41 protein-coding genes and 3 pseudogenes are annotated in these 43,480 nt (G+C 63.8%); 30 read left to right on the top strand and 14 right to left on the bottom strand.

Annotated features, from left to right (window positions below):
• The first annotated feature begins 245 nt into the window (after positions 1-245).
• From pyrH to AC1DS3_RS16255, 14 genes are all read left to right on the top strand, one after another.
• Entirely contained in the window at positions 246-956 is a 711-nt protein-coding gene (pyrH, locus tag AC1DS3_RS16320; protein ID WP_043346948.1) for a UMP kinase, read from the top strand.
• Between the two features lie 120 nt (positions 957-1,076).
• On the top strand, positions 1,077-1,637 hold the full coding sequence (frr, locus tag AC1DS3_RS16315) for a ribosome recycling factor (protein WP_043346946.1): 561 nt from the start codon (positions 1,077-1,079) through the stop codon (positions 1,635-1,637).
• 53 nt (positions 1,638-1,690) lie between these two features.
• Positions 1,691-2,464 carry an isoprenyl transferase gene (locus tag AC1DS3_RS16310; protein ID WP_441630333.1) on the top strand — a complete coding sequence of 258 codons (774 nt, stop codon included), beginning with the start codon at positions 1,691-1,693 and terminating at the stop codon, positions 2,462-2,464.
• 38 nt (positions 2,465-2,502) lie between these two features.
• The gene (locus AC1DS3_RS16305; protein ID WP_441630335.1) at positions 2,503-3,324 is read left to right on the top strand and encodes a phosphatidate cytidylyltransferase; all 822 of its coding nucleotides are present in this window, start codon (positions 2,503-2,505) and stop codon (positions 3,322-3,324) included.
• A gap of 11 nt (positions 3,325-3,335) precedes the next feature.
• Entirely contained in the window at positions 3,336-4,514 is a 1,179-nt protein-coding gene (gene ispC / locus AC1DS3_RS16300; protein ID WP_477109656.1) for a 1-deoxy-D-xylulose-5-phosphate reductoisomerase, read from the top strand.
• Positions 4,515-4,652: 138 nt separating this feature from the next.
• A complete protein-coding gene (gene rseP / locus AC1DS3_RS16295; RefSeq protein WP_477127537.1) occupies positions 4,653-6,044 on the top strand; it encodes an RIP metalloprotease RseP in 1,392 nt (463 codons plus the stop codon).
• Positions 6,045-6,142: 98 nt separating this feature from the next.
• Positions 6,143-8,476, top strand: a complete 2,334-nt coding sequence (gene bamA / locus AC1DS3_RS16290) for an outer membrane protein assembly factor BamA (protein WP_477127536.1) — start codon at positions 6,143-6,145, stop codon at positions 8,474-8,476.
• Positions 8,477-8,512: 36 nt separating this feature from the next.
• Positions 8,513-9,040 carry an OmpH/Skp family outer membrane protein gene (locus AC1DS3_RS16285; RefSeq protein WP_477127535.1) on the top strand — a complete coding sequence of 176 codons (528 nt, stop codon included), beginning with the start codon at positions 8,513-8,515 and terminating at the stop codon, positions 9,038-9,040.
• Between the two features lie 34 nt (positions 9,041-9,074).
• Entirely contained in the window at positions 9,075-10,181 is a 1,107-nt protein-coding gene (gene lpxD / locus AC1DS3_RS16280; protein WP_441630345.1) for a UDP-3-O-(3-hydroxymyristoyl)glucosamine N-acyltransferase, read from the top strand.
• On the top strand, positions 10,178-10,627 hold the full coding sequence (gene fabZ, locus AC1DS3_RS16275; RefSeq protein WP_441630347.1) for a 3-hydroxyacyl-ACP dehydratase FabZ: 450 nt from the start codon (positions 10,178-10,180) through the stop codon (positions 10,625-10,627). Before lpxD ends, fabZ begins: the two co-directional genes overlap by 4 nt.
• Positions 10,628-10,730: 103 nt before the next feature.
• Positions 10,731-11,534 carry an acyl-ACP--UDP-N-acetylglucosamine O-acyltransferase gene (gene lpxA / locus AC1DS3_RS16270; protein WP_441630349.1) on the top strand — a complete coding sequence of 268 codons (804 nt, stop codon included), beginning with the start codon at positions 10,731-10,733 and terminating at the stop codon, positions 11,532-11,534.
• Between the two features lie 14 nt (positions 11,535-11,548).
• Positions 11,549-12,754, top strand: a complete 1,206-nt coding sequence (lpxB, locus tag AC1DS3_RS16265; RefSeq protein ID WP_477127534.1) for a lipid-A-disaccharide synthase — start codon at positions 11,549-11,551, stop codon at positions 12,752-12,754.
• Positions 12,754-13,464 (top strand): ribonuclease HII, encoded by a 711-nt coding sequence (rnhB, locus tag AC1DS3_RS16260; RefSeq protein WP_441630353.1) that lies wholly within the window; start codon positions 12,754-12,756, stop codon positions 13,462-13,464. Before lpxB ends, rnhB begins: the two co-directional genes overlap by 1 nt.
• Positions 13,461-14,243, top strand: a complete 783-nt coding sequence (locus AC1DS3_RS16255) for a TrmH family RNA methyltransferase (protein ID WP_441630355.1) — start codon at positions 13,461-13,463, stop codon at positions 14,241-14,243. The genes rnhB and AC1DS3_RS16255 overlap by 4 nt, the downstream gene beginning before the upstream one ends.
• A gap of 61 nt (positions 14,244-14,304) precedes the next feature.
• On the opposite strand, the gene ppsR is transcribed toward AC1DS3_RS16255, so the two are convergent.
• Entirely contained in the window at positions 14,305-15,216 is a 912-nt protein-coding gene (gene ppsR / locus AC1DS3_RS16250; RefSeq protein ID WP_441630357.1) for a posphoenolpyruvate synthetase regulatory kinase/phosphorylase PpsR, read from the bottom strand.
• Positions 15,217-15,484: 268 nt separating this feature from the next.
• On the opposite strand from ppsR, the gene ppsA reads away from it, so the two are divergent.
• The 3 genes from ppsA (at position 15,485) to AC1DS3_RS16235 (ending at position 19,444) form a co-directional block, all read left to right on the top strand.
• Positions 15,485-17,869 carry a phosphoenolpyruvate synthase gene (gene ppsA, locus AC1DS3_RS16245; protein WP_477127533.1) on the top strand — a complete coding sequence of 795 codons (2,385 nt, stop codon included), beginning with the start codon at positions 15,485-15,487 and terminating at the stop codon, positions 17,867-17,869.
• A 141-nt stretch (positions 17,870-18,010) separates the two neighbouring features.
• Complete coding sequence (locus AC1DS3_RS16240; RefSeq protein ID WP_441630360.1) at positions 18,011-18,436, top strand: NfeD family protein; 426 nt, start codon at positions 18,011-18,013, stop codon at positions 18,434-18,436.
• A gap of 75 nt (positions 18,437-18,511) precedes the next feature.
• Positions 18,512-19,444, top strand: a complete 933-nt coding sequence (locus AC1DS3_RS16235; RefSeq protein ID WP_441630362.1) for an SPFH domain-containing protein — start codon at positions 18,512-18,514, stop codon at positions 19,442-19,444.
• Between the two features lie 75 nt (positions 19,445-19,519).
• On the opposite strand, the gene smpB is transcribed toward AC1DS3_RS16235, so the two are convergent.
• Complete coding sequence (gene smpB / locus AC1DS3_RS16230) at positions 19,520-19,972, bottom strand: SsrA-binding protein SmpB (protein ID WP_006164727.1); 453 nt, start codon at positions 19,970-19,972, stop codon at positions 19,520-19,522.
• A gap of 240 nt (positions 19,973-20,212) precedes the next feature.
• Between smpB and AC1DS3_RS16225 the strand changes: the two genes are divergently transcribed.
• Positions 20,213-20,650 carry a type II toxin-antitoxin system RatA family toxin gene (locus tag AC1DS3_RS16225; RefSeq protein ID WP_150983478.1) on the top strand — a complete coding sequence of 146 codons (438 nt, stop codon included), beginning with the start codon at positions 20,213-20,215 and terminating at the stop codon, positions 20,648-20,650.
• Complete coding sequence (locus AC1DS3_RS16220) at positions 20,643-20,990, top strand: RnfH family protein (protein ID WP_441630365.1); 348 nt, start codon at positions 20,643-20,645, stop codon at positions 20,988-20,990. Before AC1DS3_RS16225 ends, AC1DS3_RS16220 begins: the two co-directional genes overlap by 8 nt.
• 69 nt (positions 20,991-21,059) lie before the next feature.
• Here the strand turns inward: AC1DS3_RS16220 and AC1DS3_RS16215 are convergent, their stop codons facing one another.
• Positions 21,060-21,650, bottom strand: coding sequence for a DUF4124 domain-containing protein (locus tag AC1DS3_RS16215; RefSeq protein WP_477127532.1), 591 nt, complete (start codon positions 21,648-21,650; stop codon positions 21,060-21,062).
• A gap of 118 nt (positions 21,651-21,768) precedes the next feature.
• Positions 21,769-22,737, bottom strand: coding sequence for a DMT family transporter (locus AC1DS3_RS16210; protein WP_477127531.1), 969 nt, complete (start codon positions 22,735-22,737; stop codon positions 21,769-21,771).
• Positions 22,738-22,860: 123 nt separating this feature from the next.
• On the opposite strand from AC1DS3_RS16210, the pseudogene guaB reads away from it, so the two are divergent.
• The 3 pseudogenes from guaB to guaA all read left to right on the top strand — a co-directional run.
• Positions 22,861-24,102 (top strand): annotated as a pseudogene (gene guaB, locus AC1DS3_RS16205) (IMP dehydrogenase); the annotation flags it as partial.
• Positions 24,103-24,176: 74 nt separating this feature from the next.
• Positions 24,177-24,654, top strand: a pseudogene (locus tag AC1DS3_RS16200) (hypothetical protein); the annotation flags it as partial.
• Positions 24,650-26,194: pseudogene (guaA, locus tag AC1DS3_RS16195) on the top strand (glutamine-hydrolyzing GMP synthase); the annotation flags it as partial. The pseudogenes AC1DS3_RS16200 and guaA, both read left to right, overlap by 5 nt.
• Positions 26,195-26,734: 540 nt before the next feature.
• Here guaA and AC1DS3_RS16190 read toward each other — a convergent pair.
• Together AC1DS3_RS16190 and AC1DS3_RS16185 are read right to left on the bottom strand one after the other, a co-directional pair.
• Complete coding sequence (locus AC1DS3_RS16190) at positions 26,735-27,493, bottom strand: GntR family transcriptional regulator (protein ID WP_441630374.1); 759 nt, start codon at positions 27,491-27,493, stop codon at positions 26,735-26,737.
• 17 nt (positions 27,494-27,510) lie between these two features.
• Positions 27,511-28,509 (bottom strand): Bug family tripartite tricarboxylate transporter substrate binding protein, encoded by a 999-nt coding sequence (locus AC1DS3_RS16185; RefSeq protein WP_477127530.1) that lies wholly within the window; start codon positions 28,507-28,509, stop codon positions 27,511-27,513.
• 125 nt (positions 28,510-28,634) lie between these two features.
• Here AC1DS3_RS16185 and AC1DS3_RS16180 point away from each other — a divergent pair, with 125 nt between their 5' ends.
• From AC1DS3_RS16180 to leuD, 3 genes are read left to right on the top strand one after another with little or no spacing between them, the layout of a single operon-like run.
• Positions 28,635-29,528, top strand: coding sequence for an isocitrate lyase/PEP mutase family protein (locus tag AC1DS3_RS16180; RefSeq protein ID WP_441630378.1), 894 nt, complete (start codon positions 28,635-28,637; stop codon positions 29,526-29,528).
• A gap of 10 nt (positions 29,529-29,538) precedes the next feature.
• The gene (locus tag AC1DS3_RS16175) at positions 29,539-30,945 is read left to right on the top strand and encodes a 3-isopropylmalate dehydratase large subunit (RefSeq protein ID WP_441630380.1); all 1,407 of its coding nucleotides are present in this window, start codon (positions 29,539-29,541) and stop codon (positions 30,943-30,945) included.
• A 10-nt stretch (positions 30,946-30,955) separates the two neighbouring features.
• Positions 30,956-31,597 (top strand): 3-isopropylmalate dehydratase small subunit, encoded by a 642-nt coding sequence (gene leuD, locus AC1DS3_RS16170; protein WP_441630382.1) that lies wholly within the window; start codon positions 30,956-30,958, stop codon positions 31,595-31,597.
• Between the two features lie 217 nt (positions 31,598-31,814).
• On the opposite strand, the gene AC1DS3_RS16165 is transcribed toward leuD, so the two are convergent.
• The 4 genes from AC1DS3_RS16165 to AC1DS3_RS16150 all read right to left on the bottom strand — a co-directional run bounded on the left by AC1DS3_RS16165 (position 31,815) and on the right by AC1DS3_RS16150 (position 34,107).
• On the bottom strand, positions 31,815-32,948 hold the full coding sequence (locus AC1DS3_RS16165) for a GGDEF domain-containing protein (RefSeq protein WP_477127529.1): 1,134 nt from the start codon (positions 32,946-32,948) through the stop codon (positions 31,815-31,817).
• 348 nt (positions 32,949-33,296) lie between these two features.
• The gene (locus AC1DS3_RS16160) at positions 33,297-33,452 is read right to left on the bottom strand and encodes a hypothetical protein (RefSeq protein WP_441630386.1); all 156 of its coding nucleotides are present in this window, start codon (positions 33,450-33,452) and stop codon (positions 33,297-33,299) included.
• Between the two features lie 29 nt (positions 33,453-33,481).
• Positions 33,482-33,784 (bottom strand): UBP-type zinc finger domain-containing protein, encoded by a 303-nt coding sequence (locus AC1DS3_RS16155; RefSeq protein WP_441630388.1) that lies wholly within the window; start codon positions 33,782-33,784, stop codon positions 33,482-33,484.
• Positions 33,781-34,107 (bottom strand): FAD-dependent oxidoreductase, encoded by a 327-nt coding sequence (locus AC1DS3_RS16150; protein ID WP_441630456.1) that lies wholly within the window; start codon positions 34,105-34,107, stop codon positions 33,781-33,783. The genes AC1DS3_RS16155 and AC1DS3_RS16150 overlap by 4 nt, the downstream gene beginning before the upstream one ends.
• A gap of 474 nt (positions 34,108-34,581) precedes the next feature.
• On the opposite strand from AC1DS3_RS16150, the gene AC1DS3_RS16145 reads away from it, so the two are divergent.
• Complete coding sequence (locus AC1DS3_RS16145) at positions 34,582-35,280, top strand: hydrolase (protein WP_477127528.1); 699 nt, start codon at positions 34,582-34,584, stop codon at positions 35,278-35,280.
• An 87-nt stretch (positions 35,281-35,367) separates the two neighbouring features.
• Positions 35,368-35,994, top strand: a complete 627-nt coding sequence (locus tag AC1DS3_RS16140) for a hydrolase (protein ID WP_441630392.1) — start codon at positions 35,368-35,370, stop codon at positions 35,992-35,994.
• Between the two features lie 148 nt (positions 35,995-36,142).
• Here AC1DS3_RS16140 and AC1DS3_RS16135 read toward each other — a convergent pair whose 3' ends face one another.
• Both AC1DS3_RS16135 and AC1DS3_RS16130 read right to left on the bottom strand, forming a co-directional pair.
• A complete protein-coding gene (locus tag AC1DS3_RS16135) occupies positions 36,143-37,150 on the bottom strand; it encodes a tripartite tricarboxylate transporter substrate binding protein (protein WP_441630394.1) in 1,008 nt (335 codons plus the stop codon).
• A gap of 25 nt (positions 37,151-37,175) precedes the next feature.
• Entirely contained in the window at positions 37,176-38,354 is a 1,179-nt protein-coding gene (locus AC1DS3_RS16130; RefSeq protein ID WP_441630396.1) for a M20 aminoacylase family protein, read from the bottom strand.
• Positions 38,355-38,488: 134 nt separating this feature from the next.
• Here AC1DS3_RS16130 and AC1DS3_RS16125 point away from each other — a divergent pair, with 134 nt between their 5' ends.
• A complete protein-coding gene (locus AC1DS3_RS16125; RefSeq protein WP_477127527.1) occupies positions 38,489-39,397 on the top strand; it encodes a LysR family transcriptional regulator in 909 nt (302 codons plus the stop codon).
• Positions 39,398-39,575: 178 nt separating this feature from the next.
• Positions 39,576-40,703: a sterol desaturase family protein gene (locus AC1DS3_RS16120; RefSeq protein ID WP_441630400.1), complete on the top strand. Its 1,128-nt coding sequence runs from the start codon at positions 39,576-39,578 to the stop codon at positions 40,701-40,703.
• Between the two features lie 122 nt (positions 40,704-40,825).
• Here the strand turns inward: AC1DS3_RS16120 and AC1DS3_RS16115 are convergent, their stop codons facing one another.
• Entirely contained in the window at positions 40,826-41,026 is a 201-nt protein-coding gene (locus AC1DS3_RS16115; RefSeq protein ID WP_441630402.1) for a hypothetical protein, read from the bottom strand.
• Between the two features lie 476 nt (positions 41,027-41,502).
• On the bottom strand, positions 41,503-41,673 hold the full coding sequence (locus AC1DS3_RS16110) for a hypothetical protein (protein ID WP_441630404.1): 171 nt from the start codon (positions 41,671-41,673) through the stop codon (positions 41,503-41,505).
• A gap of 127 nt (positions 41,674-41,800) precedes the next feature.
• On the opposite strand from AC1DS3_RS16110, the gene AC1DS3_RS16105 reads away from it, so the two are divergent.
• On the top strand, positions 41,801-43,480 hold a 1,680-nt coding region (locus AC1DS3_RS16105), incomplete at its 3' end, for an OsmC domain/YcaO domain-containing protein (RefSeq protein ID WP_477127526.1).

The raw sequence follows: 43,480 nt of genomic DNA, 5'->3' as shown, positions 1-43,480 counted from the left end.
GCACAAATGACCGCGCCGCGCTTACCCGTGCGGCGCGGGCTTGGTAGCCCGTTTCCGCAGTCGTCTGACCAGCCGTGCTTCAGGGGCGCTTTGTACGCGAGGTTTCGTGTGCTATTGCGCTGTTGCCGTGCCGGAACCAGGCCACCCCGAAAACCGGCTTTTATAGCGGCGGCACGCCGATCCGTGCCGCCTGCCTTCAAATTTGCGGCTCAACAGAACGAGCCGAACCAGCTCCGGGGATCAATATGCCAGCCTATAAGCGCGTCCTACTGAAATTGTCCGGCGAAGCCCTGATGGGCGATGATGCCTTCGGCATCAACCGCTCCACCATCGAAAGCATGGTCAATGACATCGCCGAGATCGTAAGGCTGGGCGTCCAGGTCGCGGTGGTGATTGGCGGCGGCAATATTTTCCGCGGCGTGGCCGGCGGGGCAGCGGGCATGGACCGCGCCACGGCCGACTACATGGGCATGCTGGCCACCATGATGAATGCGCTGGCCCTGCAGGACGCCATGCGCCACGCCGACATCGTGGGCCGCGTGCAGTCGGCGCTGCGCATGGACCAGGTGGTCGAGCCTTACATCCGCCCGCGCGCCATCCGCCAGCTGGAGGAGGGCAAGGTGGTGATCTTCGCCGCCGGCACCGGCAACCCGTTCTTCACCACCGATACCGCGGCGGCCCTGCGCGGCGCGGAAATCGGTGCGGAGATCGTGCTCAAGGCGACCAAGGTGGACGGTGTCTACACTGCCGACCCCAAGAAGGACCCCAGCGCCACGCGTTACACCACGATCTCCTTTGATGAGGCGATCTCGCGCAACCTGCAGGTGATGGATGCTACGGCATTCGCCCTGTGCCGCGACCAGAAGCTGCCGATCAAGGTGTTCTCCATCGTCAAGCCGGGCGCGCTCAAACGTGTGATCCTGGGTGAAGACGAAGGTACGCTGGTGCACGTATAAGTGCGGCACCAGGCGCTGGCACGCTGCCGCCGAAGGTGGCGCGCGTGCTGGCAAAGAGTAGAATGATTCATTTTCGATCCCGCCGTCCGGGATCATGATTACCCGTTTTCGGAGGTAAAGATGAGCGTCGCCGACACCAAGAAGAGCGTCGAGCAGAAAATGCAAAAGACCATTGAAGCGTTCAAGGCCGACCTGGCCAAGATTCGCACTGGTCGTGCACACACCGGTCTGCTCGACCACGTGCAAGTGGATTACTACGGCTCCCCCGTGCCGATCAGCCAGGTGGCCAACGTCGGCCTGGCCGATTCGCGCACCATCAGCGTGCAGCCTTGGGAAAAGAAGATGGTCAGCGCCATCGAGAAGGCCATCCGCGACGCGGACCTGGGCCTGAACCCGTCGACCATGGGCGAGACCATCCGCGTGCCCATGCCCATGCTGACCGAAGAGCGCCGCAAGGAACTCGCCAAGGTCGTCAAGGGCGAGGCCGAGGGCGCCAAGATCGCCGTGCGCAACCTGCGCCGGGATGCCAACGAGCAGTTCAAGAAGCTGGTCAAGGACAAAGCCATTTCCGAGGACGACGAGCGCCGCGGCCAGGACGATGTCCAGAAGCTGACCGACAAGTTCGTTGCCGAGATCGACAGGATGGTCGCCGAGAAGGACAAGGAGATCATGACGGTGTGACGCATGATGCGGCGGCTTGCCAGCCGCCGCTGTGTCCGGTACCGTTTCCCATCATGCATCACATCAGTTCCACGCTCAGCGTCCCCGACTCTACCTATGTGCCCCGCCACGTTGCCATCATCATGGATGGCAACGGCCGCTGGGCGACCCAGCGGCACTTGCCACGCGTAGCCGGCCACAGCCGTGGCCTGGATGCCGTCCGGGCCGTGGTGGAGGCCTGTGCCGCGCGTGGCGTGCAGTACCTGACCCTGTTCGCGTTCAGTTCCGAGAACTGGCGCCGCCCGGCGGACGAAGTCTCGTTCCTGATGCGGCTGTTCATGACCGCACTGCGCCGTGAGGTGATCAAGATGCACGCCAACAACATCCGCGTGCGGGTGGTTGGCGACCTGAGCCGCTTCAGCCCGCGGATCCAGCAGCTGATCACCGATGCCGAGGCTCGCACGGACGGCAACACTGGCCTGACGGTGACCATCGCCGCCAATTACGGCGGCCGCTGGGATCTGCTCCAGGCCGTGCGCAAGATGCTGGCGCGCTCGCCCATGCTCGATCCGGAATCCGTGGACGAATCCGTGCTCGCGCCGCACCTGGCCATGGCCTACGCGCCGGAGCCGGACCTGTTCATCCGCACTGGCGGCGAGCAGCGCATCAGCAATTTCCTGCTGTGGCAGCTGGCCTACTCCGAGCTCTATTTCACCGACGTGTTCTGGCCGGATTTCAGCGCTGCGGAGCTTGACAAGGCGTTTGCCTCGTACCGGCAGCGCGAGCGCCGCTTCGGCCGTACCAGCGCGCAAGTGGTCGCACCACCCGGCCTTTCCGGCACCGCCTGAAGCCCGTTTTCCATTTTTTCACCGGAATCCCGCAGCGCATGCTTCTTACCCGTGTCATCACCGCCGTATGCCTGTTGCTGCTGATCCTGCCGATCCTGTTTCTGGCACCTCCGTCGGCGCTGGCTGGCCTGGTGGCGGTGATCGTCGTCCTGGCAGGCTGGGAATTCGGCCGCCTGATCGGGCTGCGCGGCTTCTGGCCCTATGTCTATGCGGTGGCCTGCCTGGTCGCCCTGATCGGCTGGCATGATGCCGCCGACCGCCAGGCGCTGACGCGCCTGCTGCAGATCGGCGTGGCCTGCTGGGGCGTCGCCGTGGTGCTGCTGGCGCGCGGCGTACGCCAGGCGAGCCCGTCCTTTACCTTGCTGGGCGCCATTCTCGGCCTGTTCATGCTGCCCGCGTTCGGCCACGCCACCCTGATCCTGCGCGAGCTGGGCATCGGGGTGCTGCTATCGGTAGCGGTGCTGGTCTGGGCGGCCGATATTGGTGCCTATTTCGTCGGCAAGGCCATCGGGCGGCGCAAGCTGGCCCCCACCATCAGCCCGGGCAAGTCCTGGGAAGGCGCCATCGGCGGCTGGCTGGTGGTGCTGCTGATCGCATTCGGGCTGGCCGCTACCCAAGCTTTTTCCCCGACCTGGTTCTCTCGCATGGCCGACCGTAACGGCCTGGCCGTCGTGGCGCTGCTGTCGACCCTGCTGGTGGTTGCCAGCGTGGTCGGCGATCTCTTCGAGTCGTTGCTCAAGCGCCAGGTTGGCATGAAAGACAGCAGCCGGCTGTTGCCTGGCCATGGCGGCGTGCTCGACCGGATCGACGCGCTGTTGCCCGTGTTTCCGCTGGCCGCCTTGCTGGCCATCTATCTTTGAGTTGATCTGATATGCGTCGTATTACCGTCCTGGGTGCCACCGGCTCGATCGGGGAAAGTACGCTTGATGTGGTCAAGCGCCACCCCGAGCGCTATGCCGTCCATGCGCTGACGGCGCACCGGCAGGTCGACAAGCTGGCGGCGCAGTGCCGCGAGTTCCGCCCAGCGCACGCCGTGGTAGGCACCGCCCAGGCCGCAAGCGAGCTGCAGGCGCTGCTGCGTGCCGAAGGCATCAAAACCGAGGTGGGCTATGGCGAAGCGGCCCTGGAAGCGGTGGCGGTCGATCCCGCGGCCGATTCGGTGATGGCCGCCATCGTCGGCGCCGCCGGGTTGCGTCCCACGCTGGCCGCGGCGCGGGCGGGCAAGCGCGTGCTGCTGGCCAACAAGGAAGCGCTGGTGATGTCGGGCCGGCTCTTCATGGATGCCGTGCGCGAGCACGGCGCCACGCTGCTGCCGATCGACAGCGAGCACAATGCCATCTTCCAGTGCCTGCCGGCGGACGATCCGCGCCTGAGCGCGGGCGTCTCCAAGATCCTGCTGACGGCTTCCGGCGGCCCGTTCCGGACTCGGGACCCGGCCACCTTGCACGATATCTCGCCGGACGAGGCCTGCGCCCACCCGAACTGGGTGATGGGCCGCAAGATCTCGGTCGACTCCGCCACTATGATGAACAAGGGGCTGGAGGTGATCGAGGCGCACTGGCTGTTCGCCGCGCCGGCGGACCGCATCGAGGTGCTGATCCACCCGCAGAGCATCGTGCATTCGATGGTGTCCTACGCGGACGGCTCGGTGCTGGCCCAGCTCGGCAACCCCGACATGCGTACGCCGATCGCCTATGGGCTCGCCTATCCCGAACGCATGCACGCGGGCGTTTCCCCGCTGGACCTCACCCGTGCGGGCGCACTGACCTTCGAAACCCCGGATCTGGCGCGTTTTCCCTGCCTGGGCCTGGCGTTCGACGCCTTGCGGGCGGGCGGGGTGGCCCCGGCCATCCTGAACGCCGCCAACGAGGTTGCCGTCGAGGCGTTCCTGCAAGGCCGGATCCGTTTTACCGACATCGCGCGCATCGTGGCGCAGGTGCTGGCGCAGGCCTCGCCGGGCAGTGTCGACACGCTGGAAGGCGTGATGGACATCGACCAGGATGCGCGCCGCCGCGCCGGCGCCCTACTGGAAAGCGCGCGTTCGTGCTGACGCCGGTGGCGGCGCGGCCGGGATCGGCGACAATAGCGGCGCACCGGCCCATGCCGGCGCACCGGTTGCCGGGCCGCCTGCCCGGCGTCTACTTTGTGCCATCGGGGCATTCCGGCCCCTGACGACAAGCTGCCTGCCATGCAAACCGTAATTGCTTTCGTCGCCGCCCTTTGCATCCTGATCTATTTCCATGAAATGGGTCATTACCTGGCCGCGCGCCTGTGCGGGGTCAAGGTGCTGCGCTTCTCGATCGGCTTCGGGCGGCCGCTGGTGCGCTGGGTGTCCAAGGGGCGGGACCGCACCGAGTGGACCATCGCCGCGATTCCGCTCGGCGGCTACGTCAAGATGCTCGATGAGCGGGAGAGCGATCCGGGCCATGATGCGCCGGTCGATCCCGCGGACCTGCCACGCGCCTTCAACCGGCAACCGGTGGCCAAGCGCTTCGCGATCGTGGCAGCCGGGCCGCTGGCCAACTTTGCCCTGGCCATCGTGCTGTATTTCRTGCTGTTTGCAGGCGGCATGCGCGAGGCCGCGCCCATCGTCGCGGCGCCGCCTGCCGGCACCCCTGCTGCGGCGGCGGGCTTGCGCGAGGGCGACCGCGTGCTGGCGCTGCAGGCCAACGGCGAGACCGAGCAGGTTCGTTCCTGGAACGACCTGCGCATGGCCGTGTTCGCCCAGGGCTTTGGCGACGCCAGCGCGGTGCTGCACGTGCGCGCTGCCGATGGCGCCGAGCGCGATGTGAAGCTGCCGCGGCTGCCGAATACCGGCGGCAATCCCGAGCAAGACCCGCTTGCCACGCTGGGGCTGGCCCTCAAGGGCGGGCCGGTGACGATCACCGAAGTCCTGCCGGACTCCGCCGCGCAACGCGCCGGCCTGCGCCAGGGCGATCGCGTGGTGGCCTGGCAAGGACGCCCGCTGACCCAGGCTGGCGAACTGATCCGCGGGGTCAGGGCGCAGCCCGGCGCCCAGGTCACGCTTGGCATCGAGCGGGAGGGCCGGCGCCTGGATGTGCCCGTGAAGCTCGATACGGTTGCCGCGGCGCAGGGCGCCAGCGCGGCAACCGGCGCCACCGGCAAGCTGGGCGCCGCGCTGAGCCAGGCGGTCGAGATGGAAACCGTGCGCTACCAGCCGGTCGAGGCGCTGAGCCGCGCGGTCGGGCAGGTCTGGAGCACCAGCGCGCTCTCGCTCAAGCTGCTCGGAAAGATGCTGGTGGGGCAGGCTTCGCTGCAGAACCTGAGCGGCCCGCTGACCGTGGCGGACTACGCGGGGCGCGCCGCCCACCTCGGCTGGCAGCCCTTTGTCGGCTTCCTGGCGTTGGTCAGTGTTAGCCTCGGTGTATTGAATTTGTTACCTATTCCGGTATTGGATGGGGGGCATTTGCTGTATTATTGCGTTGAATTTTTGACTGGCAGGCCCGTACCAGACCACTGGCAGGCTGTGCTGCAGAAGGTCGGCATCGCCTGCGTCTTGCTCCTGACTTCGCTCGCCTTGTTCAACGATGTCAGCCGGCTGTTCTTAGCGCGCGGCTAGACATAGGTTGCCGGCTGCGGCGTGCGGGTGTCACTGACACCCCGCGCCGGATGCCGAGCCAAGGCGCAGCCCCGTGAAGCATCGGAGCCCAATCCTGCATGGAATCAAAGAGGGGATCAAGATTGATCAGACATAAGCGCATCTCGCTGGGCGTGCTGGCGAGTGCCATCATCGCGGCCTGGACCCCAGTGAGTTGGGCCGCGGAGCCATTCGTCGTCAAGGACATTCGTGTCGAAGGCCTGCAGCGGGTCGAGCCKGGTACGGTGTTCGGCTACCTGCCGGTCAAGGTCGGCGAAACCTTCAGCGACGACAAGGGCGCGGACGCCATTCGTGCCCTGTATAACACCGGGTTCTTCAAGGACGTCCAGATCCGTTCCGAGGACGGCGTGCTGGTGGTCCAGGTGGAAGAACGTCCCGCCATTTCCCAGCTCGAATTCGTCGGCATCAAGGAATTCGACAAGGACACCCTGCGCCGCTCGTTGCGCGCGGTGGGCGTGGCCGAGGCCCGGTACTACGACAAGGCCCTGATCGACAAGGCAGAGCAGGAGCTCAAGCGCCAGTATGTGGCGCGTGGCTACTATGCTGCCGACGTCCAGACCACGATCACCCCGGTCGACCGCAACCGCGTGTCGGTGGTGTTCAATGTCGACGAAGGTCCGGTGGCCAAGATCCGCCAGATCAATATCGTCGGCAACAAGGCCTTCAAGGAAAGCACGCTGCGCGATGAAATGCAGCTGTCGACCCCGAACTGGCTGTCCTGGTACACCAAGAACGACCTGTATTCCAAGCAAAAGCTCACCGCCGACCTGGAAGCACTGCGTTCGTACTATCTGAACCGCGGCTACCTCGAGTTCTCCATCGAATCGACACAAGTGTCGATCACGCCGGACAAGAAGGACATCTTCCTGACGCTGAACATCAAGGAAGGCGACCAGTACAAGGTGTCGGACATCCGCCTGGCGGGCGAGCTGCTCGGCAAGCAGGCCGAGATGGAAAAACTGCTCAGGCTGCAGAAGGGCGAGGTCTTCTCGTCCGAGAAGCTGACCCAGAGCACCAAGGCCATTACCGACCTGCTGGGCACCTACGGCTACGCGTTCACCACCATCAACCCGCAGCCGCAGATCGACAAGGAAAAGCGTGAAGTCGCGCTGACCCTGATGGTCGATCCGGGCCGTCGCGTCTACGTKCGCCGCGTCAACGTGGTGGGCAACAGCAAGACGCGCGACGAAGTCGTGCGCCGCGAAATGCGCCAGATGGAAAGCTCGTGGTTCGACAGCGAAAAGCTGACGCAATCGCAGGCCCGTATCAACCGTACCGGCTACTTCACCGACACCAACATCACCACCGAGGACGTGCCGGGCGCGCCCGACCAGGTCGATGTGAACGTCAACGTGACCGAGAAGCCGACCGGGCAGATCAGCCTGGGCCTGGGCTTCTCCTCCACGGACAAGCTGGTGCTGCAAGCCGGCCTGCGCCAGGACAACGTGTTCGGGTCGGGTACCAGCCTGGGCCTGGACGTGAACACGGCGAAGTCCTTCCGTACCATCTCGCTGACGCAGTACGATCCGTACTTCACGGTGGACGGCATCAGCCGCTCGACCGATATCTACTACCGTACGTCGCGGCCGCTGTACTACACCGGCGACCAGGATTACAAGATCGTATCGGAAGGCGGCAACGTCAAGTTCGGTGTGCCGTTTACGGAAACCGATACCGTGTTCTTCGGTATCGGCTACGAGCGCACCCAGGTGACCATCTCGCCGAACACGCCGATCCAGTACGGCCAGTGGCTGAGCAAGATCGGCAAATCGAGCGGCGATCCGATCAACAACTTCCCGTTTACGATCGGCTGGGCCCGTGACCGTCGCGACAGCGCGCTGGTCCCGACCAAGGGACCCTACACGCAGGTCAACCTTGAAGTGGGCGTGCCCGGCGGCGATACGCAATATTATCGCGCCAGTGCCCAGCAGCAATATTTCTATCCGCTGTCCAAGGCCTTCACGCTGRCCTTCAACGGTGAAGTGGCTTACGGTCACGGCTACGGGAACACGCCGTTCCCGGTGTTCAAGAACTTCTACGCCGGTGGTATCGGTTCGGTTCGCGGCTACCAGACCAGCACGCTGGGCAAGAAGGACCAGAACGGCAATCCGATCGGCGGCGCCTCCAAGATGATCGGCAATGTCGAATTCATCTTCCCGCTGCCGGGCTCGGGCGTGGACCGGACCCTGCGCCTGTTCACCTTCTTCGACTTTGGTAACGTGTACGAGGAAGGGGCCCCGATACTGTTCAGCCAGCTCAAGTATTCGACGGGCCTGGGCATGTCCTGGCTGTCGCCGATCGGCCCGCTCAAGATCAGCGTGGGCTTCCCGCTGAAGAAGGACGAGACCGACAAGGTACAGCGCTTCCAGTTCCAGATCGGTACTGCGTTCTGATCGGGCATAGAAGATAGAAGATTGAGGAACGGATTCATGAAAACAACATTCCCACTGATCAAAAGCCTGACGGCGGCTGCGCTGACGGCTGGCGCGCTGCTGGCAGCCGCGCCCGCGACGGCACAGGAAGCGCGCATCGCCGCGGTCAATTCCGAGCGTATCCTGCGTGATTCGGTGCCTGCCAAGCAGGCCCAGGTCAAGCTGGAGCAGGAGTTCTCCAAGCGCGATCGCGAGTTGCAGGACATGGCCCAGAAGATCAAGGGCATGGCCGACAAGCTCGACAAGGACACCGCTGTGCTGGCCGATGCCGACCGCCAGCGCCGTCAACGCGAAGTGGCCGATCTCGATCGCGAATTCCAGCGCAAGCAACGTGAATTCCGCGAGGATCTGAACCAGCGCCGCAACGAGGAACTGGCCCRGGTGCTCGAGCGCGCCAACCGCGTGATTCGCCAGCTTGCGGAGCAGCGCAAGTACGACCTGATCGTGCAAGAGGCCGTGTATGTCAATCCTCGCATCGACATTACCGACGATGTGATGAAAGCGTTGAACGCCGGCAGCAAGTAAGCTGCCAGTTTTCGCCGTMCAAGGAAGTACTGCCATGCAAACACCCACACTGGGTCAGCTCGCCACCGATACCGGCGCGCAGGTTGTGGGTGATCCCGACCTCGCCGTGCGCGGCCTCGCGCCGCTCGACCAGGCCGGTCCCGACCAGCTCTCGTTTCTCTCGAATCCCCTGTACCTGCCGCAGGCGCTGGCCTCCGGCGCCGGCGCCGTGATCGTGTCGGCGGCCGACCTGGAGCGCATTCGCGCCGAAGGGCAGGCCGACGGCCGCAACTGGYTGGTGGCACGCAATCCCTACGTGTGCTTTGCGCGTATCGCGCAGGGGTTCGATCGCCGCGCCAATACCGACCACCGTACCGGCATCGACCCGCACGCCAGCGTGGCGCCCGATGCCGTGGTGCCGGCGTCCTGCTTCATCGGCCCCAACGTGGTGATCGAGAGCGGGGCGCGGCTTGGCGAGCGGGTGCGCATCCTGGCCAACGGCTTTGTCGGTGCCGGGGCGCAGATTGGCGATGACACGCTGATCTACGCCAATGTCTCGGTCTACCACCAATGCGTGGTGGGTATGAGATGCATACTGCACAGCGGTGTGGTGCTGGGTGCGGATGGCTTCGGCTTTGCCCCGGACATCGGCCCGGCTGGCGTCGAGTACGTCAAGATTCCCCAGACCGGCCGCGCCGTGCTGGGCAATGACGTCGAGGTCGGCGCCAATACCGCGATCGACCGCGGCGCCATGGCCGACACGGTCATCGAGGACGGCTGCAAGCTCGACAACCAGGTACAGATCGCGCATAACGTGCGGGTGGGCGCGCATACTGTGATCGCGGGATGCGCGGCRATTGCTGGCAGTACCAAGGTAGGGCGCTTCTGCGTGATCGGGGGCTCGGCCAACTTTGCCGGCCACCTGAACATTGCCGACCGCACCACGGTATCCGGTGGCACTTCGATCACTAAATCCATTTCCAAGCCCGGCGGGCATTTCACAAGCGTGTTCCCGGTCCAGCCGCATGGCGAGTGGGAACGCACTGCAGCCACCTTGCGAGGCCTGAGCAAATTGCGCGATCGCGTGATCCAGCTCGAGAAGCGCTTGCAAGGGCAGGACGCCGGCAAATCTATCCAGCATACCGAAGAGAAAAAACCATGAACGCCGTCGATATCGACATCTGCAAGATCCTCAAGCTGCTGCCGCATCGTTACCCGTTCCTGATGGTAGACCGCGTGCTTGAACTGGAGCCGCAAAAGCGTATCAAAACGCTGAAGAACGTCACCATGAACGAACCGTACTTCCAGGGCCATTTCCCGGGCCACCCCGTGATGCCGGGCGTGATGATCCTCGAAGCGCTGGCGCAGTCGGCCGGCTTGCTGACCTTCGGCGCCGAAGTAGAGCGCAAGGAAAACTCGCTGTATTACTTGGTCGGCATCGACGGCGCGCGCTTCAAGCAGGTCGTGACGCCGGGCGACCAACTGCACATGACGGTATCCGTAGAACGCTATATCCGCGGCATCTGGAAGTTCAAGGCATTTGCCACCGTCGACGACAAGGTGGCTTGTGAAGCTGAGTTGATGTGCACCGTCAAACAAGCCGACTAAGAAACCTGCCTTCAGGGCTACGTCCTGAAGGCAGGTCTTGGACGTATTTGGCTCACTGTGTTGACCGTTCAATCTTTTCATCTCAGACCATAGGACAGGACGCATGACGCAAATCCATCCCAGCGCACTGGTTGACCCGAAGGCCGAGCTTGCTGCCGACGTGACCGTCGGGCCGTTTTCCATCGTGGGTCCGCACGTGCGCCTTGGCAGCGGTACCCAGGTGGGCGCGCATACCACCATCGAAGGGCATACCACTGTTGGCGCGGATAACCGCATCGGGCCTTACGCTTCGGTGGGCGGCACGCCGCAGGACATGAAGTACCGCAACGAGCCGACCCGGCTTGTGATCGGCGATCGCAATACCATTCGCGAATTCACCACCATCCACACCGGCACGGTGCAGGACCGGGGCGTGACCAGCATCGGCGACGACAACTGGATCATGGCCTACGTGCACATCGCGCACGATTGCCAGGTGGGCAACCACACGGTGTTCTCCAGCAACGCGCAGATCGCCGGCCACGTGCAGGTGGGCGACTGGGCCATTCTTGGCGGGATGAGCGGGGTGCACCAGTTCGTGCGCATCGGCGCGCACGCCATGCTGGGCGGCGCCTCGGCCCTGGTGCAGGACCTGCCGCCGTTCGTGATCGCCGCTGGCGACAAGGGCGGCAACAAGGCCACGCCGCACGGCATCAACGTGGAAGGCATGCGCCGCCGTGGTTTTGACGCCGCGCAGATCGCGGCCCTGCGCCAGGCTTACAAGGTGCTGTACAAGTCCGACCTGAGCTTTGAAACCGCCCGCAACGAGATCGCGCAACTCATTGCACAGGCCGAAGGCACCGCCACGGCTCCGTTGCAGGATTTCCTCGACTTCATTGCCGCCACGCAGCGCGGCATTGTGCGCTGAAGCCGGATACAGCCATGGTCGAAGGTGTCCTACCGGCCATGGAGGCCACGCCGGTTGCGGCGGGCGCGGGCAATCGCGGCACCATTGCCATGGTGGCTGGCGAGAACTCTGGCGACCTGCTTGCCTCCCTGCTGATGGGTGGGCTCAAGGCCCGCCTCGGTGAAGTGAGTTACGCCGGCATTGGCGGCCCCCGCATGATGGCGCAGGGGTTCGAGTCGCAATGGCCGATGGACACCCTCTCGGTCAACGGCTACGTGGAGGTGCTGGGCTCGCTGCGCGAGATTCTCGCCACGCGCCGCGCCATCAAGGAAAAGCTGCTGGCGCAGCCGCCGCTGTGCTTTATCGGCGTGGACGCGCCAGATTTCAACTTCGGGCTCGAAGTGCCGCTGCGCCGAGCCGGCATTCCGGTGGTGCACTTTGTCAGCCCATCGATCTGGGCCTGGCGCGGCGGGCGCATCCGCACCATCGCGCGCGCGGTCGACCACATCCTGTGCCTGTTCCCGTTCGAGCCGGAGATCTATGCCCGCGCCGGGATTCCCGCCACTTATGTGGGCCATCCGCTGGCCGACGTGATCCCGATGGTGCCGGACACGCAGGGCGCCCGCGAGAAGCTTGGCCTGCCAGCCGGGCCGCGCGTGGTGGCCGTGCTGCCCGGTAGCCGGCAGTCCGAGGTGCGCAACCTGGGCGCGACGTTCTTCGCGGCCATGGCGCGCATGTACAGCATGGACGGCAATCTCGCCTTTGTGCTGCCGGTTGCCAGCGCGCCGCTGCGAGAGATCGTCGCGGGCCTGCACCAGCAGTATCCGCAGATCCCGCTGACCGTCATCGACGGGCAGTCTCACCTGGCCATGGAAGCCGCCGACGTGATCCTGCTGGCGAGCGGTACCGCCACGCTGGAGGCCGCGTTGTACAAGAAGCCCATGGTGATTTCGTACAAGGTGCCCTGGCTGACCGCGCAGATCATGAAGCGGCAGGGTTACCTGCCGTATGTGGGCCTGCCCAACATCCTGTCGGGGCGTTTTGTCGTGCCCKAATTGTTGCAGGATGACGCGACGCCCGAGGCATTGGCGCGCGAGACGCTGCTGCAGTTGAACGACGAAGGCAATACCGCGTTCCTGCGGGACCATTTCACCCAGATGCACCAGACGCTTAAACGCAATACCGCCGAGATCGCTTCGGCCGTGGTCGCCGACCTGATCCAGCAGCGKAGGGGTGTGTAATGGCGCGCCGACCCACAGCCACCGCCAAGGGCGATTCGGCCCAGCTCGGCTTTGACCTTGCCGGCACCGCCGCGCAGGTACGCCACTTGTGCGGCGTGGACGAAGCGGGCAGGGGCCCGCTGGCCGGCCCGGTCTATGCCGCCGCCGTGGTGCTGGATCCGGCCCGCCCGATCCAGGGCCTGGCGGACTCCAAGGTGCTGACCGCGCGCCGTCGTGAAGCGCTGTTCGACGAGATTCGCGAGCGCGCCCTGGGCTGGCATATCGCCCAGGCTTCGGTGGAAGAAATCGACACGATCAACATCCTGCATGCCACCATGCTGGCCATGCAGCGTGCCGTGCATGGCCTGGCCGATTCCGGCCTGGAGCCGGACCTGGTGCAGGTCGACGGCAACCGCTGCCCGCAGGTGCGCTTTGCGGTCGAGGCCATCGTCAAAGGCGATGCCAAGGTGCAGGCCATCTCGGCGGCTTCCATCCTGGCCAAGGTGGCGCGCGACCGCGAGCTGCTGGTGCTGCACGCCACGTACCCACAGTACGGCTTCGATGCCCACGCCGGTTACGGCACGCCGCAGCACCTGGCCGCGCTTGCCGAGTTCGGCGCCACGCCGCACCACCGGCGCTCGTTCGCGCCCGTGCGCGAAGCCATCGCGATGGGGCGGATCGCGCCCGTGGCCGCCATCCCGGCGCCAGCACTCCCGGAGCCGCTACTGTGAAACACGTCACGTCGCGCGAAAACGCGCTGTTCAAGCACCTCAAGGCACTGACTGGTTCCACGCATGCGCGCCGCAAGGCAGGGCAGTCGGTGCTCGATGGCGTGCACCTGGCGCAAGCCTACCTGGACGCGCTGGGCCAGCCGGTGCAGTGCGTGGTGTCGGAGCGGCACTACGATCATGCCGAGGTGGCGCAGCTGCTCAGGCAGATCGAGCCCGAGCGCGTGGTCCTGCTGGCGGATGCCTTGTTCGATCTGATTGCCGGCGTGGTCAATGGCATCGACCTGATGCTGGTCATCGAAACGCCCTCCGGCCACCTGCCGTCCCATATCGACACCGATTGCATCATCCTGGACGGCGTCCAGGATGCCGGCAACGTCGGCTCTATCCTGCGCAGCGCCGCGGCCGCAGGCATCCAGCACGCCTTCCTCGTCACGGGCAGCGCCTTCGCCTGGTCCACCAAGACCCTGCGCGCAGCCATGGGCGCCAATTTCCACCTGAACATTGTCGAACACTGCACGCTCGACATGCTGGCGCCGCGCCTGGCGGTGCCGCTGCTGGCCACGTCCTCGCACGCGCAGGCAGCCGTGTTCGACACCGACCTGCGCGCACCGGTAGGCTGGGTGGTCGGCAATGAAGGCGCGGGCGTGAGCCCGGAATGGATGGCCAAGGTCGGCCGCACGGTGGGCATTCCCCAGCCGGGCGGGCTGGAGTCGCTGAATGTGGCGGCCGCGACGGCGATCTGCCTGTTCGAGGCGGTGCGGCAGCGCCGCCCTGGCTAAGCCTGCCACCACTTCGCCGTACTGACGGGCCCGCGCGCCCGCCGTGCGGCGTCGGCCTGACTCAATAATTGCTGTCGCGGTCCACCTTGATCTCCTGCAGGATCGTGGTGGCGATCTCTTCGATCGACTTGTGGGTGGACGACAGCCACTTGATGCCCTCGCGGCGCATCATGGCCTCGGCCTCGTTGACCTCGTAGCGGCAGTTTTCCGGCGCGGCGTACTTGCTGCCCGGACGCCGCTCGTTGCGGATCTCGGCCAGGCGCTGCGGGTTGATCGACAACCCGAAGATCTTGCTCTTGAACGCGTAGAGCGCGGTGGGCAGCTTGCCGCGCTCGAAGTCGTCGGGAATCAGCGGGTAGTTGGCCGCCTTTAGCCCGTACTGCATGGCAAGGTACAGGCTGGTCGGGGTCTTGCCGCTGCGCGACACGCCCACCAGGATGATGTCGGCCTCGGCCAGGTTCTTGTGCGACTGGCCATCGTCATGCGCGAGCGAGAAGTTGATCGCCTCGATGCGGTTCTGGTAGGCCTCGGTGTCCGCATTCTGGTGAAAACGGCCGATCGCATGGGTGGACTTCAGGCCGAGTTCCTTCTCCAGCGGCTCGATGAAGGTCTGGAACATGTCMAGGATCATGGCCTTGGCGCGGCGGATCGCCTTGTTCGACTCCTGGTTGACCAGGGTGGTGAAGACGATGGGCTGCACGCCTTCCGCGTAAAAGGCCTCGTTGATCTTGCCCACCGCGATGTGCGCTTTTTCGGGCGTGTCGACGAACGGCATGCGCACCTTGCGGAAACGCATCTCGAACTGGGCCAGGATCGAGTGGCTGAAGGTTTCGGCGGTAATGCCGGTGCCATCGGAGACGATAAAGACGGTGCGGATGGCGGGGCGCTCCTCCTCCTTACGCGGTTCCTGGGGGTGCTGCGGCGCAAGTGGCGCGGCGGGAGCGTCGGGCTGGGGAGCGTCGGGGAAGGACATGTATGGACAATTATTTTTGAATCCGCGTTCCGCGAAAGTGCGGTGCGGCACGGTAGAATAGCGGCGATCTTTTCGCTAAGCAATTCCGCCAGCGCTGTTGGCACAACGATTCGGCCACGAATTGTCAACAATGTGCGCTGCAGCAATCACGATCGCACACCGATTGTGAGCCGCTGGGGCTGTTTAGCCAAGCGATCCGTCCGGTAGCAGAACTCCAACAATATTCCGGGCGTCAGCAACAGGTTTCTTACTTTGTTTTGAGGCTTTTATGAACAACCCGGCAATTGACGGCGCATACCTGCTGCCGTTCGAGCAGTTGCGCAAGGAAGATGTGGAAACCGTGGGCGGCAAGAATTCGTCGCTCGGCGAGATGATCTCGCAGCTGGCCGAGGCTGGCGTGCGTGTGCCCGGCGGCTTTGCCACCACTTCGCTGGCTTTCCGCGACTTCCTCGCCTACAGCAACCTGACCCAACGCATTTCCGATCGCCTGAAGGCCCTCAACGTCGACGACGTCAAGGCCCTGGCCGAAGCCGGTGCCGAGATCCGCAACTGGGTCGTCGAAGCGCCGTTCCAGCCCCGCCTGGAAAAGGAAATCCGCGAGTTCTACGCGCGTGCCGAAGAGCGCGAAGGCGCCGAGGCTTCGTTCGCCGTGCGCTCGTCGGCTACCGCCGAAGACCTGCCGGATGCATCGTTCGCCGGCCAGCAGGAGTCGTACCTCAATGTCAGCGGCATTGACGATGTGCTGGACAAGATCCGCCACGTGTTCGCCTCGCTGTACAACGACCGCGCCATTTCCTATCGCGTGCACAAGGGCTTCGCGCACGACATCGTCGCGCTGTCCGCCGGCGTGCAGCGCATGGTGCGCTCGGATGTGGGCGCCGCAGGCGTGATGTTCACGATCGACACCGAATCCGGCTTCCCCGATGTCGTCTTCATCACCTCCAGCTACGGCCTGGGCGAAACGGTGGTGCAGGGCGCGGTCAACCCGGACGAGTTCTACGTCTTCAAGCCCACGCTGCAAGCGGGCAAGTACCCCATCATCCGCCGCTCGATCGGATCCAAGCTGATCAAGATGGAATTCACCGCGCCGGGCGAAGCCGGCCGCGTCAAGACCGTCGACGTACCCATCGAGCTGCGCAACCGCTACTCCATCACCGACGCCGATGTGTCGGAGCTGGCCAAGTACGCGATGATCATCGAGAAGCACTACGGCCGCCCGATGGACATCGAGTGGGGCAAGGACGGCCGCGACGGCAAGATCTACATCCTGCAGGCCCGCCCGGAAACGGTGAAGAGCCAGTCCGCCGGCAAGGCCGAGCAGCGCTTCAAGCTCAAGGGTACGGCACCCGTGCTCACCAGCGGTCGCGCCATTGGCCAGAAGATCGGCACCGGCCGCGTCCGTGTGATCAATGACCCGTCCGAAATGGAACGCGTGCAGCCCGGCGACGTGCTGGTCGCCGACATGACCGATCCCAACTGGGAACCGGTGATGAAGCGCGCCGCCGCCATCGTGACCAACCGCGGTGGCCGTACCTGCCACGCGGCCATCATCGCGCGCGAGCTGGGCGTGCCCGCCGTGGTCGGCTGCGGCGACGCCACCGACCTGCTCAAGGACGGCACACTGGTGACGGTGTCTTGCGCCGAGGGCGATGAAGGCCGCGTGTACGATGGCCTGCTGGAAACCGAGGTCACCGAAGTGCAGCGCGGCGAAATGCCGGACATCGACGTCAAGATCATGATGAACGTCGGCAACCCGCAACTGGCCTTCGACTTCTGCCAGATCCCGAACCAGGGTGTTGGCCTGGCCCGCCTCGAGTTCATCATCAACAACAACATCGGTGTCCACCCGAAGGCCATTCTCGACTACCCGCAAGTCGATGCCGACCTGAAGAAGGCCGTCGAAAGCGTGGCCCGCGGCCATGCCAGCCCGCGTGCGTTCTACGTGGACAAGCTGGCCGAAGGCATCGCCACCATCGGCGCGGCGTTCTACCCGAAGCCCGTCATCGTGCGCCTGTCGGATTTCAAGTCCAACGAGTACAAGAAGCTGATCGGCGGTTCGCGCTACGAGCCGGACGAAGAAAACCCCATGCTGGGTTTCCGTGGCGCCTCGCGCTACATCTCCGAGGACTTTGCCGAAGCCTTCGAGATGGAATGCAAGGCCATGAAGCGCGTGCGCGACGACATGGGCCTGACCAACGTCGAGATCATGGTGCCGTTCGTGCGCACGCTCGGCCAGGCCGAGAAGGTCATCGGCCTGCTGGCCAAGCACGGCCTGAAGCGCGGCGAGAATGGCCTGCGTGTCATCATGATGTGCGAAGTGCCGTCCAACGCCATCCTGGCCGAAGAGTTCCTGCAGTACTTCGACGGCTTCTCGATCGGCTCGAACGACCYGACCCAGCTCACGCTGGGCCTGGACCGCGACTCCGGCATGGAGCTGCTGGCCAAGGACTTCGACGAACGCGACCCGGCCGTCAAGTTCATGCTGTCGCGCGCTATCTCTACCGCGCTGCGCCTGGACAAGTACGTTGGCATCTGCGGCCAGGGCCCCTCGGACCACCCGGACTTTGCACTGTGGCTGGCCAAGGAAGGCATCAAGTCGATCTCGCTGAATCCGGATTCGGTGGTCGATACCTGGAAGCAACTGGCTTCCTGAGGCATTTGACGTCACAATAGCGGTACACCGGCCCTGCGCCAGGTGTTCCGAACCCCCGCAGGCGCTCTGGCGCTGCGGGGGTTTTTTGTTTTGGCCGTGGCCAGGACAAACGTAGGCAAGCAGGCAAGCAAGGAGGCAAGGATGGCGCCGTACTACATCTGGTTTGCGCTGGCCGCGGTGCTGGTGATCGCGGAACTGGGGCTCGGCACCTTGTATTTGCTGATGGTGGCGCTTGGCGCCGCGGCAGGTGGCCTGGGTGCGCTGGCCGGGCTTGGCGCAGCCGCCCAGACCCTGGTGGCGGCGCTGGTGGCGCTAGCCGGCTTTGTCGCGCTGCGGCGCTCCCGCTATGGGCACGTGAGGCGCGATGCGGCGGAGCGCGATCCCAACGTCAACCCGGACATCGGCCAGGAACTCGAGGTACCAGCCTGGGGCGAGGCCGGGCGGGCACGCGTGCGTTACCGCGGCACCGACTGGGACGTGGAACTCCAGGCGGCCGGCCCGGCAGCGCCTGGGCGTTTTCGCATCGTCGAGGTGCGCGGCAACACGCTCTTCGTCAGCCCGCGATAGAGCAAGGCAGGGCGCGCCCCCGGTTTCCCCCCGTTTTCTGCTGTTCGCTTTTCTCAACCCCGTCACGGAGGTCCCATGTTCGAATTCTTCGGCAGCCTGCTGCCCCTGCTGATCCTGGTCGCCGTCATCGTGCTAGTGGCGCAAAGCTTCAAGATCGTGCCGCAGCAACATGCCTGGGTGCTGGAACGCCTCGGCAAGTACCGCGCCACGCTGACGCCGGGGCTGACCGTCGTGCTGCCCTTCATCGATCGCGTGGCCTACAAGCATGTCCTGAAGGAGATCCCGCTCGATGTGCCGAGCCAGATCTGCATCACCAGGGACAACACGCAATTGCAGGTGGACGGCGTGCTGTATTTCCAGGTGACCGACCCGATGAAGGCATCCTACGGGTCCAGCAATTTCGTGGTGGCTATCACCCAGTTGTCGCAGACCACGCTGCGCTCGGTGATCGGCAAGCTGGAGCTGGACAAGACCTTCGAGGAGCGCGAGTACATCAACCACAGCGTGGTCAATGCGCTGGACGAGGCCGCCGCGAGCTGGGGCGTGAAGGTGCTGCGCTACGAGATCAAGGACCTCACGCCGCCCAAGGAAATCCTGCATGCGATGCAGGCGCAGATTACCGCCGAGCGTGAAAAGCGCGCGCTGATCGCCGCGTCGGAAGGCAAGCGCCAGGAGCAGATCAACCTGGCCACGGGCGCGCGCGAGGCCGCCATCCAGAAGTCCGAAGGCGAGCGGCAGGCGGCCATCAACCGGGCGCAGGGCGAGGCCTCGGCGATCCTGGCGGTGGCCGAGGCCAATGCGCAGGCCATCGAGAAGATCGGGCATGCCATCCGCACGGACGGCGGCATGGAGGCGGTGAACCTGAAGGTGGCGGAGGAGTACGTGAGCGCCTTCGGCAACCTGGCCAAGCAGGGCAACACGCTGATCGTGCCGGGCAACCTTGGCGAGATGAGCACCATGATTGCGTCGGCGCTGCAGATCGTCAAAAGCCAGCAGAAGGGGGCTTGAAGCGAGGGGGCTTGAAGAAGCGGGCTTGCGTAGAGCAGGCAGTCTTGCGGCGTGCCGCCGGGCTGCCGCGGTCTTTTACTCCTTGCCCGCGCCCTTCATGATGCGCGCCTTCTCCCGCTGCCAGTCGCGGTCCTTCTCGGTTTCGCGCTTGTCGAACATCTTCTTGCCCTTGGCCAGGCCGATCTCGCATTTGACGCGTCCGCGCGTGTAGTGCAGGTTGAGCGGCACGATCGTGAAGCCGCGCTGCTCCACCTTGCCGATCAGGCGCTTGATCTCTTCTGCCTTGAGCAGCAGCTTGCGGGTGCGCACCGCGTCGGGCGAGATGTGGGTGGAGGCGCTGTTGAGCGCGCTGATATGGGCGCCGATCAGGAACAGCTCGGCATCGCGAATGACCACGTAGCCTTCCTTGATCTGCACGCGTCCCGCGCGGATCGCCTTGACTTCCCAGCCCTCGAGCACGATCCCCGCCTCATATCGCTCTTCGATGAAGTAGTCGAAAAAGGCTTTCTTGTTGTCTGCGATGGTCATGCGGTCCGGATAGTGGAAATGGAGATAAGTAAAACAAACACCAAAAAAACGAAGGGGAAAGTCGCTGCAGGGCCGTGCAAGGCCATCAGGCGGCGGTTTGGGCGCTATCGTGCGCGTCCGGGGTGCTGTCGGCGCGCGCGTGGGCTAAAATCGGGATTCTAGCAAACMGGCCCGCTCCGGTGGATTCCGCAGTGCGTCATGGCGCTGGCGGCGCCCGCGCGGGCCATGATTCCCCACTACATGGCAGACGTCCATAAATCCGTGCTGCTCGGCCATTCTGCCGAGCAGATGTACAACCTGGTCACGCAAGTCGAGGACTATCCCAAGTTCCTCCCCTGGTGCGGTGGCGTGGAGGTGTTCGAGCAGACCGAGACGATGCTCGACGCCAAGATCTACATCCACTTCAACGGCATCAAGCAGTATTTCCACACCCGCAATACGCAGGAGCGGCCTACCAAGATCGATATGGTGTTCGAGGACGGCCCCTTCAAGACCTTCAGCGGTTCCTGGCGCTTCACGCCGCTGCGCGAGGATGCCTGCAAGATTGAATTCCACCTGCACTACGAGTTTTCCAGCTTCCTGCTGGAGAAAATCATCGGGCCGGTGTTCAGCATGATCGCCAATACGTTTGTCGATGCGTTCGTCAAGCGTGCCGAAATGGTCTACGGCAATGGCTGAGCACGACGCCGGCACCGCGGCCCCGGTGCGCATCTCGGTTTGCTATGCCCGCCCAGGCAACGCCTTCCTGAAGGAGGTCGAGGTACCCGCCGGCACCAGCATTGTCGCCGCGATCGCAGCTTCGGGCCTGCTGCAGGCTTGTCCGGAAGTGGATCCCGCCACCATGCGGGTCGGCATCTTCAGCAAGCTCAAGACGCCGGATACCCTGGTGCGGGCCGGCGACCGCGTCGAGGTCTATCGCCCGCTGGTGGCCGATCCCCAGTCGGCGCGCAACCGGCGCGTGCAGAAGACCCGCAAGGGCGGCACGCGCGAAGGGCAGAAATGGCTGCGTGGCGGCTGACAGGCCCCGGCGCGGAGCTGCGCGGGCGCGCAGGTGCTCGGGTGCTCGGGTGCTCGGGTGCTCGGGTGCTCAGGTGCAGTTTTGCGCGAGCGTGGCGTTGATGCGTTGCAATTCGGCCTGCCGCTMGTCATCGTTCAGTTGCTGCGGCGAGCCATCGGGCGCTGACACGGCAATGCGGCGGTTCTGCTGCAAGGACGTCGCATAGTTGCGCGATTGCGCGCAGCGCACCTGGCGCTCCTGCGCGGCCAGGTCCTTGGCAGCCTGATCCGCTTCGGCCTTCGCCTGCGCGGCGCGGCGTTTCTCGAAGGCTTCCTCGGCACTTGCCATGGACTCTGCTTTCACGTTGCCATTGCCCTTTGCGCCCGGCGCCKGCGCAGTCTGGGTGGCGGCGGCAACGCCTGCGGGGCTGGCTGCCGCGGTTGCCGCGGCTGGCGAGCCGCCCGGCGGCTCGACCGGGCGCAAGCTGCCGGCAAAGCGGCCGGGTGCCTTGATCACGCGGGCGGCCGGCACCGAAGGCGGCGGCGGCACGTCGCTGTAGACCATGTGACCGCTGCCGTCGCGCCACTGCCATGGCGAATCCGCCTGGGCGGTGGCTGCCTGGCACAGGCAGGCGAGGGCGGCCAGCGTGGCGAGCTTGATGTGCGCGGTCGATCGTTTCATGGCTTAGCGTGTTGGGGCAGCCTGCGGTGATAGTGAATGCGGCAGCAGGGCGCGCAGGGCTGGAACCCCGCTGTGCGAGTGACGCGCGCGCCCTTGGCTGCCGGGATTGGCCGCTAGTTTAGGCAGACTTGTCGGCGGCGTGCAAGCGTACCGACCAGGCCACGCCAATCATCAGCAACGCGATGGCCGCGATCTCCAGCGGGCGCGGCAGGCGGTGGTCGAAGACAAAGCCGTACGCCAGCGCGAACAGCGTCTCGAATACGATCATTTGCCCCGACAGCGTAAGCGGCAGGCGGCGGCTGGAGATATTCCAGAGGTTGTTGCCGATCAGTGACGCACCAAGCGCCACGGCCGCGTTGACCATCCAGAACCACTGCCAGTCGCGGCCGCCGCTGGCCGCATCCAGGCTGTCGCCGGCCACCAGCCAGCCCAGCAGTGCCAGCAGCGCGAGCACCACCGATACCACGCCGGTGGAGATGCCGTACAGCGCGGACCATTCATTGCCGCTGTACTGCGGGTTGCRCTGCAGGTAGCGTGCGTTGTCGACCGCGTAGAGCGTCCAGCACACCAGCGCGCCAGCCGCGCACATCACGCCGGCCAGCCGTTGCCAGACGGTGCGCACCGCCTCACCCGCGGCAGCGCCGTGCGCGTGTCCGCCGCCGGCGAACAGGTCGATATTGATGCAGGCGATGCCGGCGGCCACCACCAGCAACGGCCAGATCAGGCGCGACAGCGGCACGGCGCCATGGTCGCGCCGGCCCATGATGGTGACGGAGATGGGCAGGATGCCGATGATCAGCGAGGTGGGGCCCACGCCGGCCAGCTGCACGCCGAACGCCAGCAGCACGTAATAGAGCAGGTTGCCGGTGAAGGCCTGGCGCAGCAGCGCAAGGCAGTCCGCGCGCGTGAGCTTGCGCGCAATGCGCTTCATCAGCGGCAGCGCGGCGATGAAGGCAACCAGCCCATAGGCCAGGTAGCGGCCGATCGCGAGTTCCCAGGGGGAGAATACGGGCAGCAGCTTGGGGGCGATAAACACCATGCCCCAGAAGGCGCCGGCCAGCAGGCCGCACAGTACGCCAATACCCATTGTGGCTTGCCTATCCCTGAAAAAAAGACAAAGAGCATAGCAGACTTGAACAAGGGCACTCGCAGGCGCGTCAAGAAACGTGCCATTCCTGTATAATTCGGTTTTGCGCCTAGAGGAATTGCTATGCGTCTTGTCCAGAAAGCACTCACATTCGATGACGTGCTCCTCGTGCCGGCCTATTCGTCGGTACTGCCCCGGGATGTTTCGCTCCGTACCCGCCTGACCCGTTCGATCGAATTGAACATTCCGCTGGTATCCGCCGCCATGGATACCGTCACGGAAGCCCGCCTGGCAATTGCCATGGCGCAGGCCGGTGGTATCGGCATTGTCCACAAGAACCTGAAGCCGGCCGACCAGGCCCGGGAAGTGGCGCGCGTGAAGCGCTACGAATCCGGCGTGCTGCGTGACCCGATCACCATTCCCCCCGACATGAAGATCCGCGATGTGATTGCACTATCACATCAATACGGCATCTCCGGTTTCCCGGTGGTGGAAGGCAAGACCGTGGTCGGTATCATCACCAACCGCGACCTGCGTTTCGAGGAAGAGCTGGATGCGCCCGCGCGCGCCAAGATGACGCCGCGCGAAAAGCTCGTCACGGTGGGCGAAGACGCATCGCTGGAAGACGCCAAGCGCCTGATGAACCGCCACCGCCTCGAGCGCGTGCTGGTGGTCAACAAGGACTTTGAGCTCAACGGCCTGATCACCGTCAAGGACATCCAGAAGGCAGTGGAACATCCGCTGGCCAGCAAGGATGACCGCGGACAGCTGCGGGTCGGCGCCGCAGTCGGCGTGGGCCCTGACAACGACGAGCGCGTGGACCTGCTGGTCAAGGCCGGCGTGGACGTGATCGTGGTCGATACCGCCCACGGCCACAGCCAGGGCGTGCTGGACCGCGTGCGCTGGGTCAAGCAGAACTACCCGCAAGTGCAGGTGATCGGCGGCAACATCGCCACCGGTGCTGCCGCGCGCGCGCTGGTCGATCATGGCGCCGACGGCGTCAAGGTCGGCATCGGCCCGGGCTCGATCTGCACCACCCGCATCGTCGCTGGCGTGGGCGTGCCGCAGATCACTGCGGTCTCCAACGTGGCCGAAGCCCTCAAGGGCACCGGCGTGCCGCTGGTGGCCGACGGCGGCATCCGCTACTCGGGCGACATCGCCAAGGCACTGGCTGCCGGCGCGCATGTGGTCATGATGGGCGGCATGTTCTCCGGCACCGAAGAGGCACCGGGTGAAGTGTTCCTGTACCAGGGTCGTTCCTTCAAGAGCTACCGCGGCATGGGTTCGGTCGGCGCGATGAAGGACGGCGCGGCCGATCGCTACTTCCAGGAAGACAATACCGCCAACGTCGACAAGCTGGTCCCCCCCCCCCCCCGCGCCGGCCGCGCCAACCGGCGCCGCCCCCAAGCTAGGCCGAGCGCCTGGCCGAAGGAGTTCTGATGAAAGTATTGCTGCGTGCCGTGCTGTTCCTGGACGCGTTGCTGAATCTGCTGCTCGGCATCGTCATGCTGCTGTCGCCTTTCACGACCCTTTATAGCGCGCTGCAACTGCCGCAGCCGCAGCCCGCGATGTACGGGCAGTTACTCGGCGTGGCCTTGACCGGCCTGGCCTTGCTGCTGTGGCAGGCAACCGTCAACGGGCAGCTCACGGTGGCGGTGGCGCGAACAGTCGGGCAGGTCAACCTCGCCAGCGCGGTGCTGATCGTGGCGTGGATGCTTATGTTCGACCTGCCGGTGCAGGGTGCCGGAAAGATCTGGCTGCCGGTGCTGGCCGCGGTCCTGGCCTTCTTCGCCGCGGTGCAGATCCCGGCCGCCAAGCGCGTACGCGTGCGCGAACGCGAGCAGCGTGAACAACGCGAGCTGCAAAAAGAGACGCAAAACAAGGATGCCGGCACAGTCCCCGTGGCACGCCGCACGTCTACTGCGAAATCCACCCGAACGACGTCACGGACGAATTCGTGCGCGAGTTCGCGCCCAAGGGCATCATCCTGTCCGGCAGCCACGCCAGTACCTACGAAGACCACCAGCTGCGCGCGCCGCAGGCAGTGTGGGACCTCGGCGTGCCGGTGCTGGGCATCTGCTACGGCATGCAGACCATGGCCGTGCAACTGGGCGGCAAGGTGGAGTGGAGCGACCATCGCGAGTTCGGCTACGCCGAGATGCGCGCGCATGGCCACACCGCGCTGCTCAAGGACCTGGAGGATTTCTCCACGCCCGAAGGCCACGGCATGCTCAAGGTCTGGATGAGCCACGGCGACAAGGTTGCCGAGCTGCCGCCGGGCTTCAAGCTGATGGCGTCCACGCCCAGCTGCCCGATCGCCGCCATGGCCGACGAAGCGCGCGGCTACTACGCCGTGCAGTTCCACCCGGAAGTCACGCATACCGCCAAGGGYCGCGACATCCTGGAGCGCTTCGTGCTGAAGATCGCGGGCGCCAAGCCTGACTGGGTCATGCATGACCACATCACCGAAGCCGTCGCCAAGATCCGCGAACAGGTGGGCGACGAAGAAGTGATCCTCGGCCTGTCCGGCGGCGTCGATTCCTCGGTGGCCGCAGCCCTGATCCACCGCGCCATCGGCGACCAGCTCACCTGCGTGTTCGTCGACCACGGCCTGCTGCGCCTGAACGAAGGCAAGATGGTGATGGACATGTTCGCCGGCCGCCTGCACGCCAAGGTCATCGCCATCGACGCGTCCGAGCAGTTCCTTGGCCACCTGGCCGGCGTGACCGATCCGGAGCAAAAGCGCAAGATCATCGGCCGCGAGTTCGTCGAAGTGTTCCAGGCCGAGGCCAAGAAGCTGACCAACGCGAAGTGGCTGGCTCAAGGCACGATCTACCCCGACGTGGTGGAGTCCGGCGGCACCAAGACCAAGAAAGCCACCACCATCAAGAGCCACCACAATGTGGGCGGCCTGCCGGAAACGCTCGGCCTGAAGCTGCTCGAACCGCTGCGCGACCTGTTCAAGGACGAAGTCCGCGAACTCGGCGTGGCGCTCGGCCTGCCGCCGGAGATGGTCTACCGCCACCCGTTCCCGGGCCCGGGCCTGGGTGTGCGTATCCTGGGCGAGGTCAAGCGTGACTACGCCGAACTGCTGCGCCGCGCCGACGCAATCTTCATCGAAGAGCTGCGTGGCACGGTTGCTACCGAGCAGGATGCCGCTGCCGGCATGTGCGAGCCTTCGCAAGTCGGCAAGAGCTGGTACGACCTGACCAGCCAGGCCTTTGCGGTGTTCCTGCCGGTCAAGTCGGTTGGCGTGATGGGCGACGGCCGCACCTATGACTACGTGGTCGCGCTGCGCGCGGTGCAGACCACCGACTTCATGACGGCGCACTGGGCGCATTTGCCGTACGCGCTGCTGGGCCGCTGCTCGAACCGCATCATCAATGAGGTTCGTGGTTTGAATCGCGTGGTGTACGACGTGTCGGGCAAGCCGCCGGCGACGATCGAGTGGGAGTGAAATCGGGTCCTTCGGGGACTATCGCCGGCCAGTGGAACAGGTTGGCGGTAGAACCCGGAGGCCGGATTAAGGCCCTCCCGTTTACTATCCAGACCAAATCGGTCTTTGACGGTAAAAACCCCCCTTTGGAAAGCACGATTTCATGCGGTTTTCCGGGCATGAGCAGGCTTCCTGGCTCCCGACGGTAAAAAGCCGTCACGACTCGATCTCTCAAACGGGATGCGGCTCACGCCGCTCGCCACTGTCGCTGACGATTCCCAGACCAGGCTCAGGCGCGGGCTCACACCGTGGCGTCCGGTAACGCCACGGGCTCGCACCAATGACGTGTCGGTCATCGCGGCGCTGCCGTTCCCTTTATAGCGCGGAACCGTTTCTTCGCGAACGCCGGGCGCGTCCATGGGCTTGGGAGGCTCAGAAAGCGACACAACACTGGATCCAGCGCCTCCCCAAATTTCGTCACCCACTCCACCATACCGATCAAAATTGCTACCTGCGCTGGCTCCCCAAGCACGAGCACGAGCAGGGGGAAACGCCGCCGCTCTAGTAGGAAAGCAATTGGCCGCCGCTGCCGGGCACCTGCGCCGCTGTGCCCAGCCTGTTCGTCGCTAGGGCRCGGATCAGCACGTCACGATTGGTAAGGATGTGCTCGCGCATCAATGCCTCGGCGCGGCCGACCTCGTGCAGCGCCAGCGCGTCCACGATGCGGTAGTGCTCCGCCAGCGCCTGCCGACTGTGGTCGCGCTGGTACAGCAGCATCAGGGCGTCATGGTCGTGGGGATGCGATTTGCTGTCGAAGATGATGGGCAACTGCCGCGCGCGGCGCACGGCGTCGGTCAGCCAGCTGTTGTCCGCCAACTCCAGCAGCGCGTAGTGAAAGTCGAGATTCATGTTCTGCCACAGCAGGGCCTGCTGGTCGTTCCACTCTTCCTCGTGCAGCACCCGCCGCTGAGCCGCCAGGAGGCCGCCCAGGCGCTCCTGTTCGGCGTGCATCAGGCCGCGCTCGCCGATCAGCCGGCAGCCCAAGCCCTCGAGCGTGGCCCGCACGGTGAAGGCGTCCTTGATGTCCTTGGGCTGGAAGCGGCGGACCAGGAAGCCGCGATTGGGCTGGTAGACCAGCAGGCCCTCGTCGGCGAGCCGGGCCAGCGCATCGCGCACCGGCGTGCGGGAGACGCCCAACTCCTGGGCCAGTGTGACCTCCATCAAGTGGGACCCGGGCGGAATCTCGCCGTCGAAGATGCGGTTGCGCAGGGTATCCGCGACTGATAGCGCGCGGGTCCGGGAAGTTTCGGGAGAGGACATCTTTCTGGATTGTGGATTCAGTCGGTGTGGATGTGTCGGCTGCGGATGAGATTACCCCACATTGTCCGCTCGCCGGCAAGGAACCGGCTGGTCTGCTCGGGCGTCGAGGGGAATCTCTCTGCTCCGCTGGCCTCGATCGCCTGGGCGAGCTGCCCGTCATCGAGCGCCTGCGCAAGGGCGCCATGTAGCTTGCCGATAATCTCCTTCGGCGTYTCGGCCCGCGTAAACAGGCAGGTCCAGCTATAGATCTCCACCGGGATGCCCGATTCCTTCAGCGTGGGCACGTCCGGCAGCGACGCGATCCGCGCGCGCGACGCCACCGCGAGCGGCCGCAGCGTGCCGCTGCGGATATGGGGCAGCACGGTGGCCGGATTGGAAAACATCATCTGCACCTGGCCGCCGATGGTGTCCGCGATGGCCGGCGCATTGCCGCGATAGGGGATGTGCGTGAGCACGACGCCGGTCGCCTGCGCKAACAGTTCGCCAGACAGGTGGGAAGTGTTGCCATTGCCCGCGCTGCCGAAGTTGATCCGCCCGGGCTGCGCCCGTGCCATGCGCAGCAGGTCCGCCAAGGTCTTCGCCTTCGATGCCGAATTGAYGACGAGCACGTTCGGGCCGCGGCTGACGCAGCCGACCGGCGTGAAGTCGCGGGCCGGATCGTAGGGCGGGCGCGCCATCATCAATGGCGCGTTGATCTGCTCGGCGGGCGTCCCCAGCAGCAGGGAATAGCCGTCCGCCGGCGCGCGCAAGACCTGCGCGGCACCCAGCGTGCCGCTGGCGCCGCTCTTGTTCTCCACTACCACGGATTGGCCCAACTGCCGGGACAGGTTCTTCGACAGCAGGCGGGCGATCGTGTCGGTGGTCCCGCCAGCAGGGAATGGCACGACCAGCGAGAGCGGTCGCGCGGGCCATGCAACGCTCGTTTCGGCGTGCGCCCAGGAGGCGGGGCAGACGGTGCCGACGAGCGCGAGCAGCAGGACGGGGCGAGTCCGGCGGAGGGATTTCAGGGTAGGCATGTGCAGGTCTCCTTTCTTCTGTATGTATGCATATTAGCGTGATTAATGCTTCAAGCTTACTTTATTTGTTGAAAAAATAAAAACATGCATACATACTATTCGAACCACGACCAGCCAGACTCATCATGCGAAAGACTGCATTGCTCCAGAAACTGATCCATGCACCGGAACTCCTTGTCATGCCGGGTGCCTTTGACCCCCTGTCCGCCCGCATCGCGCAGGAGGCGGGTTTTCCCGCGGTGCAGTGCTCAGGCTTCGGCATTTCCGTGAGCCGGCTGGGACTGCCGGACTACAGCTTCCTCTCGCTGTCCGATATGGTCGCGGCCACGCAGCAGATAGTCGACGCCATCGACCTGCCGGTCATGGCCGACGGCGATACCGGCTTTGGCAATGCCGTCAACGCTTGGTATGCGGTCAAGGCCTTTGAGCGCATTGGCTGCGCGGGCGTCAATATCGAGGACCAGGTCATGCCCAAGCGCTGCGGCCACCTGGAGGGCAAATCCATCGCGCCGCTGGACGAAGCAGTGCAGAAGATCCGCGCCTGCGCCGAGGCGCGCGCGGATCCGGATTTCGTGATCAACGCGCGTACCGACGCGCTTGCCGTGGGCGGCATCGAGGAAGTGATCCGTCGCGGCAATGCCTACCTGGAGGCCGGGGCGACCATGATCTTCGTGGACGGCATGACGTCCAAGGAGTTGGCGCGGCAGGCCGTGCAGGGAATTCGCGGGCCGGTGGCGATCAATGTGGTCGAAGGCGGCAAGTCGCCCGAGGCCTTCACGTTCGAGGAGATGCAGCGCATCGGCATTGCGCGCGTGAGCCTGCCCGCCACGCTGATGCTGGCTGCCATCCAGGGCATGCGTGACGCGCTGACGGCGCTGCGCGCCAACGGCTACGCCGGTGGCCCCGGGGCGCGGTTGGCGGACTTTCGCGAGCAGCTCGAGCTGGTCGGTTTCAAGGAGGTGTTCGCGCTGGAGCAGCGCTATTTGGCCGGGCTGCAGCATCCCGGCACCGCACGGTGAGGTGAGCACTATGTATGCATCACCGCGCAACATCATCGAGAAGATCTGGGACCAGCATGTTGTGGCGCAGCTGGATGGCGAGCAGGCGCTGCTACATGTCGACCGGGTCTTCCTGCACGACCGCGCCGGGCCGCGCGTGCTGGCCGGCCTGGAGGAGGGGGGGCATCGCGTGGCGCATCCGAGCCTTGTGTTCGGCACCATGGACCACATCGTCGACACTCAGCCGGGCCGGTGCGACGACACGCTGGTTCGGGGCGGGCGCAGCTTCATTGAGGCCTTTCGCGCCGCCACGCAGCGCTCGGGCATCCGCCTGTTCGACCTGGGCACTCCACGTCAGGGCATCGCGCACGTGATCTCTCCGGAGCTGGGCATCGCCTTGCCGGGCACCACCCTGGTCTGCTGCGACAGCCATACCTGCACTGTTGGGGGCATTGGCGCGCTGGCATGGGGCATCGGCACTACCGAAGGCGAGCATGCCGTCGCCACGCAGTGCCTGGTGCGAAGCAAGCCACGGACCATGCGGGTGTCGTTCCATGGCAGCCTCGGGCCGGCGGTGTCGGCCAAGGACATGGTGCTGGCCTTGATCGGCAGGTTCGGCGTCAGCGGTGGCGACGGGCATGCCATCGAATTTTCGGGCGAGGCAGTGCGGACGCTGGATGTGGAGGGGCGGCTGACCTTATGTAATATGGCCGTCGAGTTCGGCGCCTGGACTGGTCTGGTGGCGCCAGACGCGCGTACCGTCGAATGGCTGGCGGGGCGGCCCTTTGCCCCTTCAGGTGCCGCCTGGGATGCAGCGGTTTCGGATTGGCTCGCGCTGCGCTCGGACGATGACGCGCACTGGGACAAGGAGCTGGAGTTGGACTGCGCGGAGCTCGTTCCCCAGGTGAGCTGGGGAACCCATCCCGGCCAGGTCGTGGGCATCACCGGCGCAGTGCCGCCTCCCGCCGACGCGGATGCCGAGCGCGCGCTCCGCTATATGGAGCTGCACCCCGGGCAGCCGATGCTGGGKACTCCCATCGACGCGGCCTTCATCGGCTCCTGCACCAATAGCCGCCTGCCCGACCTGCGCGCCGCCGCGCAGGTGGTGCGGGGACGACGCGTGCGCCCTGGCGTAAAGGCCATCGTGGTGCCCGGATCGACCAGTGTGAAGCATGCCGCAGAAAGTGAGGGCCTGGATCGTGTGTTCACGGAAGCAGGCTTCGAGTGGCGCGAAAGCGGCTGCTCGTTGTGCTTCTTCGCCGGCGGCGATAACTTCGACCAGCCTGGCAAGCCCGGGCGCCGCGTGATCACCAGCACCAACCGCAACTTCGAGGGCAGGCAGGGCCCGGGTGTGCGCTCTCACCTGGCCAGCCCGGCAACGGTGGCGGCCTCAGCCATCGCCGGCTGCATAGCCGATCCACGTCCGCTGCTGCGCTAGGGAGCATCACATGGAACAGTTCATCCAACTGAAGGGAATCGCCGCTCCGCTGATGCGAGCCAACATCGATACCGATCTTCTCATTCCCTCGCGCGAGATCAACTCACCCGGGCGAGATGGCTATGGTGAGAAGCTGCTCGCGCCTTGGCGCTATGAAGCCAGCGGGAGCGGGAACGGACAGCGTGTCGAGCGCCCCGACTTTGTGCTCAATCGCGAACCCTACCGCCGGGCGACGATCCTGCTGGCCGGCGAGAACTTCGGCAGCGGATCCTCGCGCGAGGCCGCCGTCTGGGCGGTGCGGCAGTTTGGCTTTCGCTGCGTCATCGCGCCGTCGTTCGGCGCGATCTTCCAGAGCAACTGCTACCGCAATGGCGTGCTGCCGGTGGTGCTGCCCGCGAATGAAATTGCCGTGCTGGCTGCCGAAGCCGAGCGGGAGGTGCTGGAGCTGACCGTCGATCTTGAGTCCTGCACGGTGCGGCACCCGCAGGGCCGCTGCTTGCCGTTCATCGTCCCCCCGAGCGAACGCACCCTGCTGCTCGAAGGGCTCGATGCCATTGGCCTGACTTTGAAGCGCCGGGCCGAGATCGAGGCGTACCAGGCGGCGCTGCGTGAGACGCGTCCCTGGGTTTTGGCCGTAGAAGAGCCGCTTTGACATCTCAGGTGGCCAGAGACCGTGCTGGCCACCTCATCTCACCTCACCTCACCGAAACGGTTCGATCCAGACCATGACAAACACTGCATTCATCGGACTCGACTACTTTGTCGATATCACGCACCCGGACGGCAAGATCGCGCATTGCATCTCGCGATGAGTGGCGTCGTTAAGACGCCTCGATGCCGCTCCAGACCTCAGCTTGGGGTGGCTGGATCTACACGACGCTCGTCTTCACAAGGTTGCGACCGCCGCMCTTCGCCGCATAACAAGCAGTGTCCGCTGTCTTTATCCAGGCATCCCACGCCCCGCCATTCCGGTCGCTCCAGGCCACACCGATGCTCGCGGTAACGCTAACGCGCCCGCCGTCGATCACAATGGACATTGCTTCGATTCGCTTGCGAAGCCGTTCAGCGACCGCTCTGGCAGCTTGCTCGTCGACGTTCGGAAGAAAGAGCGCGAACTCCTCGCCTCCGTATCGCGCAAGGACGTCCCCCTCGCGCAGTCCATCTCGGACAGCTGTAGCAACCGACGCCAGCACGAGGTCTCCCACAGGATGCCCGAATCTGTCGTTGATCTGCTTGAAGTGGTCCACATCCAGGATCGCGAGAGCGCTGTTTGCGAGCGGCGCTGGAGGAAGGCGCCCCAGGAACCATCGGCGGTTACCGACGCCGGTCAGCGCATCGGTGTCCGCTGCAAGCTGAAGACCCGCTTCGCGCCGCTCCCTGACGAGTGTCACAACCAGCAGTGCAATCCAGAAATTGAAGAATATCTGAAGAAAAAAGGCAGTCGAAAAGTCAAATTCCGATGGAATATCGAGAACGATGCAAACGAGGCGCACAGCATAGATCAGCGCACTCACCAGGAGGCACGCAGCCAACGGACGACGCACAGGCAGTGGCTCGCTATGTCGGTCCTGCCATATCTCGACTGCCGAAGCTGCGAGGGACATTACCGCGGTCAGGTGAAAGACGCTCGCCCGCTGAGAATTCACAAGCGGGAATCCCGACACTATGCCAAACATGAACCATGCTGCCGGCACGAGTACGACAATCCAGTAAAGGCTCCGGCGGCGGCCACTTAGGCGCCGTATGCCGTCCCAGAGCAGCGGATAGGCGATCGTCCCTAAAAGAAGACTCAAATGCGTCCACAGCCAAAGCGGTAAGGCGGCCCGCTCCCCAAACGCAGCCAGCACTGCACCAATTGCCAAAGCAATCAAAGCAACGGCGAGACGCCCTAAACCCGTGCGCCGGGACGAACGCTTGCGGCTATGCAAGATTGCCGCAGCGCCTGCAATCAACGAGGTGTTGTGCAGAAGAATAATGGTGCCCACATCGAAAGTCGGGTGCATATAGCCCCTTCGGCTCCCATACACGAATTATCGAAGAAGCACTTTTCCACAAAGATGACTGGCGCGATTGGGATTTGCCCCAGCCCAAATCGCGCATGCACAGTGACTCGCCGCGGAACCGGGCAGCGACGCCCACTTTGGTATCGAAGTGGACGACGCGCTCGAAATGGCAGCGCAAACCGAAGTATAGCTGCGGCCGGGCCGGCGAACCGTCGCTTGTCTGCTGCGGATTCAACCTGTCGATGCAACGGATTGATGGCATCGTTCAGCCGGTGTATCGAAGTCTGGTGTCTTTCGGGGGCGCTCATTGAGCCGCCTCGCTCCGGCTAGCCCCGGCGGGCCTGGCGCTCAGAAGACGTGGCGGATGCCGACCAGCGCGCCAATCATGTTCTTCTGTCCGGGCGCCTGTGCGTAGCTGAACAGGTAGCCGATGAAGGGGCCATCATTGGCCAGGCTGCCGTTATGCGCCCACGCGGTCGTGAGATAGACGTCGGTTTGCCCCACGCGTTCATACAAGCCCGATGGGCGTCCCGTCAGACGAACCGTGGGATGGGTCCTCGTTGCGGCGTCTGGTCCGGGAGCGCAATCCCTTCCCGGTCGATGTAGCACCACCCCCATCCCTCAGGCGGGTCATACCCCTCAATGATTGGATGTCCGGTTTTCTCGAAATGCGCGCGTGCATGCTTGAGGGGAGAGCTATCGCAGCAGCCAACGTGACCGCAGGATCGGCACAAGCGAAGATGCACCCACGGACTGCCCACTTTGATGCATTCTTCGCAACCCAGAGCGCTTGGCACGACATCGCGGATCGTATTCGTATGGTCACAGGTCTTCATTCCACCTCCTTTGTCAGTCTGCTGAAGTAACTGTGGATCTGGGAAATGGCAGCGGCTCCATCGCCGACTGCGGCAGCAACGCGCTTGGTCGAGCCAGCGCGGACGTCGCCGATTGCAAAGACTCCGGTCATGCTGGTCTCGAGCGATGAGGTCGATGCGCCAGTAAGAATGAAGCCCTTGTCATCCGTCGCGATCGAATCGTTGAGCCAGCAGGTATGCAGCGTCGCACCGATGAACAGGAACAGGTGGCAGATGTCGTAGTGCGTCGAGGTCCCGCTGGCGCGAGAGCGGAGTCCGGTGGATTCATCGCCAAGAGCCGTCAGCTTCGGGAAGTTTGGCGGTGGTTGGCGTGAACCAGCGCGGCGTCACGCGAGGCGAGTTTCGATCGGCAACCCGGATTTCAACGTTTTCGTAAATACCAATCAACCTTTGGTATGGTCGATCAGCTCGAAGGCATCTCAGGATGCTCGAGTCGGCCGGCGATCCCCGCGGCCTTCACGTCTGGATCCCGCTCAATTTCCTCGCGACGCCAATCCCCTAAGGCTGTGCTCATGATTTCGGGCCGTGGCCGCTCCTTTCACTTGCGCACGGTTGGTTCGCGCGTCGATCCCCGTTGTCTCGTGCAATCCCAGGTGATATCAAAAGTTTTGAACGACATTGACAATACCGATTGGCTGTTCACACACTTTCCTTCGCTATAGTTCTTCACATGGACGGCGCGGATACGCAACAGAGCGAACAAGGTGCCGCCATGCAAGAACCAAAAATCATTGAATAAATTTCATCGGAGATATCACATGTCGAACGCCAAACTTGAAGTCCTGACCCCGCGCAACAGCCAACTGATCATCATCGACCACCAGCCCCAGATGGCYTTTGGCGTGCAGTCGATGGACCGCCAGACCATGAAGAACAACGTCGTGGGCCTGGCCAAGGCRGCSAAGATCTTCGASGTGCCGACMACCATCACCACGGTMGARAGCGAKTCGTTCTCCGGCTACACCTACCCCGAACTGCTCGACGTCTTCCCCGGCAAACAGACGCTGGAGCGTACCTCGATGAACTCCTGGGACGACCAGAAGGTGCGCGACGCGCTGGCCGCCAATGGCCGGAAGAAAGTGGTGGTGGCCGGCCTGTGGACCGAGGTCTGCAACACCACCTTTGCGCTGTGCGCGATGCTGGAAGGTGACTACGAGATCTACATGGTGGCCGACGCTTCAGGCGGCACGACCAAGGAAGCGCATGACTACGCCATGCAGCGCATGGTTCAGGCAGGCGTGGTGCCCGTGACCTGGCAACAGGTCATGCTGGAGTGGCAACGGGACTGGAAGAACCGCGAGACGTACGACGATGTGATGGCCGTGGCCAAGGAGCACTCGGGCGCCTATGGCATGGGCGTCGACTACGCCTACACGATGGTCCACAAGGCCGAGCAGCGCACCGCCACGAAGCACGAGTCGCTGGCGCCGGTCCATGCACAGGTGATCGAGCGCTAATCCTGCATTCGCGGGCTGGACGCTMCAGAGGGCGTCCAGTCGCGGCTTGAAGCAAGATCGCGATCTCAAATGAAAAAGGGAACTCCCATGTCCAAACTACCTTTGCTCGAACCCGCCGATTGTGCATTGATCCTCGTTGATGAACAGGCAGGCCTTGCGTTCGCTGCGGGTTCTCAAGACCCCCAGATTCTGCGCAGCAATGGCCTTGCGGTCGCGAAGACGGCGGTCGCTTTTGGCTTGCCGGTTGTGGTCTCCACCTCGGCCTCGAAGGTGTACAGCGGCCCATTGATGCCGGCGTTTCGAGACGTGCTGCAAAACGTCACGCCGATTGAACGCCGCAACATGAACCTTTGGGAAGACGATGCGGTGCGCGACGCGATTACGGCTACCGGAAAGCGTACGCTGATCATCGCCGGCATGCTGACGGAGGCCTGCGTGAGTTTCCCGGTTCTTTCAGCGTTGTCCGAGGGATATCAAGTCTACGTCGTCGCCGATGCTTGCGGTGGGCTGACACCAACAAGCCATGACCTCGCGTTGCGACGGATGGCTTCCGCCGGCGCAGTCATGACTTCCTGGCTCCAACTCCTTCTCGAATTCCAGAGGGACTGGACTCGTCATGACACCTATGAGAAGGCCCGCTCGATCGTGGTTGAGCATGGTGGCGGGTATGGCACGGGCCTCGCGTATGCGCGTGACATGATCAAGCCGGCATGAGCCGCCTCAATGTAGGCGCTTAATGCTCTGCGAGCCGCGCTGGCAAAAGAAGCCGGTCTCGGACGGCGGCTCGCCGCGCTGATCCGGCAGGCCAATATCCGTGTCGACTGACCTGCCGCTCGCGGGGGAGAAGTGGTGGCACTCGGGTTCAGGCTACCGGCTTGCGCCCGACGCTGCGAATGAGCTGGGTGACACGCCCCATGTACTGGTCGAAGTACTGGTTGGCCTGTGCCTGGCTGTCGATGGGCCGCGCGACGGTGCGGCCTTCGGCTTCGAGCTTGGCTCGGATCTCCGGTTTGGCTAGCGCGTCCCCGATCGCACCGCGCAGCAAGGCGACCCGTTCGGCGGGCGTGCCCTGCTTGACGAAGTAACCACCGCCGATCACGTATTCGAAGTCGGGCATCTGCCGGCTTTGCGAGATCAGGGGGATGTGTCTGAGCGGCGCAGGCAACGACCTCGAAAAGCTCGTCAGAACCTTGAGGCGGCCCTGTCCCTGCATGCTGTCGAACGCGGACTGGTAGGGCAGGATGGCAAAGTCCACCTCGCCGCCGGCAACGCCCTGCAGCGCGGGGGCGGCGCCCTTATATGGCACGTGAAGGAAGGGCGTGCCGATGCGGGTGCCGAGGGCGTCGCCCATCAGATGATAGATCGAGTCGATGCCGACGGTGGCGTAGGTCAGCGGCTTGCTCTTGTTCTGCTTCGCCAGGTCGAGGAACTTGTCCAGTGTGTCGGCAGGCAGGCCGCTGCGCACTAGGAGCACGATATTGGCGTCGCTGATGGGGGCCGCCAGCATGAAGTCCTGGGGCTTGTAGCGGGCTGCGGGATTCAGCAACGGGGACAGAAACACCTCGTTGATCGAGCCGTGAAAGAAGGTATACCCGTCGGCCGGCGCGGCCAGCACCTTGTTGGCGCCGATCACCCCGGTGCCGCCTCCATAGTTCTCGACGACCACCAGCTGCTTCACGCTCTTGCCGATGGACTCCCCGAATATGCGTGCAGACGTATCGCTGGCACCGCCCGCCGGATAGGGCACCACCAGCGAGAGGGGCCGGCTCGGGAAGATCTCCGCCGCGAAGGCTGGCAGGGTCGTGAGCAATGGGGAGCCGGCAGTCAGGCCGGCGTATTGCAGGAAGCGGCGGCGGGTGTGCGAAATCATATTTGTCTCCTGTCGTTCATTTTTTTTAAGCGAGATAGCTTCGCGCGAGGCTTGCCCAGAATGCGGCGCCTACCGGGAGGGCCTCGTCGTTGAAGTCGTACATGGGGTTGTGGACCATGCAGCCACCGTCTTCGCCGGTGCCATTGCCCAGGCGGACGTAGGCGCCGGGCCGATGTTCCAGCATGTAGGCGAAGTCCTCGCTGCCCATCACCGGCGCTCGCGCCACGACGTTCTCCTCGCCCAGCAGGCGGATCGCCACCTCGCGCGCACGCTCGGTCTGGCAGTCGTGATTGACCAGGACGGGATACTTGCGCTCGTAGACCACGTCGGCGTCGAGCTGGAAGCTGCTGGCCTGCGTGACCACGAAATCCTGCAGGCGGGCTTCGATGTGGGCGCGCACGCTGGGGTCGAGCGTTCTCACGCCAATCTTGACCGTCGCGGTTTCCGGGACGATGTTGTAGGTCGCGCCGGCCTGGATGGAGCCGACGGTAATGACCGCCGACTTCAGCGCATCGATCTCGCGGCTGACGATGGACTGCAGGCCAAGCACGATGCTGGCCGCACCCTGCATCACGTCGATGCCGTGATGCGGCATGGCGCCATGGGCCGACCGCCCGGTCAGTGTCACCGTGGCGCGGTCGAACGAGGCCATGGCCGGACCTGTGATGAGGCCGATCTGCCCGACCGGCAAGCCCGGGGAGTTGTGCAAGGCATAAACCTCATCGCAGGGAAATCGCTCGAACAAGCCGTCTTCCAGCATGCGCAACGCGCCGCCTTCGTTCTCCTCGGCCGGCTGGAAGATCAGGATCAGCGTCCCATTGAAATCGACGGACTCGGCCAGATACCGCGCCGCGCATAGCAGGATGGCCGTGTGCCCGTCGTGACCGCAGGCGTGCATCTTGCCGGGCAAGGTGCTGGCGTAGTCCAGCCCCGTCTTTTCCTGGATAGGCAGCGCGTCCATGTCGGCGCGAATGCCCAGGGTCCGCTTGCCGCGCCCTTTCCTCAGTGTGCCGACAACGCCCGTCGTGCCCAGGCCGCGGTGGACTTCGTAGCCCCAGCCCCCCAGCAGTTCGGCGACGAGGTCACTGGTGCGATGCTCCTCGAACGCCAGTTCGGGATGAGCGTGGATCTGGCGGCGGATCGCCACAAACTCTGGCGCGATGGCCTTGATGGCGCGCCGCAGGTCGGCGGGGTAGGGGCTCATGGGCTCGTCGGTATCAGGTGAATTGCCAGATTATCTTCGGATGCTTCCGTCGTATCCATGACAACTCTGGGGGCAAATCGTTGTATAAACGACAACAGTCAGACAACAATCAGACGACGAGTCAGGGATAGCGGATGGAAGACATGCTGGATCGGAAGCGGGCGCTGTGCCTGCTGCAGATCATCGAGACGGGCTCCGTGCGGGGCGCGGCGGAGGTGCTGGAGCTGGACCCCTCGGTGGTGAGCCGCGCGGTGGCCAAGCTGGAGGAGGACACGGGCCTGACGCTGCTGGAGCGGCGCGGGCGAGGCGTGGTCGTCACCGACGCCGGCCGCATGATCGCACTCTTCGCCCGCCGCCAGCAGGACCTGCACGACACGTTCCTGGCCGAGGTCAACAACCTGAAGAACGCCCAGCGCGGGCACATCGAAGTGGTCTTCGGGGAGGGCTTCATCGACCTGGTGTTCGAGCCGGTGCTGCGCGAGTTCCTGGTCGCACATCCCGACGTGACCTACAACATCCGGGTGGCGGGCACCGAAGAAACGGTACGCTGCATCCTGGAAGACGTCGCGCACATCGGACTGGTGTTCCAGCCGCCCAACGACGAGCGCCTGCGCTCGCACTACTCGCGGCTGGCACCAATCCGCCTACACGTTCGCAAGGACCATCCGCTGGCGCGGCGCCGCAATGCGCTGACACTGGCGGACCTGGCGCCGCACCAGGGAGCGGCGCTGGTCGAGTCCTTCGGCGTGCGCAAGCACGTACAGGCGGCGGAGTTGGACGAGCACATCACGCTGAAGCCCATGCTCGTCACCAACTCGTTCAAGGTCTTGTGGGAATTCGCGGCGATGGGGCTGGGCTACATCATGACGCCGCGCTCGGTGGCGCTGAAGGGCGCGCAGTTTGCCGATCTGATATCGCTGCCGCTGGCGAATCCGATCCTCAATAACAGCCGCATCCACGTCGTCACGCGAGCCGGGCGACCGTTGTCGCYGGTAGCCGGCACCCTTCTGCGGCACCTTGTCAAGGCGTTGCCCTCGGTCTGAGTTCACGCCAAGGGCAGGCTGTCGCGTGTGACTCCCAGTCTCGCTTTCGGGGTCATCGTACCATCGCACCTTTTGTCCAGAACCCCGTTTATTGCCATAATAGCGACCGTTTCTGACCAGATCCTGCAAGGGGCCGGTCAATCGTCTGTTAGTCGTAAGGCACTTTTTTGAGTGGCGCATGGAAGAACAAATCACCGTCTACGCTTTCCCGGTATTCCTGCTCTTGATGCTGGCGGAACTGGCTTACGGCCTGTTCGCCGGTCGCAATACCTATCGCCTGAATGATGCCCTCAGCAACCTGAGCCAGGGCTTGCTAAGCCAGCTGGTGGCCAGTGTCAGCCAGCTCTTTCAGATCGGCCTGTACGTCTTGACGTGGCGCCGGGTGGCACTGTTTCCCCATGCCGGCCTGTGGGGCAGTGTCTGGGGTTGGCTGCTGGCGATCGTGATGTTCGATTTCTGCGACTACTGGCTACATCGGGTCGGGCATGAAAGTGCGGTGTTCTGGGCCGCCCATGCCGTGCATCACCAGAGCCAGGATTTCAATCTGTCCACCGCGCTGCGGCAGGAGAGCACGGTTGCCTTCCTGGGATGGCCGTTTTACTTGCCGATGGCGTTGGCCGGGGTTGCCCCGCAGCAGTTTGCGCTGGCCGGCCTCATCGTGCTGCTATACCAATTCTGGATCCATACCGAGCACATCGGCAAGCTGGGCTGGTTTGACCGCGTGTTTTCCTCGCCGTCCAACCATCGTGTGCATCATGCGGTCAACGACCAGTACCTGGACAAGAACTACGGCGGGATGCTGATCATCTGGGACCGGCTGTTCGGCACCTTTGCCGAGGAGGAGGAGAAGCCGGTGTATGGTACTCGCAGCCCCCTCAATAGCTGGAGTCCGCTATGGGCGGTGGCTTCCGGTTATGTGCCGCTGTGGCAACTGGCGCGCCGTGCGCCACGCTGGCAGGACAAGCTCAAGGTGTGGTTCAAGGCGCCGGGCTGGCTGCCACCCGGCGTGAGCGATGATAGTGCGCCCTTTGACCTGCAGCGTGCACGCCAGCGCTTCGATCCGCCGCTGGTGGCCGGCGCCGCGCCAGCGGCCCTGCTGCAGTTCGCGCTGCTGATGATGGCAAGTGCCGGCTATCTGTGGCAAAGCGATCAGATGGGGAGCGGCCTGCTGTGGGGGCTGGCACTGTTGCTGATAGCCGGTCTGGCTGGTCTGGGCGCCCTGCTGCAAGGGAGGATGCGGCCACGCAGCCTGCTGGGGCTGGATGTGCTGCTGTTGTTGCTGCTGGCCGGATTGCTGTGGCGCTGACTGGCACCCAGCCGCCAAGTGAAAAAACGGTGGGCTGGACACAATAAAGGCGACATCTTCTCTCAGGGCCGTGCGTGCACGCTCCCTGAGGTAGGCACTTCGGMTTCCCGCATCGTTCTTGATCAAATCCCGCGGATTCGCACGCGCGCGACGACCACGAGGTTGACCGGTCCCAGCCTCATCTGGGTGCGCAAGATCTGGAGCGCCTGGTCGATCAGCGAAGCCTTTGCCCGAGGCGCTGCCGCGACAAGGAAGCGCTCCTCGAAGGCCTGGCGCTGATCGTAGCAGTTGAACGCGATGGCTGTGGCCGTCAACAGTCCCAAAGCCCGTCGTAGATGATCAAGACAAAACGGGGCGACGTCATCCAGGCTCCGCGAAACTGCGCCTTGTATGGGTCTTGCGATACTACCGCGATGAAGCTCGGGCCTGTTGGTCGGATCGAGGYCGGTCCTCACGGTAGGCTTCTACCAGATGGTGTGCAGTTTCCTGCATAACATTGGGGTGACGCCGGAAACGTGACCGGACGATCGTTGCAACGGGGAGGGCGCGGCGTCGATCGCAGTGCACGGCAAGAAACGGCGCCGCGACCACATGGCCCGCGGCGTCCTTTCGCAGAAGGGTCTTTTTCTGTATCCTTAAACCCGATTGACGATGGTGCCGCCAGAGCCGTCGCCMCGCAAATCGCTCCATCTCCCGCGCGAGAAAATGCTCTGCGCGCTTGTCGGTAAGAGCGACGGTAAGGCCCCAAGTTAATCACAGCCAATCCCATTCACCACGCGGGTTTGTGGCGGCCTGTTAATCATGGAGTGGGAGTAAATCCCGTTGGGAAGCATTGTTCGCTAGTTGATTGATTATTAAGGCCCTGTTTTTGCAGGGCTTTATATTTCGGATTACCGTCTGGTAGTTCGCGCATTTTTAATAATGCCATGGCGCATGAGGGCTCGCCGGTTCCGGCCATGTCCTGCGCCATGGCGTTCGCCTGTCAAATTATCCGTATGCGGCCGCGTTTGTGAAAAGCATCGATGCATTGCACGGCACCGGCGCGGCGGCGGATAATAGTGGCTACATCATTTTGAGCATCATTTTTAGAATTCCCCATGGAAATTAAAGTCAACTTTCTCGATAAGCTACGCCTTGAAGCCAAATTCGATGACTTCACGGTAGTGGCCGACCAGCCTATCCGTTATAAGGGCGATGGCTCGGCGCCTGGTCCCTTCGATTATTTTCTGGCCTCATCGGCCTTGTGTGCTGCTTACTTTGTGAAGTTGTACTGCGTAAGCCGAAATATTCCTACCGAAAATATCCGCCTGTCGCAGAATAATATTGTCGATCCGGAAAACCGTTACCAACAGATTTTCAAGATTCAAGTTGAGTTGCCGTCGGATATCTCGGAAATAGACCGCCGAGGTATTTTGCGCTCTATCGAGCGTTGTACAGTGAAGAAAGTGGTGCAGGCCGGACCCGAGTTTGTCATTGAAGAGGTAGAGAACCTAGATGCCGATGCTCAGTCGTTGCTGACGTTGAAGCCGGCTTCTGACGCCAGCACCTATATTGTGGGCAAGGATCTGCCGTTGGAGCAGACCATCACCAATATGTCGGGCGTTTTGGCAGACTTGGGCATGAAGATTGAAATCGCTTCGTGGCGCAATATCGTTCCCAATGTGTGGTCGCTGCATATCCGTGATGCGCACTCGCCCATGTGTTTTACCAATGGCAAGGGAGCGACCAAAGAAAGCGCGTTGGCGTCGGCGTTGGGAGAGTTTATCGAGCGCCTGAATTGCAACCATTTTTATGGCGGTACGTTCTGGGGCGAAGACGTCGCCAATGCGCCGTTTGTTCATTACCCGAATGAGCGCTGGTTCCAGCCTGGCCCTGAGGATGCGCTGCCGGCTGAAATTCTGGATGCGTACTGCCTGGAAATTTATAATTCCGATGGCGAATTGTATGGCTCGCATCTGTACGACACTAACTCCGGCAATGTACAGCGCGGTATCTGTTCGCTGCCGTATGTGCGGCAGTCGGACGGCGAAGTGGTGTATTTTCCGTCCAACCTGATCGAAAACCTATTCGTCAGCAATGGCATGAGTGCCGGTAATACCCTGGCCGAAGCGCAGGTGCAATGCCTGTCCGAGATTTTCGAGCGGGCGGTAAAGCGCGAAATTCTGGAAGGTGAAATCGCATTGCCTGATGTGCCGCACGAAGTGCTGGCGAAATACCCTGGCATTCTGGCCGGGATTCAGGGCTTGGAAGAGCAAGGCTTTCCGGTGCTGGTCAAGGACGCGTCGCTGGGTGGGACCTATCCAGTGATGTGCGTCACCTTGATGAATCCGCGGACAGGCGGTGTCTTTGCCTCGTTCGGCGCGCACCCAAGCTTCGAGGTGGCGCTGGAGCGGAGTCTGACGGAATTGCTGCAGGGGCGCAGTTTTGAAGGCCTGAACGATTTGCCTCAGCCCACTTTTGTCAGTAACGCCGTGACTGAATCAAACAACTTTGTTGAGCACTTCATTGATTCCAGCGGTGTGGTGTCGTGGCGCTTTTTCAGCGCCAAGGCGAATTTCGAGTTTGTTGAGTGGGATTTTTCTGGCCAGGGTGAAAACTCCAATGCCGAAGAAGCCGCAACGCTGTTCGGCATTCTCGAGGACATGGGCAAAGAGGTGTACATGGCGGTGTATGACCAACTGGGCGCCGTGGCCTGCCGGATTTTAGTGCCCGGTTATTCGGAAGTTTACCCGGTAGAGGATTTGATCTGGGATAACACAAACAAGGCGCTGTTGTTC

The sequence above is a fragment of the Cupriavidus sp. 01L46 genome, from assembly GCF_056399905.1.
The sequence above is the reverse complement of the archived record's forward strand: the minus strand, read 5'-3'. Positions and strand labels throughout refer to the sequence as shown.

Coding starts and splice junctions, on each gene's coding strand:
- pyrH (WP_043346948.1), top strand. CDS start 246: ATGCCAGCCTATAAGCGCGTCCTACTGAAATTGTCCGGCGAAGCCCTG.
- AC1DS3_RS16120 (WP_441630400.1), top strand. CDS start 39,576: ATGGAAGAACAAATCACCGTCTACGCTTTCCCGGTATTCCTGCTCTTG.
- AC1DS3_RS16135 (WP_441630394.1), bottom strand. CDS start 37,150: ATGATTTCGCACACCCGCCGCCGCTTCCTGCAATACGCCGGCCTGACT.
- AC1DS3_RS16220 (WP_441630365.1), top strand. CDS start 20,643: ATGGCTGAGCACGACGCCGGCACCGCGGCCCCGGTGCGCATCTCGGTT.
- lpxA (WP_441630349.1), top strand. CDS start 10,731: ATGACGCAAATCCATCCCAGCGCACTGGTTGACCCGAAGGCCGAGCTT.
- AC1DS3_RS16155 (WP_441630388.1), bottom strand. CDS start 33,784: ATGAAGACCTGTGACCATACGAATACGATCCGCGATGTCGTGCCAAGC.
- rnhB (WP_441630353.1), top strand. CDS start 12,754: ATGGCGCGCCGACCCACAGCCACCGCCAAGGGCGATTCGGCCCAGCTC.
- frr (WP_043346946.1), top strand. CDS start 1,077: ATGAGCGTCGCCGACACCAAGAAGAGCGTCGAGCAGAAAATGCAAAAG.
- AC1DS3_RS16140 (WP_441630392.1), top strand. CDS start 35,368: ATGTCCAAACTACCTTTGCTCGAACCCGCCGATTGTGCATTGATCCTC.
- leuD (WP_441630382.1), top strand. CDS start 30,956: ATGGAACAGTTCATCCAACTGAAGGGAATCGCCGCTCCGCTGATGCGA.
- AC1DS3_RS16225 (WP_150983478.1), top strand. CDS start 20,213: ATGGCAGACGTCCATAAATCCGTGCTGCTCGGCCATTCTGCCGAGCAG.
- ispC (WP_477109656.1), top strand. CDS start 3,336: ATGCGTCGTATTACCGTCCTGGGTGCCACCGGCTCGATCGGGGAAAGT.
- AC1DS3_RS16130 (WP_441630396.1), bottom strand. CDS start 38,354: ATGAGCCCCTACCCCGCCGACCTGCGGCGCGCCATCAAGGCCATCGCG.
- AC1DS3_RS16305 (WP_441630335.1), top strand. CDS start 2,503: ATGCTTCTTACCCGTGTCATCACCGCCGTATGCCTGTTGCTGCTGATC.
- AC1DS3_RS16310 (WP_441630333.1), top strand. CDS start 1,691: ATGCATCACATCAGTTCCACGCTCAGCGTCCCCGACTCTACCTATGTG.
- AC1DS3_RS16240 (WP_441630360.1), top strand. CDS start 18,011: ATGGCGCCGTACTACATCTGGTTTGCGCTGGCCGCGGTGCTGGTGATC.
- AC1DS3_RS16180 (WP_441630378.1), top strand. CDS start 28,635: ATGCGAAAGACTGCATTGCTCCAGAAACTGATCCATGCACCGGAACTC.
- AC1DS3_RS16110 (WP_441630404.1), bottom strand. CDS start 41,673: ATGGCGCAGGACATGGCCGGAACCGGCGAGCCCTCATGCGCCATGGCA.
- smpB (WP_006164727.1), bottom strand. CDS start 19,972: ATGACCATCGCAGACAACAAGAAAGCCTTTTTCGACTACTTCATCGAA.
- fabZ (WP_441630347.1), top strand. CDS start 10,178: ATGAACGCCGTCGATATCGACATCTGCAAGATCCTCAAGCTGCTGCCG.
- AC1DS3_RS16235 (WP_441630362.1), top strand. CDS start 18,512: ATGTTCGAATTCTTCGGCAGCCTGCTGCCCCTGCTGATCCTGGTCGCC.